This is a genomic window from Sphingopyxis italica, from assembly GCF_011926545.1.
Classification (GTDB): domain Bacteria; phylum Pseudomonadota; class Alphaproteobacteria; order Sphingomonadales; family Sphingomonadaceae; genus Sphingopyxis; species Sphingopyxis italica.
The window spans coordinates 1,061,376-1,117,230 of sequence record NZ_JAATIT010000001.1; the positions used below are offsets into that span (position 1 = coordinate 1,061,376).

Sequence of the window (55,855 nt, forward strand, 5' to 3'; positions counted from 1 at the left end):
ACGGAAAAGGCGCGGAGAGCCTCCGCGCCTTCGCCGAACAATTTGAGGCGCACCTCGCCCCGCACCCCATGCGCGCCGGCGATGGCGGCGAGGGTGACGGGGCGATTCGCGTCGGCCAAGGTTAACCTTCGGCCTTTTCTTCGCCGGCTTCTTCGGCGGGCGCTTCTTCGGCAACCGGGGCTTCTTCGGCTTCGACAACCGGGCCGCCTTCGGCGACTTCCTCGGCGATCGCGGTCGCGTCTTCGGCGGTCGCGTTGGCCGGGGTCTCGTCGGCGACGGCTTCGGCAACCGCTTCGGCGGTTTCTTCGCTCTTCACCGAACCGGTCGCGTCCGACTCAGCGGCTGCGGGCGCAGCGGCTTCTTCAGCAGCGGGCGCTTCTTCGGCGGCCACTTCCGGAGCGGCTTCTTCGACCGCTTCGGGCTCGGGCGCCGGAGCGGCGGCAGCGGCGGCGGCGGCTTCTTCGGCGTCAGCCAGCTTCTGGGCCTTTTCCTCGGCGCGTTCCTTGGCCTTTTCGCCCGGGACGGCCTTGTTCGGGTTGTTGCGCGCGGCGCGTTCCTGGACGCCCGCGGCGTCGAGGAAGCGGGCGACGCGGTCGCTCGGCTGGGCGCCGACGCTCAGCCAATGCTTCGCGCGGTCGGCGTCGAGCTTCACGCGCTCGGGATTGTCCTTGGCGAGCAGCGGGTTGTAGCTGCCGATGCGCTCGATGAAGCGGCCGTCGCGCGGGCTGCGCGAATCGGCGACGACGATCTTGTAATAAGGACGCTTTTTCGAACCGCCGCGTGCGAGGCGAATGGAGGTAGCCATGATATTTTCCTTCAGAGTTTAATGTTTAAATTCGGATCGACTATTTCTTTTTATTCATAAGGTTGGCGAGCTCGGGCGGGATAGATCCGCCTCCGCCGAGACCGGGGAGGCCACCGCCGCCACCCATACCACCCATTCCGGGAATGCCGCCGCCCTTGCCGAACAGCGCGCCGAGGCCCTTGAGCCCGCCCATCTTGCGGATCTTCTTCATCGCGCTGGCCATTTCCTGGTGCATTTTGAGCACCTTGTTGACCTGCTGCACCGTCGTGCCCGAGCCGTTCGCGATGCGGATCTTGCGCTTCGCGGTCAGGATTTCGGGCTTCGCGCGCTCCTTGGGAGTCATCGATCCCATGATCGCGTCGAAATGAATGAGCATCTTGTCGTCGGCGGCGCCGGCGGCCATCTGCGCCTGCGCCTTCTTGATGCCGGGGATCATGCCCGCGAGCGCGCCGAGGCCGCCCATGCGGCGCATCTGGTTCAATTGGGTGCGCAGATCGTTGAGGTCGAAGAGGCCCTTCGCCATCTTCGCCGCCATCGCCTCGGCCTCTTCGACCTGGATCGTTTCAGCGGCGCGTTCGACGAGGCTGACGACGTCGCCCATGCCGAGGATGCGGCCCGCGATGCGCGACGGCTGGAAGAGTTCGAGCCCGTCGAGCTTTTCGCCCGTGCCCGCGAATTTGATCGGTTTGCCGGTGACCGCGCGCATCGAGAGCGCGGCACCGCCGCGCGCGTCGCCGTCCATGCGGGTGAGCACGACGCCGGTGAGCGGCACCTGGTCGGTGAAACGCTGTGCGACCTGCACCGCGTCCTGCCCGGTCAGGCTGTCGACGACGAGCAACGTTTCGGCGGGGTTGGCGGTGCGCGACACCGCCTGCATCTCGTCCATCAGCTGCTGGTCGACGTGGAGACGGCCCGCGGTGTCGAGCATCAGCACGTCATAGCCCTGAAGCTTTGCCGCCTGCATCGCGCGCTGCGCGATCTCGACCGGCTGCTGGCCCGCGACGATCGGCAGGGTCGCGACGTCGATCTGGGTACCGAGGACGGCGAGCTGTTCCTGCGCGGCGGGGCGGTTGACGTCGAGCGACGCCATCAGCACCTTCTTGCGCTCCTTTTCCTTGAGCCGCTTCGCGATCTTCGCGGTCGTCGTCGTCTTGCCCGAGCCCTGCAAGCCGACCATCATAATCACGGCGGGCGGGGTGACGGCGAGTTCGAGCTCGGCGGTTTCGGAGCCGAGCATTTCGGTCAGCGCGTCGCTGACGATCTTGACGACCTGCTGGCCCGGGGTGACCGAGCGCAGGACGTTCTGGCCGATCGCGAGTTCGGTGACCTGATCGACGAAGCTGCGCACGACGGGCAGCGCGACGTCGGCTTCGAGCAGGGCGATTCGCACTTCGCGCATCGCGGCGCGCACGTCGGCCTCGGTCAGCGCGCCGCGGCCGCGGAGCTTTCCGAAAACATCGCCAAGCCGATTGCTCAGACTGTCGAACATGCGCCTCAAATCCTTGTTACGAGGCCCGCAACGCAAAACACGCCGGTGAGCGAAACCTCGCCAACCAGCGGTATCCGTGGACAGTGTTTCCGTCGCGGACGTCGATATGCCCGAACGCAAAATGCGCGCGGACGCGGCGGCCTCTACACAAATGGGCATGCAAAGGCAAGGCGGGCCCTTCGAAGCGCACTTAACCCAAATTTCACCGCTTCGACCGTATCAGGCCCGCGAGGGTGGGACCATATATATGACATCGACGCCGAAGCCATTCGACCGCAGCGAGGGCGCCAAACGCGACATCATCGCGGGCGGCATCGTCGTCGCCGCGATCCTGCTGTTCGTCGGCACGGGCAGCACCGTCATGCAGGCGGCCGTCCGCGCGCTGATCGGCATCGGCGGGGGGCCCGACCGCGCGCTCGCGACGGCGCTGGTGCTCAACATTGCGCTGATCCTCTTCGGCTGGCGCCGCTACAAGGATCTCAACCGCGAGATCGTCGAGCGCACCGAAGCCGAACAGCGTGCGCGCTACCTTGCCGACACCGACCCGCTGACGGGCTTCCTTAACCGCCGCGCGCTGCTCGCCGCGGGGCAGCGGATGATCGCGGGCGCCGCCGCCGAAAAACGCCAGGTCGCGCTATTCCTGCTCGATCTCGACCATTTCAAGACCGTCAACGACATTCACGGCCACGCCGCGGGCGACCGCGTGTTGCAGGTCGCCGCCGAACGCATCTCGGCCGTCCTGCCGCCCACCGCGACCAAGGCGCGGCTCGGCGGCGACGAATTCGTCGCGATGCTCGCCTTCGAACCCGCGGCGCGCGCCGACATCGACGCGCTTGCCGCCGAACTGGTGACGGCGCTCGACAATATGATCACCCACGACGCGCAGCAGATCCGGATCGGCGCTTCGCTCGGCATCGCGCTCGCCCATGATGCGAGCATGACGATGGAAACGATGGTCCGCCAGGCCGACATCGCGATGTATCATTGCAAGGACGAGGGCCGAAACCGCTTCTGCTGGTTCGAGGCCGGGATGGAAATGGCGGTGCAGGTGCGCAATCAGATCGAAACCGGCATTCGCGAAGGCATGCCGCGCGGCGAGTTCATTCCGCACTTCGAACCGCAAGTCGACATCGCGAGCGGGCGGCTGATCGGTTTCGAGATGCTGATGCGCTGGGAATCGCCCGAATATGGCATGATCCCGCCCGAACGCTTCATTCCGGTCGCCGAGGAAAGCGGGCTGATCGGCGAATTGTCGCTGCAAGTGATCCGCGAGGCGATGGAGATCGCCAAACGCTGGGACCCGTCGATCATGCTCGCGGTCAATATTTCGCCGCAGCAGCTGAAGGATCCATGGTTCAGCCAGAAGCTGACCAAGCTGCTCGTCGAAACGGGCTTCCCCGCCGCGCAGCTCGAGGTCGAGATCACCGAAAGTTCGCTGTTCGAGAATCTGCCGCTGGTGCGCTCGATCGTCACCAGTCTCAAGAATCAGGGCGTCTCGCTCGCTCTCGACGATTTCGGCACCGGCTACAGCTCGCTGTCGCACCTCCGTGCGCTGCCGTTCGACCGGATCAAGATCGACCGCAGCTTCATCGCCGCGATGCGCGGCAGCCCCGATGCGCAGGCGATCGTCGTCGCGATCGTGCGGCTGGGCGAAAGCCTGGCGATGCCGATCACCGCCGAGGGGGTCGAGGACGAGGCGACCGCGATCGAACTGACGCGGCTTGGCTGCTCGAAGGGCCAGGGCTGGCATTTCGGCCGCGCCGCATCGGCCGCCGACACCGACCGCCTGCTCGCCGAACGCGGCCTGCTGCGCGCGCCGATGGTGCCGCCGGTTGGGCCCGACGCGAGCGAGGAAGCGCCGCTGCGCAAGAGGGCGTGATTCTCCCCTCCCCCTCGATGGGGGAGGCAGCGAGACTTGCCAGCTTGCTGGCTAGTCGACGCGGTGGGCGCGCGCTCGCGCCCCGACGCGCCGGTCCAATGCCGCACCGTCACCCCCATCCAACTCCGCCTAGCCGCTTTGCGGCAAGGCTGCGTATCCTTCCCCCATCAAGGGGGAAGGTCTTATGCCTCGCTAGACTTCGCGGCCCCCCGCCCCTAAATGCGCCCTATGGCAGACCGCTTCACCAAGATGCACGGCCTCGGCAACGACTTCGTCGTAATTGACGCGCGCGTGGCTAGCGTCGAGATGACGCCGGCGCGCGCGCATGCGATCGCCGACCGGCGGCACGGCATCGGGTGCGACCAGTTGATCCTGCTCGAACCGTCAGCGAGCGCCGACGTGAAGATGCGCATCTTCAACGCCGATGGCGGCGAGGTCGAGGCGTGCGGCAATGCGACGCGTTGTGTCGCGACGCTGATCGGCAAGCCCGCGGTGATCGAGACGCTGGGCGGGATGCTGCGCGTCACACCCGCCGATGGCGGCGCCGAAGTGACGCTGGGCGAGCCCGCGTTCGAATGGGAGCAGATCCCGCTCGCGATGCCGATGGACACGCGCGACATGCCCGTCGCGTGGGACGAGCTGGAGCATGGCGCCGCGGTCAATGTTGGCAATCCGCACATCGTCTTTTTCGTGCCCGAGGCCGACGCCGTCGCGCTGGGCGAGCTCGGCCCGCGGATCGAGACCGACCCGCTGTTTCCCGAACGCGTCAACGTCAATGTCGCGAGCCTCGACGGCGAAAACCAGCTGCAGCTGCGCGTCTGGGAGCGCGGCGTCGGGCTGACGCAGGCGTGCGGCACCGGTGCGTGCGCGACCGCCGTCGCAGCGATCCGCGCGGGGCTGGTGCAATCGCCGGTGACCATATCGCTGCCCGGCGGCGACCTTGTCATCCGCTGGGCGCCGGGCGCGCCGATCGTGATGAGCGGCGCCGCGACGCGCGTGTACGAAGGCGAGACCGACTGGGCGCAATTCGGATGACCGCAGCCCTCGCCGACCGCCAGAAGGTCGTCAATTTCGGTTGCCGGCTGAACATCGCCGAGGGCGAGGCCATCCGGTCCGCCGTCGAGGCGGCGGGCGCGGAAGGCATGATCGTCTTCAACAGCTGTGCGGTGACCGACGAGGCGGTGCGGCAGGCGCGACAGGCGGTGCGGCGCGCGTTGCGCGAGCGGCCGGGCGCCGAAGTGGTGGTGACGGGGTGCGCGGCGGAGCTTGAGGGTGAGGCCTTTGCCGCGATGGGCGCGCGGGTGGTGCGTAATGACGCCAAGGGATTGGCGAAGAGCTATCGTCCGATTTCTCCCTTGCTCCCCCGCGAAGGCGGGGGCCCATCTCCTGCCGGCGCTATTTCGAACCCACCGGAGATGGGTCCCCGCCTTCGCGGGGACACGGGAGTTTATTCGCCCGCACTCTCGGGCGCCAACCATGCGCGGGCGTTTCTTGGCGTCCAGACGGGTTGCTCGCACAGCTGCACCTTCTGTGCGACAGTAATGGCGCGGGGCGAAGCACGCTCCGCGACGATCGATGCCGTGCTCGATGCCGCGCGCACCGCCCTCGACCGCGGCCAGCGCGAGATCGTGCTGACCGGGGTCGATCTTGCGAGCTATGGCGACGACAGCGGCACGACACTCGCCGCGCTCGTCGAGGCGTTGCTGACGCTGCCGATCGAGCGCCTCCGCCTCTCGTCGCTCGACCCGGACCGGATCGACGACGCGCTCTTCGCGTTGCTGACGCAGGAAAAGCGCGTGATGCCGCACGTACACCTGTCGTTGCAGGCGGGCGATGATATGGTGCTGACGCGGATGAAGCGCCGCCACCGCCGCGCCGACGCCGTCGCCCTGATCGAGCGGTTGAAGGCGGCGCGCGCCGATATCGCGATCGGCGCCGACCTGATCGCGGGTTTTCCGACCGAGGACGCGGCGATGTTCGCGAACTCGCTGGCGCTGATCGACGATTGCGACATCGTCTTCGGCCACATCTTTCCCTACAGCCCGCGCGCCGGCACCCCCGCCGCGCGGATGCCGCAGGTCGGCCGGGCCATCGCGCGCGAGCGCGCCGCGACGCTGCGCGAAGCCAATGCGCGGCGGCGGCAGGACTGGCTGGGCACGCAGGTCGGCCGCGCCGCGTCGATGCTCGTCGAGCGCGACGGCGTCAGCGGCCACGCCGAGAATTTCGCCGCCGTGGCGCTGACCGCCCCCGCGGTCGCCGGCACCATCATCGACGTGCGCCTGATCGCGCGCGACGGCGACCGCATGATCGCCGCCCCCACCCAAGCAAAGGAAATCGCCGCATGACCGGCCAAAGCTGGAGCGAACGGCTGCTCGGCGGATTTCGCCGCACCTCCGAACGGCTCGGCGAAAATCTCGCCGGACTGACCGGCAAGTCGCGGCTCGACGACGACGATCTCGACCGCATCGAGGAAGCGCTGATCACCGCCGACCTCGGCCCCGCGATGGCCGAGCGGATTCGCGACCGGCTCGCCGCGCGGCGCGATGCCGTGGCGGGCGGCATCGAGGAGTTGCGCAAGATCGTCGCCGACGAGATCGCGGCGGTGCTTCGCCCGGTCGCCGAACCGCTCGACATCGACGCCTTTCCGCGCCCGCAGGTCATCCTCGTGATCGGGGTCAACGGTTCGGGCAAGACGACCACCATCGCCAAGCTCGCGCACCTGTTCCAGGAACAGGATTATGGCGTCATGCTCGTCGCGGGCGACACCTTCCGCGCCGCGGCGATCGGGCAATTGAAGGTCTGGGCCGAGCGGCTCGGCGTGCCGATCATGGCGGGGCCCGAGGGCGGCGACAGCGCGGGCATCGTGTTCGATGCGGTCAAGCAGGCGACCGCGACGGGCATCGATGTGCTGATCGTCGACACCGCCGGGCGGCTCCAGAACAAGCGCGAGCTGATGGACGAGCTCGCCAAGATCAAGCGCGTGCTCGGCCGCCTCAACCCCGCCGCGCCGCACGACGTCGTGCTCGTGCTCGACGCGACGACGGGGCAGAATGCGCTGTCGCAGATCGACGTGTTCCGCGAGGTCGCGGGCGTGACCGGCCTCGTGATGACCAAGCTCGACGGCACCGCGCGCGGCGGCGTGCTGGTTTCGGCGGCCGAGCGCCACGGCCTTCCGATCCATGCGATCGGGATCGGCGAAACCATCGACGACCTTCGCCCGTTCGACGCCGATGAGATCGCGGGCATCATTGCAGGAAATATACGATGAGCGACGTCCTCCCCAGCGGTCCCGAGCCGGTTCCGGCGCCGCCCCCGGCCCCCTCGTCTTCTGGGCATGGCTGGCTCAATTTCGTGATCGATTTCGGGCCTTTGCTCGTCTTTTTCCTCGCCTACAAACTCTCCTCGGGCGGTGAAGGCGCGTTCGCGGCGACGACCGCGGCGATCAAGGGCACGGTCGCCTTCATGGTCGCGATCGTCATCGCGATGGCGGTGTCGAAGTGGAAGCTCGGCAAGATTTCGCCGATGCTGTGGATGTCGAGCATCCTCGTGATCGGCTTCGGTGCGCTGACGATCTGGTTTCACGACGAACGTTTCATCGTGATGAAGCCGACGATCATCTATGCCGCTTTCGCCGTGCTGCTGCTCGGCGGTTACTGGTTCAAGCGGCCGATGCTCAAATATCTGCTCCAGTCGGCGCTCGAGGGGCTGACCGAAAGGGGCTGGCTGCTGCTCTCGCGCAACTGGGGGCTGTTCTTCGCCGCGCTCGGTATCGCCAACCATGCGATGTACGAGATGATCCAGGTGAAGCAGATGAGTTTCGACCTTTGGCTGACGATCAAGGTCTGGGGCGTCACCGCGCTGTCCTTCCTGTTCACGCTGAGCCAGGTTCCGGTGATGCTGAAGAACGGGCTGGCCGTTTCCGAAGAGGCAGCTGACAAGCAAGCTTGAGCCAATCCCCCGTCGCTGGCATATCGGCGGCACCGGCGCCGGTCCATAACGGCCGCCGAGACAAAAGAGGGGGAACTGCCATGGACAAGTTTTTCGGAAATCTGCACGCCGTATTGGGCACCGGCCTGGTGCTCGCGGTCATCCTGATGCTGTGCCTAAACGGCCAGAATTTCGAGGACGGCATCGCCGCGGGCAACGCGATCATGCGCTGGCTCCACACCTTCTTCGGCGTGCTGTGGATCGGCCTGCTCTATTATTTCAATTTCGTCCAGATGCCGACGATGCCCAAGATTCCGGCCGAGCTGAAAGCCGGCGTGTCGAAGCATATCGCGCCGGCCGCGCTCTTCTGGTTCCGCTGGGCGGCGCTGATCACCGTGCTGCTGGGGATCGCGGTCGCGGGGCACGCCAAATATCTGGCGCCGGCGCTGGGGATGCAGGAACCCTACAGGCTGATCGGCGTCGGCATGTGGCTGGGCCTGATCATGGCGTTCAACGTCTGGTTCCTGATCTGGCCGAACCAGAAAAAGGTGCTGGGGATCGTCGAGGCCGACGACGCGGCCAAAGCGAAGGCGGCGCGGACCGCGATGATCTTTTCGCGGACCAACACCTTGCTGTCGATCCCGATGCTCTATGCGATGGTGAATTTCAGCTAAGCCGGCTGGCGATGCTTAACGAAAGGGCGCTTCGGGAAACCGGAGCGCCTTTTTTCCGTTCGTGTCGAGCGAAGTCGAGACACCCATCGACTTGGCGCTGGCCCGAGGGGCATCTCGACTTCGACCGCAGGTCGAAGTTTATCCTGAGCGCCTGCCAGGGCAGTCGAAGGGCTCGATGCGAACGGGTTTTGATCTAGCCTTGATCGATCGCCGCCTTGTGCATGCGGCCGTTCATCACATAATGCGCCACGCCCATCTGCATTCCCGCGGCCTGCGCGTCGCCGATCTCGCGCACGCGGCGCGCGGGCGATCCCGCCCAGAGTTCGCGGTCTGGGATTTCCTTATTCTCGGTCAGCAGCGCGCCCGCGGCGAGCATCGCGTCGCTGCCGATGCGGCACCCGTTCATCACCGTCGCTTTCAGGCCGACGAACGCGCGGTCGGCGAGCGTGCAGCCGTGGACCATCGCGAGGTGGCCGATCAGCACATCCTCGCCGATGATCGTCGGAAAGCCTTCGGGACGATGCGGCATCGGGCCGTCGCAGTGGACGACGCTGCCGTCCTGGATGTTCGAGCGCGCGCCGACGACGATATGGCTGACGTCGGCGCGCAGCACGCAATTATACCAGATGCTGACGTCGGGTCCGATGGTCACATCGCCGATGATCCGGCAGCCGGGCGCGATGAAGGCGCTTGGGTCGATCCGCGGCGTCTTGCCATTGACGCTGATGATGCTGACGTCGTTCATTCGTCGCGGCCTCCGATGATATTCTTCCAGATGAGGACCGGCAGCGTCGAGGCATAATCGTCGGTCCAGCGGGTGAAACCGGCGCGCGCTTCGAGCGGCACCCAGGCGCCGTCCTCATAACTATCCTTGCGCGGGCGGATGCCGCCGGTCAATTGCCGCATCCGTTCGGGCGTCGCGGTCAGCGCGACCCAGTTCGAACCCGTCAGGTCGCCATATTCGTCGCCGGCCGGACCCGGGTCCAAGCGGATCGCCGCGGTCCAGCCGCGCGCCTTCGCCTCCGCCGCGAGCACGGGTTCGAGCCCGAAGAAGCGGTTCGAGATATGGATGAGCAAAATGCCGTCGGGTTGCAGCGCGCGCGCGTAAATGCCGATCGCTTCCTTCGTCAGCAGATGGAGCGGGATCGCGTCCGACGAAAAGGCGTCGATGACGATGATGTCGAAGTGGCCGGCCGGCTGGTCGGCGATCCGGAGCCGCGCGTCGCCGATGACGATCGGCGCGCCCGGCGCGCAGTCGGAGAGGAAGGTGAATTTTTCGGGATCGCGCGCGATGTCGACCATCACCGGATCGATCTCGAAGATCGTCCAGTCCTGCCCCGGCTTGCGGTAACAGGCGAGCGTCCCCGCCCCGAGCCCGACGATGCCGATCGACGCATCGGGTCCCGCGAGCGCCTCGGCCTTGTCCAGCGTCAGGCCGACGCCGGACTGATGGCCGTAATAGGTCGTCGGATCGCGCCGGTGTTCGGCGTCGGTGCGCTGCAGCCCGTGGAGCGTCGTGCCATGCGCGAGGCGGCGCTGGTTCGTTTGGGGATAGTCGGTGACGGTATAGACGCCGAAATAGCTGCGCACGCGCGCGCCGGTGAAGCTTTCCTGGATCGTGTCCCAGCCGCCGACCCCGATCATCAGCAGCGCGAGCACCGACACAAAGGCCCAGCGCCAGCCGATGACGAGCATGCCGATGACGAAGATCGCGATGCCCCAGCCCGCGACCGTGCCGTCGAGCCGGCCGGTCCATTGATCGACCATGTGCCAGCTCGCAAAGGCAGCGATCACGACAAGCAGCACCGTCACGGCGCGCGTCGTCTTCGCCTCGAGCCCTAGCCATTTGTCCCACGGGAAGAGCGCGGGGAGCGGGATCAGCATCGCGGCGGCGAGAATCAGCAGCGGATGTTCATAGACCCAGTCGAAGATCAGCGGCGCGAACAGCGCCGCGAACAGCCCGCCGAGCACGCCGCCCGCCGACATCACGAGGTAGAAGAGCGTCAGATGCTGCGCGCCGGGGCGGAGATGATAGAGATAGCCGTGGAGCGCGACCGCGACGATGAAGAGCATCGCGAGGCTGGCGAGCGCGACCATCATCGACCCGCCGCCCGAACTCAGCAGCCCGAGCCCGCCGACCGCGAGCAGCACGACCGGTGCGAGCAATGTGACGATCTGCGTCGGGCGCGCGAAGGTCGAAAAGGCGATGACGAAGCTCAGGAGGTAAAGCCCGAGCGGCAGCACCCAGAGCAAGGGCATCGCGACGATATCGGTGGTGAGATGCGTCGTCGTCGACAGCATCAGCCCCGACGGTACCGCGGCGATCAGCAGCCAGTGCAACTGCCGCCGCAACGTCGGGCGCGGTTCGTCGGTGACGGCGGCATGGGCCTCGGCACCGCCATGCCAGCGTGCCGCCGCCGCGCCCGCGACGAGCAGGACGAGCAGCGCATAGCCCGCGGTCCAGCCCCAGCTTTGCGCGGCGAGCGGCATCGTCGGCTCGACGAGCGCCGGATAGCTGATGAGCCCGGCAAAGCTGCCGAGGTTCGACGCGGCGTAGAGATAATAAGGGTCGCCCGCGCGAGAATCGGCGGCGAACCAGCGTTGCATCAGCGGCGCCTGCGCCGACACGACGAAAAAGACCGGACCGATCGAGGCGAGCAGCAGCAGCGGCACCCACAGCGCCTCTTGTCCCGGCCCCGGCGGCGCGATCTCGGCGATGCCGATGGGGAGCCACAAGGCCGCGACGACGAACAGCGCGAGATGAATCGTCGCCTGCCGCCGCACCGTGAAGCGGCCGAGCCAATGCGCATAGGCATAACCGCCGAGCAGCAGCGCCTGATAGACGAGCATCGCGCTGTTCCACACCGCCGGCGCGCCGCCGAGCTTGGGCAGCACCATCCGCGCGACCATCGGCTGGACGAGGAAGAGGAGGAAGCTGCCGACGAGGATCGTCAGCACGAACAGCCAACGGCGCGGCGATGGAGAAGCGGTCATGCTATCAGGCGCCGAGCAGCCGTGCCGCGTGGAGGGCGTGATAGCTCAGAACCCCCGAGGCGCCGGCGCGGCGGAAGGCGAGCAGGGTTTCGAGGACGAGCGCATCGCGGTCGCCGGCGCCGGCGGCGGCCGCGGCCTCGATCATCGCATATTCGCCCGACACCTGATAGGCGTAGACGGGCACCGCGAAATTGTCCTTCACCGCGCGTATGATGTCGAGATAGGGCAGTCCGGGCTTGACCATCACGCTGTCGGCGCCCTCGGCGAGGTCCTGCGCGACTTCGCGCAAGGCTTCCTCGCTGTTCGCGGGGTCCATCTGATAGGTCTTCTTGTCGCCCTTGAGCAGCCCGCGCGAGCCGACCGCGTCGCGGAACGGGCCGTAAAAGGCCGAGGCATATTTGGCGGCGTAGCTTATAATCTGAACATGGCCGAAGCCTTCGGCCTCGAGCGCCGCGCGGATCGCGCCGACACGGCCGTCCATCATGTCCGAAGGCGCGATGATGTCGGCGCCGGCGCGCGCCTGATTGAGCGCCTGTCCGACCAGCACTTCGACCGTCTCGTCGTTGAGAACATAGCCCGCGCCGTCGATCAGCCCGTCCTGTCCGTGGCTGGTATAGGGATCGAGCGCGACGTCGGTGAGGATGCCGATGTCGTCGCCGAGCGCCTGCTTGATCGCGGCGGTGGCGCGGCACATGAGGTTGTCGGGATTGAGCGCCTCGCCGCCGTCCGCGCTGCGCCGGTCGGCCTGCGTATAGGGAAAGAGCGCGAGGCACGGGATGCCCGCGACAACCGCCTCTTTCGCGCGCTCGACGAGTAGATCGGCCGACCAGCGCGACACGCCCGGCAGGCTCGCGATCGGCTCCTCGGCACCCGCGCCATCGCAGACGAACAGCGGCCAGATGAGGTTCGCGGGCGACAGATGCGTTTCGCGCACCATCGCGCGGCTCCAGCCGGTGCGGCGGGTGCGGCGCAGGCGCAGGTCGGGGAAAGCGGCTTGGGTCATGCGGGGTGCATAGCCGGGTGCGGGCGCGGGGCAAATGGATAATGGAGTGCTGATCCGGGCGACCTATTCCCGTTCGCATCGAGCCCTTCGACTGCCCTGGCAGGCGCTCAGGATAAACTTCGACCTGCGGTCGAAGTCGAGATGCCCATCGGGGCCAAGAGCTATGCCGCGGAGTGTCTCGACTTCGCTCGACACAAACGGAACGAGAGGTTGCGCGGCTCGGGAGTGAAGATCAGATCCCGTCCCCGACCCTTTTCGACGCCACGTCGGCGAGGCTGCCGAGCTTCGGGCCTTCGACCTGCTTCGGCGCGATCGGGGTCAGGGCGGCGCCGGGGGCGACCGAGGTCAGTTCGCGGATGCGCGCGCGGAAGGCGGCGAGCGCCTTGCCCTCGAGCAACGCGCGGGTCACGAAGGTCACCGACGACGGATTGACCGCGCGGCCGTTGCGATACAACTCGTAATGGAGATGCGGGCCGGTCGAAAGGCCGGTCGAGCCGATATAGCCGATCACCTGCCCGCGCTTGACGCGCTGGCCCGACCGCACCGCGATGCGGCTCATATGACCGTAACCGGTGCCGAGCCCCTTGCCGTGATTGAGCTTCACATAATTGCCGAAACCGCCGTGGCGCCCGGCGATCGTCACGACACCGTCGGTCACGGCATAGATCGGCGCGCCATAACCGCCGCCGAAATCCATGCCGCTGTGCATGCGCTTGTACCCGAGGATCGGGTGGCGCCGCATTCCGAAATTCGAAGTGACGCGTCCGCGCGTCGGGCGCGTCATGCCGCCGCGCTGTTCGCCGACGCCCGACGCCTCGAACCATTGGGAGCCGCCGTCGGCATTCCATTCGAGCATCGACAGCTTGGGTTTTCCGCCACGGATCAGCCCCGCATAGAGCAGCTTGCCCGTCTCGCTCTCGCCCGTTTCGGCGCGGCGATAATCGACGATGATGTCGAACTCGTCGTTGCTACGAATATCGCGGCTGACCGAAATCTGGCGGCCGATGACGCGAAGATAGGACTGGATCGCCTCGGGCGGCGCGCCGGCGGCGCGCGCCGAGCGATAGAGGCTGTCGCCGACCTTTCCGCGAATGCGCAGCGGGGTCGCATCGACCGCGATCGGGATGCGCCGCATGACGAGCTGGCCGCCGATCCGCTCCATTTCGATGCGCAGGTCGAAGCGCGCGCGCATCGCGAGCGCCTCGACCGGGCGCGGCATGGTACGCGCGGCCCGGCGGCCGAGGATCAGGTCGATGCGCGTGCCCGGCGCGATGTCGGCGAGCGGAACCGCGCCCGACACGCGGGCGGCAAGCGCCTGCGCCTCGCTGCTGCCGACGCCCGAGCGTTCGAGCAGGCGCGCGAAGCTGTCGCCGCGCCCCAATGTGGCGGTGAGTTCGATCTGCGGCCGTTCGGGGGTCTGGGTGAGCGGGCGGACGGCGTCGGTCGCCGCCATGTGGCGGCCGGTGTCGCCGCCGAAGGCCAGCGGCACGATCATCTGACCGCGCGCTTCGTTGAAATCGGCGGCGTCGAGCGCGGGGGCGCCGACCGCGAGCGGCTGGACGCCCGGGAAGGTCGCGATCGCGGTGCCGCACAGCAGGGTTAATGTCGCGAGACCGCGCCACCATTCGGCCGAGCCGATATTATTGCCAAGGTCGGGGACAAGGTCGAGCTGCGCCAGCCGGTCGCGCCAGCCGAGCCGCGGCCCGGCGGCGGAATCGCCCTGCCGCAGCGGGATCGCTTGCGACATCGTGAGGGCGGCCGCGTTGCCGGACATCCCCGCGATGGGTTCGTGACGCTGAAACAAATTGCAACCCCCGCTCGGCGGACCTCCCTAACCCGGCCGCCGAATGATGTTCTCGAGGGCTGGTCTGTAAAGAAAGACCGTTAAAGTCAATTTAATGGCGGATTTGCGCGGCCGGGTTGCGGCGAGGCGTGGCGGGGTCGAGATATGATGCAACAGTGCGGGAAAAATCGGCCTCCACCCTGCGGTTCGACGATCGGCTGTTGCGCGGCGACCGCGCCCATGCCAGCTTGGCCTCCAAGAAAATGACCTCTTCCCCTTCCCAGCCGGTCAAGGCTGTCCTTGGCCCCACCAACACCGGCAAAACCCATTTGGCGGTCGAACGCCTGACCGCCCATTCGAGCGGAATGATCGGCTTCCCGCTGCGCCTGCTCGCGCGCGAGGTCTACGACCGCGTCGCCCGGATCAAGGGCGCGGCGCAGGTCGGCCTGATCACCGGCGAGGAGCGGATCATGCCGCCCGAGGCGCGCTATCTGCTCGGCACGATGGAGGCGCTGCCGGTGGAACGCGACGTCGCCTTCGTCGGGATCGACGAGGCGCAGCTCGGCGCCGATCCCGAACGCGGCCATGTCTTCACCGACCGGCTGCTGCGCGCACGCGGGCGCGAGGAAACGATGATCCTGGGGTCGGCGAGCATCCGCGGGCTGGTCAAAGGGCTGGTGCCCGAGGCCGAGATCATCACGCGGCCGCGCTTTTCGACCCTGAGCTACGCCGGATCGTCGAAGCTCTCGCGCCTCCCCAAACGCTCGGCGATCGTCGCCTTTTCGGCCGAAGAAGTTTACGCGATCGCCGAAATGCTGCGCCGCTTTTCGGGCGGCGCGGCGGTGGTGATGGGCGCGCTCAGCCCCAAGACGCGCAACGCGCAGGTCGCGATGTTCGAGGCGGGCGAGGTCGATTATCTGGTCGCCACCGACGCGATCGGCATGGGGCTCAATCTCGACGTCCAGCATGTCGCCTTCGCGAGCCTCCAGAAATTCGACGGACGGCGCCTGCGCCGCCTGACGATTTCGGAAATGGCGCAGATCGCGGGGCGCGCCGGACGCCACCAGCAGGACGGCGGCTTCGGCACCGTCGGCCTGCCGCAGGGCGGTTTCACGCCCGAGGAAATCCACGCGATCGAGGGGCATCATTTCCCGCCCCTCGCCAGCCTGTTCTGGCGCAATCCGACCCCGGGTTTCGGCTCGCTCGACCAGCTTTTGTCCGACCTCGCCCAGCCGCCCGACCAGCCGATGCTGCGCGCGGCGCCCGAGGCGGTCGATATCTCCGTGCTCAAGCATCTCGCGGGCGACATGGAAGTGCGCGCGCGCGGCGGCGATGCGGGCGCGGTCCAGCGCCTGTGGGACGTCTGCGGGCTGCCCGATTTCGAGCAGCTCGGCGCCGAGCATCACAGCCGCACGGTGCTGAAGCTGTGGCAGTGGCTCACGAGCGGCGACGGGATGATCGACCCCGACTGGTTCGCGCGGCGCCTCGCCCGGCTGAACGACGTCGAGGGCGACATCGACCAGCTCGCGAGCCGCATCGCCGCGGTGCGCACGCTCTGCTTCATCGCGCAGCGCGGCGACTGGATCGCCGGCGCGGCGGGCTGGACCGAACAGACGCAGGCGCTCGAGTCGCGCCTGTCCGACGCGCTTCACGCGGCGCTCGCGCAGCGGTTCGTCGACCGGCGGCTGGCGCTGTTGCTGCGCGACGCCGGGCAGCGCGGCACCGCGCTGCCGGTCGCGGTCGGCGCCGACGGCACCGTCGCGGTCGATGGCGAGGCGATCGGCACGCTCAAGGGCTTTCAGTTCAGGGTCGATCCCGTCGCCAAGGCGAGCGACCACCGGATGCTGCTCGCCGCGGCCGAAAAGCATCTGCGCGCCGAACTGGCGCGCCGCGCGACCGCGCTCGCCGGGGGCGACGATACCGCGCTGTCGCTGATCGCCGACCCGGGCACCCCACCGCGCCTCGCCTGGCACGGCGATGTCGTCGCGACGATGGCGCGCGGTCCGACGCTGGTCCAGCCGTCCATCCAGATCGATCCTTCGCTTCGCCGGCTCGAGCTGCATCAGGTGCAGGCGATTTCCGAGCGGCTCCAGCACTTCGTCGCGCAGCAGCTCGCGCGCCATGCCGGGCCGCTCGCCGCGATGGGCGAGGCGGCGGGCGACCTCTTCACGCCGCCGCGGGTGCGCGCGCTGCTCGCCGCACTCACCGACAACAGCGGTACGATCGGCCGCGCCGCGGTCGAGGAACAGCTGAATGCCTTGACGGCGGAGGAGCGGCCGCAGCTACGCAAGCTCGGCTTCACGATCGGTTCGCTCGATATTTTCCACCCGCTGCTGCTGAAGCCCGAGGCGGTGCGCTGGCGCGCCGCGCTGACCGCCGCGCAGCAGGGCGCGCCCGTGCCCGCGCTGCCGCCGCACGGCGCGGTGCTGCAAAAGAACGGCCATCAGGCGGGGCTTGCCGTCGCGGGCTTCCGCCGCTGCGCGTCGGGCTGGCTGCGCATCGACATGGCCGAGAAACTCGCGCGCCAGGCGCATGCCGCGCGAATGCAGGCGGCGGCGCCGCCGACCGCACCGATCGCCGGTGGCGACGAACTTCATGACGGCCATGCGAATGACGATGCCGAGGGAGCGACCGCGGCGCCGCCGGGCTTCGTGATCGATCCCGCGCTCGCGACCTCGCTCGGCCTCGACGAGGAGACGCGCCGCGCGCTGCTCGGCAGCTTCGGCTTCCGCGCGATCGGCGAAGCGGCGCTGCAACGCTGGCGCTGGTCGGGGCTGCGCAAGGCGGCCGACAAGCGCCCGCGCCGCAAGAAGGATCGTAAGGATCGCAGCGGGAGCGACGCCGCGCCGCGGGCCGCAACCAACGGCGCCGTCCGCCGCCCGCCCGCGGCCCAGGCGAAGGACAAGCGCGGCCAGCCGGGCAAGCCCCGCCCCGACGCCGCGCGTCCGCCGCGCCGCGGTCCGTCGCCGAACAGCCCGTTCGCGGGGCTGGCCGCTTTGCTCGCGGGCGCGCGCAAGGACTGACGCGTTTATGGCAAGCCCCGGCGCCGCAGGAAGCATCCGGCTCGACAAGCTGCTGTGGTTCCTGCGTTTCGCGCGCTCGCGCAGCGTCGCGCAGGCGATGGTCGAGGCGGGGCATATAAGGCTCGACGGGCGGCGCGTGACGCGCTCGTCGTGCGCGGTGCACGCGGGGGCGACGCTGGTGCTGCCGGTCGGCGAGCGCATCGAGGTGATCCGCCTGTTGTCGCTGCCGCTCCGCCGCGGCCCGGCGGCGGAGGCGCAAGCCTGCTATCGGCGGCTCGACCCCGCCGCAGCCCCGTCGGCTATCGGCGTCGATGGAAATGCTTTGCACGCAAAGAACGGCGATCGTCCTAATCAATGAGAGTGATTCGCAAATGTCGCTTAGCGTTGACGCACCGCCTTCACGCGGCATAGAGGCGAGCGATTGGAGTGCATGGCGGCCCGATTGCCGCCACCTGAGGGAGCCGAAAGCCCATGACCTATGTCGTCACCGATGCCTGCGTCCGGTGCAAATATATGGACTGCGTCGAGGTGTGCCCCGTCGACTGTTTCTATGAGGGCGAGAATATGCTCGTCATCAACCCGAACGAGTGCATCGACTGCGGCGTCTGCGAACCCGAATGCCCGGCCGAGGCGATCCTGCCCGACACCGAGAGCGGGCTCGAAAAGTGGCTCGAGGTGAACACCAAGTTCAGCGCCGAATGGCCGAACATCACGGTCAAGAAGGAAACGCCCGCAGACGCCGACGAATATAAGGGGGTCGAGAACAAGTTCGAAACGCTCTTCTCGCCCAATCCGGGCGAAGGCGACTGACCCGAAATCAGACGATCGGAACGGGGCGGGGCTTTCCCGCCCCTTCTTTTTGCCCCCTTGAAACCGTTCCGATTGGCGACGATGTAGGGCGGTGAAGGGGCCAGCCCGCCGGTTCTCGGCAGGGCGCTTCTATGATGAAGGACGAATTCCCAATGATCGACCCGCTCGCCGCGCTTGTTCCCGTCGTCGTCGAACAGACGAGCCGCGGCGAACGCAGCTTCGACATTTTCTCGCGCCTGCTGCGCGAACGGATCATCTTCGTCACCGGCGAGGTCGAGGATCATATGGCCTCGCTGATCACCGCTCAGCTGCTGTTCCTCGAATCGGAAAATCCGAAAAAGGACATCTATATGTACATCAACTCGCCGGGCGGCGTCGTCACGGCGGGCATGGCGATCCACGACACGATGCAATATATCCGCCCGCGCGTCGGCACGGTGTGCATCGGTCAGGCGGCGTCGATGGGCAGCTTCCTGCTCGCGGCGGGCGAGCCCGGGATGCGCGTCGCGCTGTCGAACGCGCGCGTGATGGTGCACCAGCCGTCGGGCGGCGCACGCGGCATGGCGTCGGACATCGAGATCCAGGCCAAGGAAATCCTGCGCATCAAGAAGCGGATGAACGACCTGTACGTCAAATATACCGGCAAGTCGCTGAAAGAGATCGAAAAGGCGATGGACCGCGATACGTTCCTCGAGGCTGACGAAGCCAAGGAATTCGGCCTCGTCGATCAGGTGTTCGACCGCCGCCCGGGCCTGCCCGGCGACGACGCGCCGAAGGATGTCAGCGAGGGTCCGACGCCCTGATCACGCCCCGGCAACTCCCCGGTAACCGCATTTGTTGACGTCCGTTTGGCGCTGTGATGCTACGCGGAACATTGAACCCATGTCACCCAATTGCCATATTGTAATTGGGTGACCCGGGGCTAGGATAAGGACGGCGACGCCCCTTTTGGGCTCGCCATAGGAAGATTTATGACGAAATTGAGTGGCTCGGACAGCAAGAGCACCCTCTATTGCTCCTTCTGCGGCAAGTCGCAGCACGAAGTCCGCAAGCTGATTGCCGGACCGACCGTGTTCATCTGCGACGAATGTGTCGAGCTGTGCAACGACATCATCCGCGAAGAGATCAAGGGCGGGGTCGCCGCGCGCAAGGACGGGGCGGTGCCGACGCCGCTCGAAATCTGCCAGCATCTCGACGCCTATGTCATCGGCCAGAACACCGCCAAGCGCGTGCTGTCGGTCGCGGTGCACAATCACTACAAGCGCCTCGCCAACTCGGGCCGCGGCGACGATGTCGAACTGGCGAAGTCGAACATCCTGCTCGTCGGCCCGACCGGCAGCGGCAAGACCCTGCTCGCGCAGACGCTCGCGCGCTTTCTCGACGTGCCCTTCACCATGGCCGACGCGACGACGCTGACCGAGGCGGGCTATGTCGGCGAGGATGTCGAGAATATCATCCTCAAGCTGCTGCAATCGTCGGACTACAACGTCGAAAAGGCGCAGCGCGGCATCGTCTATATCGACGAAATCGATAAAATCAGCCGCAAGGCCGAAAACCCGTCGATCACCCGCGACGTGTCGGGCGAAGGCGTGCAGCAGGCTTTGCTCAAGCTGATGGAAGGCACGACCGCCAGCGTCCCGCCGCAGGGCGGGCGCAAGCATCCGCAGCAGGAATTCCTGCAGGTCGACACGACCAACATCCTGTTCATCGCGGGCGGCGCGTTCAGCGGGCTCGAAAAGATCATCGGCGACCGCCTGCAGGGCAAGTCGATCGGCTTCGGCGCGCATGTCGCCGGCCCCGACGAACGCCGCAGCGGCGAAGTGCTCAAGCAAATCGAACCCGAGGATCTGCTGAAGTTCGGGCTGATTCCCGAATTCGTCGGCCGCTTGCCGGTGATCGCGACGCTCGAGGACCTCGACGTCGAGGCGCTGGTCAAGATTTTGGGCGAGCCCAAGAACGCGCTGGTCAAGCAATATAAGAAATTGTTCGATCTGGAGGAGGTCGCGCTGACCTTCACCGACGATGCGCTGGTCGCGGTTGCCAAGAAGGCGATCGAACGCAAGACCGGCGCGCGCGGGCTGCGCTCGATCGTCGAGGCGATCCTGCTCGACACGATGTTCGACCTGCCCGACCTGACCGACGTCGTCGAGATCGTCGTCGACAAGGATGTCGTCGAGGGCCGCAAGGACCCGGTTCGCGTCTATGCCGACAAGGCGAAGGAAGCGGCGGGCGACGCCGCCTGACCCTGAGTCGCGCGCCAAAAGGCGCGCGACTTTATGTTGCATTGCAGCAACAGTAGCCCGGAAAAACGCCGCCGCGCCTGTGGATAAAATCGGGCGGGTCACGCAAATTCGGGCTTTTTCGGCCTCCCTTCAGGCGGCGCGCGGCTCGCCGCTTGCACTGTCACAATTGCTGTCACAATCGTGCCACATGCGGGCTTCAGGGGCGCTCGCAGGTCTTGGCGCGCCCCGATCGCGTGCCTGCCGAACGCACCACCAAAGGGGAAATCCTGAAATGAAATTCCGTCAAACGCTCACCGCCAGCGTTGCGCTGCTTCCGGTCGCGCTGCTTTCCACGCCGGCCTTTGCCCAGTCGACCGGCTCGGTCGATTTCGACGACGAGATCGTCGTCACCGGCTCCGCATCGCGCGACATCGGCGGGGTGACCATTCCCGAAACCGCGAAAGCGAAGCAGGTGCTGGGCGAAGAAGTCATCCGCCGCCAGCGCCCCGGCCAGACGGTCAATGACATCGTCAACCTGGTCCCGGGCGTCAGCTTCCAGAACAACGATCCCTGGGGCTCGAACGGCGGCGGCTTTACCATTCGCGGCTTCGGCGCCGATCGCGTTTCGCAGACGCTCGACGGCCTGCCGCTCAACGATTCGGGCAATTACGCGCTCTACTCCAACCAGCAGGTCGATTCCGAAGTCATCGAGCAGGTCAATGTGAACCTCGGCTCGACCGATGTCGACAGCCCGACCGCCTCGGCCACCGGCGGCACGATCAACATCCGCACGCGCGAGCCTTCGGACACCGCCGGTCTGATGACCACGATGACCTTCGGCGACGTGCTCGCGAAGGGCGCGGAAAACACCGTTTACATGCGCGGCTTCGGCATGATCGACACCGGCGACTTCACCGGCATCGGCACCAAGGCCTTCGCGTCGCTCAGCTACACCAATTATGGCGTGCCCTATAACCCCTATGGCGAAGTCAAAAAGACGCAGTTCAACGGCCGCATCTGGCAGGATCTGGGTTCGGACGGCGACTTCATCGCGATCTCGGGCCATTTCAACCGCAACCGCAACAATTTCGCCGGGTCGGAATCGCTCGAGGATCTGCTCGGCTATTATGACGGCACCTTCACGAAGAAGGAGCGTTTCACCCAATATGAAGAAAGCGGTGTATATCCCTGCACCATCCCGGCGGGCCAGACGCTGAATGGCGGCGGCACGGCCGGCGTTTCCGAACGCTATGACGATCGCAACGGCTGCGGCGCGGCCTTCTATCGCCGCTACAATCCGTCCGACACCGGCAACATCCGCGGCGCGTCGCGCTTCACGCTGACCGACAAGCTCGTCCTGACCGTCGATCCGAGCTATCAATACGTCAAGGCGAACGGCGGCGGACCCGACGATCTTCGCGAATCCTTCTTCACGCCGGGCGGCGCGACCACGGGCCTGACGGGCGCCTTCAACGGCGGCTATTATTTCGGCCGCGATCTCAACGGCGACGGCGATCTGGAAGACCGGATCGCGGGCATCGATCCCAGCCAGACGCACACCGACCGCTACGGCGTCGTCGCCAACCTGATCTATGATATCAGCGACGATCACCGGGTCCGCGTCGCCTACACATGGGATCGCGCCCGCCATCGTCAGACGGGCCAGCTCACCGACATGCTGACCACCGGCGAACCGAGCGACGTGTTCGCGATCGATAACGCGCTGCTCGACGTCAATGGCAACGAGGTCAACAAGCGCGATCGCCTGTCCTATGCGATCCTGCATCAAGTGTCGGGCGAATATCGCGGCGAGTTTGGCGACCTGACCGCGATTGTCGGCCTGCGCGCACCCTTCTTCTCGCGCGAGCTGAACCAGAACTGCTACACGACCTCGATCAGCGGCTTTGTCGACTGCCCCGCGGCGGGCCAGGACCTCAGCGAATATGAGGCGGCCAATCCCGATTACGCATCGCCGCAGTCGCGCACTTACAAATATGACAAGCTGCTGCCGAATGTCGGTTTCACCTACGACTTCAGCCCGGCCTTCTCGACCTTCGCCAACTATGCCAAGGGCCTGTCGGTCCCCGGCACCGATCCGCTGTATGATTCGCTCTATCTGGCCGACGACGATCGCGTGCGCCCGGTTCCCGAGACGACCGACAGCTTCGACCTCGGCGTCCGCTACTCGATCGGCCCCATCCAGGCGCAGCTCAGCGGCTGGTACACGCGCTACCAGAACCGCCTCGCCTCGGCCTTCGATCCGACGGCCAACGATGGCGAGGGCGCGTTCGTATTCCGCAACCTCGGTCGAGTCGATAAATATGGTCTCGACGGGTCGATCGCCTATCGCCCGACCCGGAACTCGCTGATCTACATCTTCGGCTCGCTCAACAAGTCGGAGATCAAGGAGAATGTGCAGAACGGCGTCGATGACGATGGCAATCCGGTCTTCCTGGGGACCGCCGGCAACATGGAATCGGGCACGCCGAAATATTCGTTCGGCGCGCGCGGACAGATTGCGTTCGGCGATGTGGAACTGGGCGCTCAGGTCAAGCGCACCGGGTCGCGCTGGATCAACGATCTGAACGAGGACCGTGCCCCGGCCTACACGCTCGTCGATCTCGACGCGCGCTGGACGATCGGTGAATTCGCCACCGGCGGCGATGTCGCGCTTCAGCTCAACCTGACCAACTTGTTCGATCAATATTATATCGGATATTTCGGCGGGTCGCTCGACGACTTCCCCTTCGCCCAGATCGGCGCCCCGCGCGCCGCGAGCCTGTCGGTCATCATCGGCTACTAAGCCGAGCGTCGATCGGCGCGAGAAGGGGCGCGGGAGGAAACTCCCGCGCCCTTTTCTTTTGACGGCCAACGGCCGGAAGCTGCCCTCGCCCACCTTTTACTTCGTCATCCCCGCGAAAGCGGGGACCCAGAGCCTGCGTAGGCTGATCCCAAACCGGGTTCCCGCTTTCGCGGGAATGACGAGTGTTGGGAATGACAGCTCCCCACCCCTAAGCTGACCTTATGACCGTCGCCTACAGGCCACCCTCGAATCAATCCGCGGCGATGCGGCGGGCGGTGTCCTGGACGAGCGCGATCATGTTGGGGACGCCCTGCGTGCGGTTCGACGACAGCTGGCGCGTCAGGTCGAAGGGGGCGAGCGCGGCGGCGACGTCCATCGCCGCGACTTCGCTCGCCCGTTTGTCCTGCACCGCGGAGAGGACGAGCGCGACGATGCCCTTGGTGATCGCGGCATTGCTGTCGGCGAGGAAATGGAGGCGGCCGTCGTCCCGCGGCACCGGATAGACCCAGACGCTCGCCGAGCAGCCGCGCACGAGCGTCGCATCGGTCTTGAGCGCGCCCGGCATCGGCTCGAGCGTGCGGCCAAGCTCGATCAGCAGGCGATAGCGATCGTCGCCGTCGAGAAAATCATATTCTTCGAAGATGTCGGTGAGGCTGCGCATGGCGGCGGCACTGGCAGATTTTGCGGAGGGTTGGAAGGGGCCTTACCCCCCGCCCCAATACTCGTCATGCTGAACTTGTTTCAGCATCCATGGCCCGCGCTTTCGATATGCGCCGCGCTTGAGGAGAGGTCCGGCCATGGACCCTGAAACAAGTTCAGGGTGACGATGAAAAGAGGTGCAGTCTTTACAGATCGACCCCCGCCGCGATCGCTTCCAATTTGCGCAGCCGTTCCTTGAGGTCGGCGATCTCGATCCGCGATCCGGCGCTCGGGACGCCCTGATCCTGCGGCGCCGGGGCGTGGCCGGCGGCGAGTTCCTCGCGCTTGAGCTGGATCCAGTCGCGCCAGCCGCGCAGCGCGACGAGGCTGACGATGCTCAGCGCGGTGAGCGCGACCGCCGCGGCGGTGAAGTCGGGAGTGATGAAAGCCATGAGCGTTGCTCCTTTGCCGGCATTCAGATTTTGCTGCTGTCGCGCAGCTTCTCGATTTCCTGGTCGAGCGTGACGGCGCGGTTGTTGTCGGTCGCGATGCGTTCGAGCACCTGGATGCGGTCCTTGAGCGCGCGAATCTCGGCCTGCAGCGCCTTGGTCTCGGCATCGTTTCCGGCGACATAATCATGGCCGTGGCGGTCGCGGCGAATGCCGTGCTTGGCGCGGACGATGCTGCCGATCGTCACGATGAGGACGATGCCGATGACCATTTCAAACGGGCCCATGGGGAAGATCCTTTCCTGTTTCTGTTTTAGTTGAGCGGCGCGTCGCGCAGCTTTTCGATCTCTTCGGCGACTTCGACGCCGCGGTCGGTCACGATGCGCTCAAGAACGCGGACGCGGGCCTCGAGCCGTTCGGTGTGCGCCGCATATTGCGCGGCCTTTTCGGCGGTTTCGTTCGACAGGAGGGTCAGCTGCTTTTCCTTGAACTTCAGGTGCCGCTTGTACATGTCGCCGCCAATGCCGAGGATCACGGGGATGCCCACGACGATGAAGAAGAAACCGAGGACGAAACTACCGTTCATGGCCTGACTCCTCAGTTCGCCGGGCGCCGCAGCGCCTCGATCTCGTGGCTCAACCGGCCGGCTTCGTCGGTGACGATGCGTTCGATCACCGCGAGGCGATCCTTCACCGAACCGAGTTCGGCGCGCAGCTGGGCGTTTTCCTGGCTGATCAGCTTGACGCGTTCCATCGCCTCGTCGCTGGTCTTGGGATAGACGGCCTGGCCCCAGGCGCCGTCGAGCGGATAACCGTTCTTGACGCGCAGCCAGGTGGTGAAAACCCACCCGCCGATCGCGATGATCGCTATGATGACCGCGGCGGGCGAGAGCGAGCTGATGATGTCGGTAGCGTTCATTGTCTTCTATCCTCTCAGCGCAGGCGGTCGATCTGGTCGGCGAGCTGCGCCGCCTTCCCGCCCTCTTCGGTCGCGATGCGTTCGAGCACCGAAATCCGCTCTTCCAGTCGGCTGACCTGCCCCGCCAGCTTGGCGTTGTCATCGGTCAGCAGGGCGATTTTTCGATCAGCGTCGGGGTCGGTTCGATGAACCGTGCCGCCCCATTCATTCTCGACGGGGTAGCCGTGCTTGGCGCGGATCCAGGTGGTGAACATCCAGCCGCCAATCGACAGGGCGATGATGGCGAGGACGAAAGTGGTACCGCCGAAATTCATAATGTGTCTCCCTGTTTGCCCCAGTTCGATCCGCGTCCCGACCTACCGGAGAGCGTCGATCTCGTCGGCAAGGCGGCGGTTGTGACTGGTGTAATATTGCTCGATGTCGGCAAGCCGGCGGTCGATGTCGCGGAAGCGCGAGCGGATGTCGCGGGTCGAAGCACTGGGGTTCGAGCGCACGCCCTGCCAGAATTTCGCTTCCTCGTTCGAGCCATAAAGCGCGAAGGGTTTCGCCGTGCCCATCCAGGCGACCATCCAGTATGCGATCAGCGTCCAGGGGAAGCCGCCCATCAGGGTGAGCAGCACCGCGCCGACGCGGACCCAGAGCACGTCGATCCCGCTATAATCCGCGATCCCCGCGCACACGCCGCTCCATTTGGCGTTCTGCTTGTCGAGGTAGAATTTGGTGCGGCTGGCAGACATCTCAGTTCCTCCGGCTATTGTTTTCGAGTTGCGCCAGGTCTTCATCGCTGCGTACCGCGGGGCGGAAGTCGGGATGGTCGGCGCTGATGATGCGTTCAACAGTATGGAGACGATTCTCGAGCCGACGAGCCGTATCGTAAAGTTCGTCGAGCAGCTGTTCGTCTTCTCCGGTCAGCGTCTTGGCCTGTTTCCACTTCGTGATGTAGTGGAGGATCAGCCAAGGCAGACCGAGGAAGAGGGTTCCGATAACGATCGGGACGATGATGATCTCTTCCATCGGTCCGGCTCCTTACTGCTTGCTGGCTTGCGCGGCTTTCAGCGCGGCGAGTTCGTCGGCAACCTTGTCGGCGGCCTGCAACTCGGCGATTTCCTCGTCGAGCGACTTCTTGTAGCCGAGGCCCAGCGCATCGGCGCGGCCTTCGGCTTCGTCGACGCGGCGTTCGAGGACCTCGAAGCGCGAGAAGGCGTCTTCGACCCGGTCGCCGTTGGTCATCTCGCGCAGCTTGTAGCGGTTCTCGGCGCTTTCGAGGCGACCCGCGACGCTCGACTGGCGCGCGCGCGCTTCGCTCAGCTTCTTCTGCAGCTTGGCGATATCGCCTTCATAACCGGTCAGCGCGTCGTCGAGGACGGCGATCTCGGCCTTGAGGCGCTCGGCCATGTCGCCCGCCTTCTGCTTTTCGACGAGCGCGGCGGTGGCGAGGTCCTCGCGGTCCTTCGACAGCGCGAGTTCGGCCTTTTCCTTCCAGCTGTCCTGCAGGCTTTCGAGCTTGGCGATGTGGCGGCGCATCTCCTTCTGGTCCGCGATCGTGCGGGCGGCGGAGGCGCGGACTTCGACGAGCGTTTCGTTCATCTCGAAGATGATCTGGCGGATCATCTTTTCCGGATCCTCGGCCCGGTCGAGCAGGTCGGTGACGTTGGCGGCGATGATGTCGCGGGTTCGTGAGAAAATACCCATTTTGAAACTCCTGTCGAAAACTTGAGACCCAATGTGTTTTTGGGGGTGTCTGTTTTTTTAAAAAGGCTGGTGCCGGGGCGGGGCAAGGGGGGAGAGTGCCCCGGCACCAGTGCCGGTCAGGCCAAGGGACTGACCGCCGGGGTCGAAGCAGCACCGACCAGGCCGACGGCGGGCATGCCGGCGGCGTTGGCGGCGGTGGCAGGATAGTTGACCGCGCCAACGAAAATGGCCAGCGCACCCACCGCGCTGAACGCGAAAGTAGCGGCTTGGGCAATCTTCGTTTTCATCGTTTCAACCTTCCTGTTTCGCTGCACCGGAGCGCTGTGCGCCGGTTCGTTGAAATCTCTGCAGGAGCCGTGCCAATTGCGTGAAGGCGCGGAAAACCGCCGAACTTCACGCATAAATCCAGCCCCCAATCGATTTGACTTGCCAATCAGCGGGAAAATTTGCCAATGATTGGGAATGGAGCGCGAAACGCAGTTCATCGGCCAGTCGGCGGCCTTTCAGGACGCGGTCGAGCGCGCGAGCCTCGCCGCGTCGCTCGACCGCCCGGTGCTCGTCATCGGCGAGCGCGGCACCGGCAAGGAATTGATCGCCGAGCGCCTCCACCGCCTGTCGACGCGCTGGGATCGTCCCTATGTGATCATGAACTGCGCCGCGATGCCCGAGACGCTGATCGAAAGCGAACTCTTCGGGCACGAGGCGGGGGCCTTCACCGGCGCGACGCGCACGCGCGCGGGGCGTTTCGAGGAGGCCGACGGCGGCACGCTCTTTCTCGACGAACTCGCGACGATGTCGATGGGCGCGCAGGAGCGCCTGCTCCGCGCGGTCGAATATGGCGAGGTCACGCGCGTCGGCTCGTCGCGCCCGATCCGCGTCGATGTCCGCATCGTCGCGGCGACCAACGAACACCTGCCCGCGCTGGTCGACGACAATCGGTTCCGCGCCGACCTGCTCGACCGGCTGTCGTTCGAGGTCATCACCCTGCCTCCGCTCCGCGCGCGCGAAGGCGATATCGAAGTGCTCGCCGAATATTTCGGGACGCGCATGGCGGCGGTGCTCGGCTGGGAGGAATGGCCCGGCTTCGGCCCGCGCGCGCTCGCGGCGATGGAAGGGCACGACTGGCCGGGCAATGTCCGCGAACTGAGGAACGTGATCGAGCGCGCGATCTATCGCTGGGCCGACCCCGAAAAGCCGGTCGATGCGTTGAGCTTCGATCCCTTCGCGAGCCCGTGGCAGCCGGTATCGCGCAAGGCGCCCGCAAGACCCGAGGCGCACGCCCCGGCGCCGGCGAACGACGCTGCGCAGCCCCCCGCTCCGCCCTCGGGCCCGGTCAGCGATTTACGCGCGGCGGTCGATGCTTATGAAAGGCAGATCTTGTCCGACACGATGGCGCGCTGCCGCTTTAACCAGAAGGTCGCGGCCGAAGCACTGGGGCTGAGTTACGACCAGATCCGCCACGCGCTGAAGAAACATGGGTTGAATCAATAGCATCGAATTGATCCTCCCTGTCGCGAAGCGATGGGGAGGGGGACCGCTCGCGTAGCGAGTGGTGGAGGGGCGGCAACGTCGCGCCATTGCCCCTCCGTCAGTGCTGCGCACTGCCACCTCCCCATGGCTTCGCCACGGGAGGATATTACCCCCCCGGCAACCCTGCGCTCAGCGCCTCGATCACCGCATCCTGCGTCGAAACGAGGTCGGCGAGCCGGTCGCGCAGCGCATAGATGTCGGGCAGGCCGTCGATCTGCTCGTCGACGCTGCGGTCGAGGTAGAGGCGGTCGATATCGGCGAGCGCCGCGGTGAGCGGCGCGCGCGCGGCGATGAGGCGCGAGATCGCCTGTTGCGCGACGACCCAGCGTTCGCCCGCGACCGGCGCGCCCGCCGCGGCGGCGACGAGCGACGCGGCGGCGGTGCGCTGGGCGGCGAACGCCTGTTGCCCGGCGGCCCCGTCCGCCTCCCAGCGTTCGAGCCGTCCGGCAAGGTCGGTGGGTAGCGGCCCCGGCGGCGCGACGACCACCGCGGGCGGCGCGACGTCGAATCGCCCCTCGACCGCGCGCTTCGCCAGCGAGGGGCCGTCGCTGGACTGCGTCGCGGCGCAGGCGTTCAGCGGCAGGAGCAACGGGACGAAAAGAAGGACGCGGATCATCGTCGCCCCTGATATGGTGGCGCCGGTGGTGCAGCAAGTGCCGAATCGGGCGCGTGCGCAATAATCGGCACCGCCCCGACGCTTTTGGACAAAAAGCGCGGGAATATGCGGTTGACAGCTCGGGCTTGGCTCGCTAGTGGCGCTGACTTTCCCGCATGCCGGAAAAATCGCCCGCCTTGGTGGGTGACTGGTGCGCGGGTGATTTAGTTTTTTGATTGGATGGAAGACCATGTTCGCAATCGTGCGCACGGGCGGCAAGCAGTATCGCGTCGCCGCCGGAGACAAGATCGCCGTTGAAAAGATCGACGGCGAAGCCGGCGACACCGTGTCGCTGGGCGACATCCTGCTGGCCGGTGACGGCGGCGAAACGAAGAGCGCCGAAGGCCTCGTCGTTTCGGCCGAGATCATCGCCCAGACGCGCGGTGAAAAGGTCATCGTCTTCAAGAAGCGCCGTCGGCACAATTATCGCCGCCGCAACGGCCACCGCCAGTCGCTGACGCTGCTGCGCATCCTTGCGGTCGGCGATGCCAAGAAGGCCGCGCCGAAGAAGGAAGCCGCTCCGAAGGCCGAAGCCGCTCCGGCCGCCGAAGCCAAGGCCGCTCCCGCCAAGGAAGCCGCGCCCAAAAAGGCCGCTGCTCCGAAGAAGGAAGCTGCGCCCAAGGCCGAAGCCAAGGCTGAAACCGCAAAGAAGCCCGCTGCCAAGAAGGCAGCCCCCAAGAAGGAAGCCTGAGCGCGCACGTCGCGGCTCGGCCTCTCGAACGAATTAAGGAGCATCAGTCATGGCACATAAAAAAGCAGGCGGTTCATCGCGCAACGGTCGCGACTCAGCCGGCCGCCGCCTTGGTGTGAAGAAGTTCGGCGGTCAGGAAGTGATCGGCGGCAACATTATCGTGCGTCAGCGCGGCACCAAGGTTTACCCGGGTGTCAACGTTGGCATGGGCAAGGACCACACGCTGTTCGCAACCGCCGAGGGCCAGGTCCGATTCCACGATGGCAAGCTTGGCCGCAAATATGTGTCGGTCGACGCCATGGCGGAAGCCGCCGAATAAGGACGATCTTCCAGGGTCGTCCACCAAGGGATGACCCGGAGCTGTCCTTTCCGCCAACAAGCGGAAACAAAGTTCGAAAAGAGGGAGACGGGTCACCCCCGTACTCCCTTTTTTCTTGCCTGAAATCCGCGCCCTAGCGGTCAGGCGCGAAAATCGGGCCATCCATCTCCCTCCATATCGAATGTCGTCAAAGCGTCACCATCTGGCGCCAGGGCGACAGGCAATTGGGAGTTAGAAAAGATGTTCGCGCGTACCGAAAGACTGTTGCTGCGGCCCGGCTGGCAAGAAGACGCCCCCGCGCTCGCCCGGGCGATCGGTGAGGAAGCGGTGGTCCGCAATCTTGCCCGAGCTCCTTGGCCCTATGGCGAAGAGCAGGCACAGGCATTTTTGAGCCAGCCGATCGATCCCGATCAACCGCGTTTCCTGATCTTCGCCCGCACCGGCGGCGCGCCGCGCCTCGTCGGCGGCTGCGGCATTTCGCCGAGTCCTGAGGGCGATCTCGAAATGGGTTACTGGATCGCGCGCCCCTATTGGGGTCTCGGCTTCGCGACCGAGGCGGGGCGCCAGCTGCTCCATATCGCACGCGCGATGAACCTGCCCAGGCTGTCGGCGGGCCATTTCGTCGACAATCCGGCGTCGGGCGCGGTGCTCCGCAAGCTCGGCTTTCGTCCGACCGGCAAGGTCGCGCAACGTTACAGCCTCGCGCGCGGCGGCGAAGCGGCGTGCGCGCTGTTCGAGGAAGGCGACGGTGACGCCGACGCTATCGTCACCCCGATGCGAAGCCGCATCGGGGTGGATGAGGATTTCCGCGAGGAAATCAGGCTGATGGCGGCGTGATGATTCTCCCCTCCCGCTTGCGGGAGGGGATCGACGATCATCCCCGCATCTTGTTCACCATGCCCATGATATCGTCGAGCGGATTGCCGTCGCCGTCCATGTCGAGCATTTTTCCCAAACCGCCCAGCCCGCCAGCCGACGGCGCGGCGCCGCCGCCCATCGCACCGCCGAGGACATTACCGAGCATGCCGCCCAGACCGCCCGAAAGCCCGCCACTCGCGCCGTCTTGCCCGCCCTGCTTCGCCATATAGCCCGCGACCATCATCGCGAGCATCGGCAGCATCCGCTTGAGCAGCCCCGAATCGATTCCGGTCTGCGCCGCCGCCTGTCCCGCGACCGTGCGACTGACGTCCTTCGACCCGAAAATCTGCCCGAGCACGTCATTGCCCTGGCTCACCGGAGTCGGCTGCGATCCGAGCACCGAGTCGAGAAGGCCGCCGCCGCCGAGCTGCCCAAGCAGCCCGCCAAGCCCCTCGACTCTACCCGATTGCGCCTGTTTCTTGAACCCGCCGAGGATCGCGGGAAGCAGCGCGTCGGCGCCCTGCTTCGCCGTTGCGGCCGGAATGCCCAATTCTTTCGCCATCGATTCGATGCCGCCGGCCTGCGCCAGAATGTCGGTGAGATTCATTTCTTTTCTCCCTCTCGATCGCGGATCGAACCGCGACGATCGGCGTTTGTTATAGCAGCCGCCGGGAGGAGGAGGAGTCGTTCATTTGGCTGTCATTCCCAAGTGCATAGTCCTAGCCTGTGGCTATCCGACTCGCCCTTTCCGGGTTGGCCGCATCTCTAGTGGGAGCTTGAACAATGAGCATTTTCGGCAAGATCAAAGACGCGATTTTCGGCAAGAAGGCCGTCGCCGCACAGCCCGCCGCGCCGGCCGCGCCCAGCCCCGTCGGCACCGCGCTCGACGCCGCGACGCAGGCGATGGCCTCGGCCGCCGCGGCGCCGGTCGACGTCGACGCGATCCTCACCGCCGAGGCGGCGAACGCCGGGCAGGATCTCAACTGGCGCACGTCGATCGTCGACCTGATGAAGCTGCTCGGCATCGATTCGAGCCTCGCCAACCGCAAGGAGCTGGCGCAGGAGCTCGGCTATACCGGCGCGCTCGACGGCAGCGCCGAGATGAACATCTGGCTGCACAAGGCGGTGATGCGCGAACTCGCGGCCAACGGCGGCAAAGTGCCCGCCGACCTTACCGACTGATAGACGGCCGATAATTTTCGACCGGGGGCGGGCAAGCATCGGCTTTCCCGCCCCCTTTTCATTGACCGCGCCGCGCCGCACTCCCTAGACAGGTTTCACAAGAAACAAGTCGCAGGGAGCCCGTAGTGCAACATCCGCTTTCCACCCCCGTCAGCCGCCGCCGCACGCTTGCCACGCTGGGCGCGGGCACTGCGGGCCTCGCGATCGCGGGTCCCGCCGCGGCGCTGCAGGACCCGCCCAAGAGCGACGCGCAGCAGCTTCTCACATCGGTCGCCGACAATCTGCTCGCCCAGTCGCCCGAGGGCGCGACCTCGCTCGGCATCGACACCGGCGCGCGCGCGGCGATGCGCGGGCGGCTCGGCGATCGCTCGGCGGCGGGGGTGACGGCGCTCGCCGACACGCTGAAGGCCGACATCGCGCGCGTCCGCGCCTTCGACAAGGCGGGGCTCGACCATGCCACGCGCACCAGCCTCGCTGTCGTCGAAAGCGCCTATGACGTCGCGCTCGCGGGCTTCGCCCTGCCCTATGGCGACGTCGCGGTCGGCGGCTGGCGCAACACGCCTTACGTGGTGATTCAGAATGTCGGCGCTTATCTCGACATTCCGAAATTCCTCGACAGCGACCATCCGGTGAAGAGCTCGGCCGACGCCGAAGCCTATTTGTCGCGCCTCAATGCCTTTCCCGGCGTGCTCGACGGCGAGACCGGGCGGCTGAAGGCGGCGGGCGGGCAGGGTCTGATCGCCCCCGCCTTTCTGATCGACAAGGCGGTGACGGCGATGGAAGCGACGATCGCCGATGCGAAGGCGGGCGGCTCGATGGTCGAAAGCCTCGTCCGACGCACCGGCGAAGCGAAGATCGCCGGCGACTGGTCGGCGCGTTCGGCGAAGATCGTGCAGGGGCCCGTCGCGGCGGCGCTCGAACGCCAGCTCGCCGAGTTGAAGGCGCAGCGGCCGAAAGCGACGATGGACGCCGGCATGTGGGCGCGTCCGGGCGGCGACGAATGGTATGCGTGGGGGCTGCGCGCCTCGACCACCACGCGCATGACCCCCGACGAGATTCACGCGATGGGCCGCGAGGAGCTGGCCGAGCTGCACGGGCGGATGGACCCGATCCTGAAGAAGCTCGGTTATACGCAGGGTTCGGTCGGCGACCGGATGAACGCGCTCGCCAAGGACCCCAAATATAAATTCCCCGACAATGATAAGGGCCGCGCCGAGATCGTCGCCTATATCCAGACGTGGCTCGGCAAGATCCGCGCCGAGCTGCCGCGCGCCTTCCGGACTTTGGTAAAGGGCAATGTCGAGGTCAAGCGGCTGCCGCTGGCCGAGGAGCCCGGCGCGCCCGCGGCCTATGGCGGCGCGGGGTCGATCGACGGCAGCATTCCGGGGCGCTTCTGGATCAACCTTCGCACGACCGAGCTGCACAGCAAATATTCGCTGCCCGACCTTGCGATGCACGAAGCGATTCCGGGCCATGCCTGGCAGGGCGAATATGCCCATGCGATGCCGCTGATCCGTACGATGCTGGCGTTCAACGCCTATTCCGAAGGCTGGGCATTATACGCCGAGCAGCTTGCCGACGAGCTCGGCCTCTATGATGATTTCGAGGTCGGGCGGCTGGGTTATCTCCAGTCGCTCGCCTTCCGCGCCTGCCGCCTCGTCGTCGACACCGGCCTCCACGCCAAACGCTGGACGCGCGAGCAGGGCGTCGAATTCTTCGTGCGCGAGAATGGCTCGAACCCGCTCGAGGTCGCGAGCGAGGTCGATCGCTATTGCAGCTGGGCGGGACAGGCGTGCGGATACAAGGTCGGGCACAGCGAGATCGTGCGCCAGCGCGGGCTGGCGCAAAAGGCGCTCGGCGCGAAATATGACCTCCGCGATTTCAACGACATCGTCGTCAAGGGCGGTAACGTCCCGCTCGATGTGCTCGCGAAGAATGTCGAGGAATATGTCCGCGAGGCGAAGGCGTGACGGCCCGCAACATGATGCGGAGCCTGTTCGGCATCGCGCTGCTCGCCGCGACCCCGGCTCATGCCCACGAAGGTCACACCGATGAAGCGGCCGAGCCGCACGGCGGGGCGCGCGTCACCATCGTGACGAGCGACGTCGATCGTTTTTACGCGCTCTATGACGACCCCGCGCTCGCCGCGCAGCCCGAGCTGGTGGCGGCGCGCTACCTCGCCGCCCCGACGCCGGGGCTCGCGGAATTCATGGTGATGCGCCGCATCACCCCCGAAAAACTCGCCGCTGCGCTGCACAAAAAACCGCAGGTCTTTGCAGACGCGCGCGGTTGCGCGGCAAATCTTCCCGAGGTCCGTATGCGCCTCGTCGCCGCGACCGACCGCCTCGCGCGGCTTTATCCCGCCGCGAAATTCCCGCCGATCACCATCGCGATCGGCCGCGCCACGACGGCGGGAACCGCCAATGCGAAAGGGCTTTACATCGGTCTCGAAGCCCTGTGCGCCGCCAAATTCATCGAAGCCGACGACGAGGACCGCTTCGTCCATGTCATCGCGCATGAATATGTCCATGTGCAGCAGCCGCTGGCCCAGGTCGAGGACCGCGAAGAATCGGTGCTGCGCGCGGCGCTGGTCGAGGGCGCGGCCGAATTCGTCGCCGAGCGGATGACGGGATCGGTCGCCTATCCGCTGCTGCACCAATGGGCGAAAGGACGCGAGAAGGAGCTGGAGACGATCTTCCTCGCCGAAAAGGACCAAAAGGCGATCGGTTCGCGCTGGCTCTACAACCAGAAGGGCGCCGGCGGCTGGCCGGGCGACCTTGGCTATTGGATCGGCTACCGCGTCGCCAAAAGCTATTACGACCGCGCGCCCGACAAGACAGCGGCGATCAAGGCGATCATCGAAATGCGCGATCCTGCCGCCTTCCTCGCGGCGAGCGGCTGGGTGGATACCGCGAGCCCCTGACGCGGACGGTTCCGCGCAGCGGTTGCCGAACATTTGCCGGCGAAGCCCGACAGACCGGCGCGGCGGCGGGATCGCCGCGGCGTAGGCGGCGGCGCCGGAACGGCAAGCAAGAGCAGCGCGATCAGCTTGCGATGCGGAAATTGCCGAAAAGGACATTCGCGCCGTTCCGCATCTGGATCGGGGCGCTGATGAAAAAATACCGGGCGGGGTCGCCATCGAACAGCCGCGAATCGGCGATTTTCTTGCCGTCGAGATAGGTCCGCATCATGTCGCCATCGACCGCGATCGCCACAGACATCACCCGGTTGGCATAGGGCCGATAGTCGAAATCGAAGGAATGATAATAGCCGGTGGCGCTGCTCGATGCGGTCGAGCTTCCGCCATAGTTGAGGTCTATCACCGCGATCCCGGCATTATTATGGGCATCCTGAACATAGGATCGCACGCTGTTGTCGGCGGTGAAGCCGAATGGCATCGCGCTCAGATCCTTCGTCGAATCGGCGGCGACGACAATGTCGAATTCGATCGTGAAACGGTCCGGAAGCCGGGGCGGCTGCTTGAGCTTGTAGGTCGCGAAACTCTGCAGCGACAGCCAGCGCCCGGCGAGGCCGTCGACGCTGACGGCCGATCCCGACCCATTGGTTTTCCAGCCTTGCGGCATCGACCCGATCGCTGCGGACGCAAAATCGTCGGCGACCAGCGTGCTGCGCCCCGGCGTGAAGCTGGAACCCTGGTTTACTCTTAGTCTGCCGCCACTTTCCCCGGCGTGGGTCGTCGATCGGGCTTCCTGCGGGGCGTCCCCTCCGCCGACAAGCTCGCGCTCGACTTCGCGTTTCACCTGGCCGATCAGATCACCCAGTTGCGCGGCGGCGGGCGACGCGGCGACAAGGAAAGGGAGCGCCACGAATACCGCAATTGAACGGGAGAGAAGAGGAGGCATAATTTCTCCTAAGCCATTGGCAAAGGCCGCAGATTGGCGGCGGTTTTCATCGCGCTCCTGCTTAGGCGAATCCGCCGACCGATTTCAACCCGCTATGCGAGCGGCGTATTACGGGCGCTCATCCGCCGGGGATGGCGCGTCCGGCAGTGGCGCGAGGTCGGGTTCGACGAAGCCGCGGCGCGCGGGCACCGAAAACAGCCGCTCGCGGCTGTAGAAGCGCAGCGGCCAGTCGCGGCGGCCGATGTCCGAGAGCAGCAGCGCGTTGACCCGATTCGCCAGTCCCGTCTCCGCCGTCTGCGACAGAAACAGCCGCACGCCCGCGACATAGGCGCGGGTGATGCTGTCGTGATAACCCTGCATGTCGTCGTTCACCCCGCCGACGCTTTCGTTGAAACGGCGGATGATCGCGGCGATCTCGGCATCGACGTCGATGTCGGGGCGTTCGCTGAGCAGCCAGAGGCAGGCCGCCAGATGCGCCTCGTGCGTCCACGCCTCGCGCGGCAAGGCGCAGGCGAGCAGCCCCTCACCGAGCGCGCGAATGTCGGAATCGCGCGCGAACAGGCGCGGCGAATATTCGGTGGTCATTGGTCCGGTCCTTCCGGGTGATTGAGCACCCGGAAGCGAGCCGGGTCAATCAGGCCGCGACGGCGGTCCGCGGCGCCGCTTGGCGGACACCTTCGTCGACATGTTCCGCAAATTGCGCGAAATTGTCGATGAATTGCTGCACCAGGGTTTGCGCGGTGCGGTCATAGGCGGCCTTGTCGGCCCAGGCGTTCCTGGGATCGAGGATCGCGCTGTCGACGCCCGGAACCGCGACCGGAAATTCGAAGCCGAAATTCGGATCCTTGCGGAATTCGGCGTCGTTGAGGCTGCCGTCGAGCGCGGCGTTCAAAAGCGCGCGGGTCGCCTTGATCGGCATGCGCTTGATGCCGTCCACCGTCGCCATGCCGCCGGTCCAGCCGGTGTTGACGAGCCAGCACTGGACGCCGCCCTCGGCGATGCGCTCCTTCAAAAGATTGCCATAGACCGACGGATGGCGCGGCATGAAGGGGGCACCGAAACAGGTCGAGAAGGTCGCCTCGGGCTCGGTCACGCCGATCTCGGTCCCCGCGACGCGCGCGGTATAGCCCGAGAGGAAGTGATACATCGCCTGATCGGGGGTCAGCTTCGCGATCGGGGGCAGCACACCATAGGCGTCGGCGGTGAGCATGATCACCGTCCGCGGCACCGGCCCCATATTCCGTTCCGACGTGTTCGGAATGAAGTCGATCGGGTACGAACCGCGGCTGTTCTCGGCGAGGCTCGCGTCGTCGAAATCCAGTTCGCGCGTTTCGGGGTCCATCACGACATTTTCGAGGATCGTGCCGAAGCGTTTGGTGGTCGCGAAAATCTCGGGCTCGGCTTCGGGCGAGAGGCGGATCATCTTGGCGTAGCAGCCGCCCTCGAAATTGAAGACCGCGGTGTCCGACCAGCCATGCTCGTCGTCGCCAATCAGCGTGCGCGAGGCGTCGGCCGACAGCGTCGTCTTGCCGGTGCCCGAAAGGCCGAAGAAGACCGCGGTGTCGCCATCGGCGCCGATGTTCGCCGAACAGTGCATCGGCATCACGCCCTTCACCGGGAGCAGATAGTTGAGGATGCCGAACACCGACTTTTTCATCTCGCCGGCATATTGCGTGCCGCCGATCAGGATCAGTTTCTCGGTGAAGTTGACCGCGATCACCGTTTCGCTGCGCGTGCCGTGCTTCGCGGGGTCGGCGCGGAAGCTCGGCAGGTCGATGATCGTATATTCGGCCGCGAACGCCGCGAGCTCGGCCGCGGTGGGGCGGCAGAGAAGCGTGCGGATGAACTGGCTGTGCCAGGCAAATTCGGTGACGACCTGCACCGCGACGCGATGTTCCGCCTGCGAACCGCCGAACAGCTGCTGGCGATAGAGTCGCGGGCGTTCGGCGAGGTGCGCGAGGAAATCGGCCTTGAGCGCCGCGAAATGATCGGGGGTCATCGCCACGTTGGTCTTGCCCCACCAGATGGTGTCGCGCGTTTCATCGTCCTGGACGATGAACTTGTCCTTGGCGCTGCGCCCCGTGTGCCTGCCCGTCGCGACGACGAGCGGGCCGTCCTTGGCGAGCCGGCCTTCATCGTGGCGCACCGCATCCTCGATCAGCGCCGACGTGCCCCGGTTTTCGGCCACCTCCGCCCGCGTCTCGACGGTGTCGCTGCCGATCATAACCTTGGTCATTCGCTTCGCCTTTCCTTGTCCGGCCCCGCCGTCTGCATACCTATGCAATGCTTAGCGCGCTAATGGGCTGGCCCGCATCTGCATGGGTGCCGACGTGTCCGCCGATTCCGAAATCCCGGCCGCGTTAGCGAGGGCGGAGGCCGAGGTCAAAAGATTAACGTGGCGCAGTGCAGCATGTGCGACGAGCGCATGACGGGAGGAACCGGTGCCATGCGCGCGCGGTTGTCGCTGAACGCCGGATAGGCTAATCGCTCACTCGGAGCCCGCCCAATGGAAAGAGCATGACGGCAACCATCGCGCTGGTCGACGACGACCGCAATATATTGCAATCGCTGTCGATCGCGCTGCAGGCCGAAGGATTCGTCACGCGCGTCTATTCGGACGGCGAGGCGGCGCTGAAGCCGCTGATCGACAATCCGCCCGACCTGGCCGTGTTCGACATCAAGATGCCGCGGATGGACGGGCTCGAACTGCTGCGCCGGCTGCGCGAAAAGAGCCAGCTGCCCGTCATCTTCCTGACCAGCAAGGACGACGAGATCGACGAGGCGCTCGGTCTCGCGATGGGCGCCGACGATTATATCGCCAAACCTTTCTCGCAGCGGCTGGTGATCGCGCGCATCCGCGCCATCCTGCGCCGCGTCGAACTCAACCGCGCCGCGCCGAGCGAGGACGAGCCCGTCGCCGAGCCGATCACGCGCGGGCGGCTGAGCATGGACCCCGCGCGGCACAAGGTCGCGTGGGACGGCAAGGATGTGACGCTGACCGTCACCGAATTCCTGATCCTCGAAACGCTCGCGAACCGCCCCGGCGTCGTGCGCAGCCGCAACCAGCTGATGGACGCCGCCTATCAGGATGACGTCTATATCGACGACCGCACGATCGACAGCCACATCAAGCGCCTGCGCCGCAAGTTCCGCGAGGTCGACCCCGAATTCGACGCGATCGCGACTCTCTATGGCGCGGGCTACCGTTTTGCCGATGAAAGCTGAGGCCCAAAAACACGACCGGCTGAAAGCCGACGCGAGCATCGCCGAGCAGGAGGAATCGCCGCTCGTCTGGTCGGCGCGCTGGTCGCTGACGACGCGCATCCTGGCGGTCAACATCCTCGCCGTCGCGCTGCTCGCGGGCGGCTTCTATTATCTCGACACCTATCGCAGCCGACTGGTCGACACACGCATCGAGGTGATGAAGGACCAGCTCGCGATGCTCGACAGCGCGCTCGAAGCCGCGCGGCCCGACCAGCGCGCCACCCTGATCCGCGAATTCACCGCGGCGACCGAATCGCGGCTGCGCTTCTATGGCGCCGACGGCAGGCGCGTCTCCGACAGCTTCGCGAGCGGGCCGGCGACCTACACGCTGCGCGATCCCGAGCTGCAGCCGTGGAAACGCGATGCCGCGCGCGCGATGGATCGCGGCATCGACTGGATTGTCGGCGCGCCGAGCTATCCCGACTTCGAGGAGCCGCGCATCGACCGGGCGGAATCGTGGCCCGAAGTCGTCGAAGCGCAGGCGAGCGGCCTCGCGGCGAGCCGCTTCCGCTATGCGCCCGAACGCACCCCGCTGCTCAGCGCCGCGCGCGTCGTCGATCTCGAAACGCCGCAGACGGTGCTGATGACGCTCAACGCGCGCGACATCACGCGCACGGTGCGCGCCGAACGCTTTCGGCTCGCGGTGGTCATCCTCGTTGTGCTGATGGCGTCGGTGCTGCTCTCGCTCTTTCTCGCGCGCACGATCGTCCGCCCGCTGCGCCGCCTCGCGCGCGCCGCCGTCCGCGTCCGCCTCGGCCGCGCGCGCGAAGTCGTCGTGCCGCGCCTGCCGAGCCGCCGCGACGAGATCGGCACGCTCGCGCGCGCGCTCAGCGACATGACGCAAGCCCTTCGTGAACGCATCGACGCGGGCGAGCATTTCGCCGCCGACGTGACGCACGAGCTCAAGAATCCGATCGCCTCGGTCCGCTCGGCGATCGAGGGTCTCGGCCGCGTCACCAGCGACGAGCAGCGCGCGCAATTGCTCCGCATCGCCGACGAGGATGTCCGCCGTCTCGACCGGCTGGTGAGCGACATCAGCGAGGCGAGCCGCGTCGACGCGCAATTGTCGCGCACCCTGTTCGAGCCCGTCGACGTCGGCATTATGATCGAATCGATGCTCGCCGCGCGCGCCGCGCGGGTCGAGGCGGGCACGCCGCACCCGCGCGTCGCCTTCGCGCGCCCGCGCAAGGGGACGACCGTGGTGATGGGCGACGGCCACCGGCTCGAGCGGGCGATCGACAATGTCATCGACAATGCGATCAGCTTCTCGCCCGCGGACGGTCTCGTCTGCGTCTCGGCGACCCGGCTCGGCGACGAGGTGCATGTGAAGGTCGACGACGACGGCCCCGGCATCGAACCGGCGCAGCGCGACGCGATTTTCCGCCGCTTTCACAGCGAGCGCCCGCCGGGCGAGGCGTTCGGCCGGCACAGCGGCCTCGGCCTCGCGATCGCGCGGACGATCGTCGAGGGGCACAGCGGGACGATCAGCGCCAAGGATCGTGACGACGCCAAACCCGGCGCCAGCCTGCTGATCACGCTGCCGGCGCGCGACGGCGGGCACGAGGCGGCGTAAGCGTAATCGTCGCCCTTGCGAGGGCCGGGGCCGCTGGAGCGTGATCAATCGTGATTGAATCGTCATCCCGGCGAAGGGTGGAGGCGACGTTCATCCTATCGCCTTGCGGCACCGCTTCGGCGCCGGTAAGCCTTGCGCCATGCTTCCGAGCCGGACCAGAACCGAAATCGTCAATATCCATGCGAGCTGCGTCGCGGCGGGCAATGGCGGCGTGCTGATTCTCGGCAATTCGGGGCAGGGCAAATCGGACCTCGCGCTGCGGCTGATCGATCGCGGCGCCAGGCTGGTCGCCGACGATCGCTGCGACATCTGGTTCGAGCGCGATCGCCTGTGGTGCCGCCCGCCCGAAAATCTGGCGGGCAAGCTCGAGGTGCGCGGGATCGGGATCATCGAACGGCCATGGACGGCACCGGTGCCGCTCGCGCTCGCGGTCCGGCTGTCGGACCGTTACGACCGCATGCCCGCGGTGGGTCAGGTCGAGACGGTCGCGGGCCACCCGCTCCCCGCGCTGCTGCTATCGGCGTTCGAGGCGTCGGCGCCGATCAAGATCCTGCTCGCGCTCGAACAGCTGGCGCCCGCGGCATGAGCCAGGATGCCGAATCGCGGCTGCTGCTCGTCACCGGCCTGTCGGGCGCGGGCAAATCGACCGTGCTCAAGGTGCTAGAGGATCTGGGCTGGGAGGTCGTCGACAACCTGCCCCTCGCGCTGCTCGAAACGCTGATCGACGCCCCCGTCAAGCCCGGCGAGGCGGGGCGCCCGCTCGCGATCGGCATCGACAGCCGCAGCCGCGGCTTCCGCCCCGCCTTGCTCGTCCGGCGGATCAAGGAATTGCGCGAGAGCGGCCGCCGCGACATCCAGACTTTGTTCCTCGATTGCGCGGGCGCCGAGCTCGAGCGCCGCTTTTCCGAGACGCGGCGTCGCCACCCGATGGCCGAAGACCGCCCGGCCGCCGACGGCATCGCGCGCGAACGCGAGATGATGGAGCCGCTCCGCCGCTGGGCCGAGCATGTCGTCGACACGACCAATTACAGCAGCAACGATTTGCAACAGGAAATCCGCCAACGCTTCGGCGATGCCGGCGAGGGCGAGCCGGTGCTCAACATATTGAGTTTCGGCTTCGCACGCGGCCTGCCGCGCAACGCCGACCTCGTGTTCGACATGCGCTATCTGCGCAACCCGCACTGGGATCCGAAGCTCAAGCCCGGCACCGGGCTCGACCCCGATGTCGCCGCTTATGTCATCGCCGACCCCGCCTATGAGGACAGCGTGTCGCAGATCGAGCGACTGATCCTGACGCTGTTGCCGCGCTACCGCGCCGAGGGCAAATCCTATGTCACCATCGCTTTCGGCTGTACGGGGGGGCGGCATCGCTCGGTCCATGTCGCGGCGCGTGTGACCCAAATGCTACGCGAGTCCGGTTATGAGCCAGTGCTGACCCACCGCAATCTTGACTCCGCGCCGCAAGATGGGCTTGAGGGCAGGCCCCCGCCCGCGTCTCCCGCATCCGGCGGCAACATATAAGGGTCGACGACTGCAATGCCGAACGATAAGGCTCTGCCGCTTTTGGGAATGGTGCTCGTCACCCACGGCCGCCTTGCTGAGGAAATGGTGCGCGCGATGGAGCATGTCGTCGGTCCCCAAAGGGCGATCGCGACCGTGTGCATCGGCCCCAACGACAATATGGAAATGCGCCGCAAGGAAATCGCCGACGCGATTCGCAAGGTCGACGAAGGCCGCGGCGTCGTCATGCTGACCGACCTGTTCGGCGGCACGCCCTCGAACCTCGCGATCAGCCTGCTCGAAGCGGGGCGCACCGAAGTGATCGCCGGCGTCAACCTGCCGATGCTGATCCGCCTCGAAAGCGCGCGCAAGACGATGGAGTTGCGCGCCGCGGTGATCGCGGCGAAGGAAGCCGGCCAGAAATATATCTCGGTCGCGTCGGAAATGCTGGGAGTAGGCCCTTGAACGAAAATTCCGAGACGGTCGAAATCACCAACCAGCGCGGCCTCCACGCGCGCGCCAGCGCCAAATTCGTGACCTTCGTCAGCCGCCTGCCCGAAAGCGTGTCGGTCGAGGTCGAAAAGGGCGGATCGCGCGTCAACGGCACGTCGATCATGGGATTGATGATGCTCGGCGCCGCCAAGGGCGATTCGATCACCATCCATACGAAGGGCGACGGCGCCGACGCGGCGCTGCTGAAACTCGTCGGGCTGGTCAAGGACAGCTTCGGCGAGGATTGACGGCATGCGCCGTTCCACCATCGAAAGCCTGTCGAATCCGCTGGTGAAGCGGATGCGGCTGCTGCGCGAGAAGCGCCATCGCCGCGCCGAGGGGCTGTTCCTCGCCGAAGGGCTGCGCATCGCGACCGAAGCGCGCGAGGCGGGCGTTTTGCCGCAATGGCTGTTCCTCGGCCCCGAGGGCGCGGCGCATCCGCTCGCGAAGGCACTGGCCGACGCGACGATGGCGGCGGGGGGCGAAGTGATCGACACGACGCCCGCGATCCTCTCCAAATTGTCGGGCAAGGACAATCCGCAGACGATCGTCGGCATCTATGCCGAACCCGAAACGACGCTCGCCGATCTCGACCGCGACGCGGCGCCGATCTGGCTCGTCGCCGAGCGCCTGCGCGATCCGGGCAATCTCGGCACGATGCTGCGCACCGGCGACGCGGTCGGCGCCGGCGGGCTGATCCTCTTGGACGACAGCACCGACCCCTATGCGGTCGAGGCGGTGCGCGCGAGCATGGGGGCGATCTTCACGCAAAAGCTCGTGGTCGCACGCTGGGAGGAATTCCTGCCCTGGCTGCGCCAAGGGCCCGGCCAACTCGTCGCGACGTGGCTCGGCGGCGATACCGAGGATTATCAGGCGGTGCGCTATGCCGCGCCGACCTTCATCCTCACCGGCAATGAATCGCAGGGCCTGCCGCCCGCCTATGCCGCCGCCGCCGACGTGCGGGTGAAGATGCCGATGCTGGGCAAGGCCGACAGCCTCAACGCCGCGATCGCGACCGCGGTGATGGCCTATGAGGTGCTGAACCAGCGGCGGAATTGAGCGGCGCGCAATTCCGTTCAGGCGGCGGCCATCCCTATGCTATACTGTCGTGATTCCAACCCGCTCGCATCGAGCGAAGTCGAGATGCCCCTCGACCATGCGCCGTACCGACGGGTGTCTCGACTTCCAGCCAAGCTGGAAGTTTATCCTGAGCGCCTGTAAGGCAGTCGAAGGGCTCGACACGAACGGGCTGTTGGAGTGCGCGCATGTCAAAATATCTTTCCGTCTGTACGCTTGGCTTGATGCTCGCCGCCTGCGCGCCTGTCGCCGAAGGCCCGCAAGGCCCCGGCGAACCGCCCGCCGCCTATATGGCGCTCGGCACCGAGCCCGGCTGGACGCTCGAGATCACGCCGTCGCGGCTCAACTATGACGGCGATTATGGCGAGACCAAGATCATGGTGCCGAACCCCGGCGCGCGCGCCGTCGCGAACGGCGAACATTATGTCACCGATCGCCTGAAGGTCGAGGTCGCGCGCGGCGAATGCAGCGACGGGATGAGCGACCGCCGCTATCGCGACACGGTGACGGTGACCGCCGACGGCAAGACGGTGAAGGGCTGCGGCGGCGGGATCTTGCCGCCGACCGAGCTTGCGGGAACCAACTGGACCTTCGTGTCGATCGGCGGGGTGCCCGTCGCGGCCGATCGCCCGACCACGCTCGCCTTCGAAGCCGACCGGCTGAGCGGCAGCGCGGGCTGCAACCGGTTTTCGGGCGGCTATGCGGTTGCGGATCGCACGCTGACCGCCGACCCGTTGATGGCAACCAAGATGGCATGCCCCGGCGCGGGCATGACGCAGGAAAGCGCCTTCTTCGCGCTTATGCGCGGCCCGGTTAGCCTGACCTTTCCGACCGACGGCACCTTGATCCTGACGGGAAGCGGCGGGCAGACCGCGGTGCTGAAGCGGGTGATTTAAATAGAAAGAGGCAGGCGAAATTCGCCTGCCTCTCCTCGACCAGCAATCTCGCGCTTCAGCTAAGGCTTCAGCAACTTAAGAAAGCTCTTCAATGCTTGCATTGCTTCCGAAAAATTCGGAAACTTGCATGCAGATACCGCAATCCATCGGCCTTCTGGAGTGGTAATAAACCACTGCCAAGCGTTCGGCTCAACTTCAGCGCAATATTTGTGCAGCATCGACATAGCTGTTCTCCTCTATGGAGGGCCACATCAGACGAACCGCGATTATTGTTCAGCAAGAATATAAATAGGACTTCCGAAAACCCCGTCGCTGCAATGAAATACAATCTCTCGGGAGGATAGTCAGATCTTCTAAGGGAATCTTAGCATCACCGTCACGGCACGTTCCGCTCATTTCAATCTTTATGGGCCCATATTACATTCCTCCCATTAATGGGGTCAGCTGGTCAAGCTAGGCATCGACGCCGTTCTCCGTTGGAGGCTCGGTCGTCGGTATTCGAGTAATGAGACGAGCATTCTGCTCCGCCGCGGGCGGAGTCGCAAGTGACTTGTCTCCAGTTTCTATGTCCAAACTCTCGAAACGTCGCGCTTGCGTCAGCACCTGCGACTCGAAGCTGCCAACAAAGGCATTGTACGCACCCGTTGCCTGATCAAGATTGCGACCAACCCGCGCGATATGGGAGCCCATCACTGACATGCGCGCATAGAGCTCTTTGCCAAGAGCCGCGATCTCTCGCGCCTGTCCTGCAACCTTCTCCTGCCGCCACACCGCCGCGACGGTGCGCGCGATGGCGATGAGGTTGGTCGGGGTGGCAAGCAGCACCTTGCGTTCGAAGGCATAATCCCAAAGCTCATGGTCCTGATCGAGCGCGGCGGCGAGGAAATGTTCGCCGGGGACGAACATCACGACGAAATCGGGCGTGTCGTCGAACTGGTTCCAATAGCTTTTGGCGCCGAGCGTGTTGACGTGCGCCTTCATCGCCGCGGCATGCGCGGCGAGGTGCGTCACCTTCTCGCGCTCGTCGACCGCGCCGAAGGCATCCTGATAGGCGTTGAGCGACACTTTGGCGTCGATGACGAGGCTCTGCCCGCCCGGCACTTTCACGACGACGTCGGGGCGCAGCCGCCCGCCGTCGCCGTCCGCGACGCTGACCTCGGTCTGGAAATCAGCGTATTCGGAAAGCCCGCAGCTTTCGAGCACATTGCGGAGTTGCTGTTCGCCCCAGCGCCCGCGCGCCTTGGGCGCGTTCCTGAGCGCGTTGACCAGCTTTGCCGCTTCGCTCGAAACGCGCTCGTTCTGTGCCCGCATCGATTCGATCTGCCCTTGCAGAATTCCGAAGGCACTCTGCCGATCAGCTTCGACCTTGCCGACAGCCTCCTCATATTTGGCGAGTCGCTGGTGAACCGGCTGCAGCAGTGCCTCTAAACTCTTCCCCGCGGTCGTCTCGCTTTCCTTGAAACGCGCCTCGGCGCGCTCGAGGAACGCCTTTTGTGCTTCGCCCAGCATCGCCTGTCCAACCTCGCGAAACTGCGCGGTGAGCGCGGCCTGCGCGTCCTTCAATTGCGCGATCTGCGCATCGTGCGCCGCGTCGCGCGCCTTTTGTTCGCTGAGCAGCGCCGCGAGCCGGATATCCGCCGCCTTGCGCGCCTCGGCCTCGGCCGCGAGGTCGGTCACGGCACTCCTGAACCGCTCCGCGAGACCGTCGCGCTCGGCCTGGAGTCCTCCCGACTGCCGTCCGGCAAACAGCCAGCCGATCAGCGCGCCGATGGCGAGGGCGACAAGGGCGACGATGAGCGAGCTTCCATCCATGGCGGGAACATAGGACGAACGCCGCCCGTCTGGCTAGCCGCTATTTATCGCCGGGCCGTCACGCCGCGCTCCACGACGAGGGCAGTATGGCGCGATAGGCCTCCACCCCCGGCGCGCCGCCCACCACCATGCCCTGCGTCAGCAGCCAGTAATGCCGCACGATCTCGGCCTGTTGCTCAAGCCCGTAGCGCGCGAGCGGCCAGCCGGGTTTGAGGCTGTAGCTGTAGGTCGCAAACGGATGGCGCATCAGCACCAGATACCAGCGCCCGCGCGTTTGCGCCTGCCACACATGCGTCATTTCATGGATGAACAGCCCCTGGAGCCGCTGCGACGCCGCGCTGAAATCGTCGCAATAAAGATCGCCATGCGGGTTGAAGTGGATGCTGCCCATCGGCGCCATCACGATATGGCGCGGCTGGAAGAATATCCATTTATGGTGGCAGATGCGTACCCGGTCATAGGCGATCGCGTCGCCGAACACCGTCCGCGCGAGCGCGATCTCGCCAGCCGTCAGCGGTCGTGACGAGCGCGGCACCGATGCTTACTTCTTCGCGGCGTCCGGCGCCGCCCCTTCGGCGCCTTTCTCCATCGAACCATGGTCCATCGCGCCATGACCGGCCGCTTCGGCGCCGCCTTCGGCCGGCTTGATCACCAGGTCGAAGAGGATGCGTTCATTATTATTGTTGGTGAAGACGAACGCCATCGGCAGTTTGCCCGCGCGCACCGCGGCGCCGTTGATGCCCCAGATCATCAGATGCTTGCCGCCCTGCTTGAACACGAGTTCGCCCTTGGCGGGGACCGCGGCGCGGAGCAGCGGCTTCATCGTCGTCACATTGTTCTCGCGCACGCTTTCGTGCATCTCGACGCGCTGCGCGAGGTCGCTGGTCACCGCGACCAGCTCGACGTCGCGCGGGCCGCCTTCGACGCGGAAATAGCCGACCGACGGGCGATCGGGCGTCGCCCCCATCACGATATGGCCGCTGACCACGTTGAGCGGCTGCCCGGCGCCGAGATTTTCGCCGCAGCCGGTCAGGCTGAGCGCGGCGACGGCAAGGGCGGCGCCAAAGAGACTCGAGGCGAAGGGTTTCATTTTGGGAGGACTCCGTAAAAGCGCGACAAATTCGCACCCTCGATAAGCCGTGAAAGCCCTTGTGCCAAGGATTAGCGCACCTATATCGCGCCCATGTAACCCCCATGGGATCAACAGGACGGCGTGCCTTTTCAGGGCGCCGGAAGAAGCAACAAGGACGTATTATCAATGGCCAAAGTGATCGGGATCGACCTCGGCACCACGAACAGCTGTGTCGCGGTGATGGAAGGCGGAAAACCCAAGGTTATCGAAAATGTCGAAGGCACGCGCACGACCCCGTCGATCGTCGCCTTTGCGAAGGATGGCGAGCGCCTGATCGGCCAGCCGGCGAAGCGCCAGGCCGTCACCAACCCCGAAAACACCGTTTTCGCGGTGAAGCGCCTGATCGGCCGCCGGTTCGACGATCCGATCACCAAGAAGGACACCGAGCTGGTCCCCTATACGATCGTCAAGGGCAGCAACGGCGACGCGTGGGTCAAGGCCGGCAATGAAGATTATTCGCCGTCGCAGATTTCGGCCTTCATTCTTCAGAAGATGAAGGAAACCGCCGAGGCCTATCTCGGCGAAAAGGTCGAGCAGGCGGTGATCACCGTTCCCGCCTATTTCAATGACGCGCAGCGCCAGGCGACCAAGGACGCCGGCAAGATCGCGGGCCTCGAAGTGCTGCGCATCATCAACGAGCCGACCGCCGCCGCGCTCGCCTATGGCCTCGACAAGACCGAGAACAAGACGATCGCGGTCTATGACCTTGGCGGCGGCACCTTCGACATCTCGGTGCTCGAAGTTGGCGACGGCGTGTTCGAGGTGAAGTCGACCAATGGCGACACTTTCCTCGGCGGTGAGGATTTCGACAGCAAGCTCGTCGAATATCTCGCCGACGGCTTCAAGAAGGACGAAGGCATCGACCTGCGCGGCGACAAGCTCGCGCTCCAGCGCCTGAAGGAAGCCGCCGAAAAGGCGAAGATCGAGCTGTCGACCGCCGCGACGACCGAGGTCAACCTGCCCTTCATCACCGCCGACGCCAACGGGCCGAAGCATCTGGTGAAAACGATCACGCGTTCGGACCTCGAAAAGCTGGTCGAAGAGCTGGTGAAGCGCACCCTCGAGCCGTGCAAGAAGGCGATCAAGGATGCCGGCATTTCGGCGAGCGAAATCGACGAAGTCGTGCTCGTCGGTGGCATGACGCGCATGCCGCGCGTGCGCGAAGTCGTGAAGGATTTCTTTGGCAAGGAACCGCACACCGGCGTGAACCCCGATGAAGTCGTCGCGATCGGCGCCGCGATCCAGGCGGGCGTGCTGCAGGGCGACGTCAAGGACGTGCTGCTGCTCGACGTCACCCCGCTGTCGCTGGGTATCGAGACGCTGGGCGGCATTATGACCAAGATGATCGACCGCAACACGACGATCCCGACCAAGAAGTCGCAGGTTTATTCGACCGCCGACGACAATCAGTCGGCGGTGACGATCCGCGTGTTCCAGGGCGAGCGCGAAATGGCGCAGGACAACAAGATCCTCGGCCAGTTCGACCTCGTCGGCATCCCGCCCGCACCGCGCGGTGTGCCGCAGATCGAGGTGACCTTCGACATCGACGCCAACGGCATCGTGTCGGTCCACGCCAAGGACAAGGGCACCGGCAAGGAACAGCAGATCAAGATCCAGACCTCGGGCGGTCTTTCGGATTCGGACATCGACCAGATGGTCAAGGATGCCGAGCAGTTCGCCGAGGAAGACAAGACGCGCCGCGAGGCGGCCGAGGCGAAGAACAACGCCGAAAGCCTGATCCACTCGACCGAACGCCAGATCGCCGAGCATGGCGACAAGGTCGACGCGGGGCTGAAGTCCGAGATCGAAGCCGCGATCGCCGAAGCCAAGACCGCGGTCGAAGGCGGCGATGCCGCCGCGATGACCGAAAAGGCCGGCGCGCTGGCGCAGGTCGCAATGAAGCTCGGCCAGGCGATCTACGAGAAGGAGCAGCAGTCGGCCGCGTCCCCCGGCGCCGACGAAGATGCCGGCGCCAATGCAGGCGGGGCGAAGACCGACGAAGACGTTGTCGACGCCGAATTCTCCGAAGTCGAAGACGACAAGAAGTAAGATGGACACGCGCCGCCGCGTCATAAATAGGGACTGTCCCTATTTATTGAGCGCGGCGGCCCCGTCGCCTTCAGGAACAGGGAATAAATAGGGACAGTCCCTATTTATGGATTGAACGCCATGTCACTCGACATCGATTATTACGAACTGCTCGAAGTCGAGCGCAGCGCCGACGATGCGGCGCTGAAGGCGAGCTATCGCAAGCTCGCGATGAAATATCACCCCGACAAGAATCCGGGATGCGGCGACAGCGAAGCGCGCTTCAAGGCGATCAGCGAAGCCTATGACTGCCTGAAGGACCCGCAGAAGCGCGCGATGTACGACCGCTTCGGCAAGGACGGCGTACGCGGCGCGAACGGCGGCGGCAATGGCGCCGATTTCGGCGACATCGGCGACATTTTCGAATCGATCTTCGGATCAGCGTTCGGCGGCGCGCGCCAGCAGCGCGGCCCCGCACGCGGCGCGGACCTGCGCTACGACATGGAAATCCGGCTCGAGGACGCTTTCGCCGGCTGCACGCGCGAGATCGAGGTCGACGTCGCCGCGCGCTGCGAGACGTGCGACGGATCGGGCGCCAAGCCCGGCACCCGGACCAACCGCTGCCAGACCTGCGCCGGCCACGGCAAGGTGCGCGCGCAGCAGGGTTTCTTCATGGTCGAGCGCACCTGCCCGACCTGTCAGGGCGCGGGCGAGGTTATCGCCGACCCGTGCAATTCATGCCATGGCGAAGGCCGCGTCGACCGGCGCAAGACGCTGACCGTCAACATCCCCGCCGGGGTCGACGAGGGCACGCGCATCCGCCTGTCGGGCGAGGGCGAGAGCGGCGCGCGCGGCGCCGCGCCGGGCGACCTCTACATCTTCCTCCACATGGCGCGGCACAAGCTGTTCGAACGCGAAGGCACGACGCTCTTCACCCGCGCGCCGATCAGCTTTACGACCGCGGCGCTCGGCGGCGAGATCGCCATTCCGGGCCTCGACGGCAAGAAGCACGACATCTCGATCCCCGCGGGCATCCAGTCGGGCAAGCAGCTCCGCCAGCGCGGCGCCGGCATGCCGGTGCTGAACGGCCGCGGCCACGGCGACCTCGTCGTCCAGATCGATGTCGAGACGCCGACGAAACTCACCGCGCGGCAGAAGGAATTGCTCTGCGAATTCCGCGAGACCGAGACCGGCGAGGAATGCCCTGCATCGCAAGGTTTCTTCGGCCGCATCAAGGAAATGTGGGACGATCTGACGGATTGATCGGTCTCGCTGCCAACCTCTCCAACATTGTCATTCCCGCGAAAGCGGGAACCCAGGTGCGAAGTAAGCCGAAGCACACTCTGGGTCCCCGCTTTCGCGGGGATGACGAGGATGGCTAGCCTATCTCCCCCCTCAACTCCGCGATCAACGCCTTCACCTTCGGCAACCGCCCCTCCTCCTCGTCGAGGATCGCGTGGAACGCACGCCGCTTGAGCGCCTTCAGTTCCTCCGCCGGCACCGCGCCGTCGCCGTTCACGCTGCTCGCGACGATGTCGCACAATCGGTCGGCGCCGTGGAGCCGCCCCCAGAGATAGTCATTCTCGCGGTAGGCGCGGCTGAAAAAGGCGCCGAAGCTGTTGAATTCGACCCCCTTCAGCATCGCCGCCGCGCCGCCGGTGCGGATCGCGGTCGCGTCCGACGGCGAGATGCGGTCGATCTTGATCGGGTCGAACTCGTCGAACCCCTCGCCCTGCAGCAGCGGCAGCGTCGCGATGTCGTAAAAGGGGTAGCCGAGATAGGCGAAAAGCATCGTGCGCCGGTCGTCCTTGGGCAGTTTTTCGAGCGCTGCGGCGATGACGATATCGGTTTCGGCATCAAGCGCGACAAGGTCGCGGCGCGCGGCGATCGCGTCGATCCATTGCCCGGGCTCGGTATCGGCGGGCACGTCGAGGTCGGCGAGCCAGGCATCGCCCTCGCGCTCGAGATATTGGCCGAGCGCGGCGAAAATCGTCTCGCGCATCTCCTCGCACACCGGGTCGCGTTTCTCGCGCGTCGCCTCGACCGACGTGTCGAGTTCGCGCGCGAGGAAGCGCAGGCGGCGGATGCGAAAGCCGAGGTCGTGGGTGCGGAAAAACTCGATCGCCTCGCTGCTCGCGCCCGCGCCTTTCTTGCCCGAAATCCGGTCGAGCCCGCGCGCGCGCGCCTCGGTCCACATCGCGATGCGGCGGTTGACGACATGCACCGGCCCCTCGGGCGGGACGAGCCGGTCGACGATGTTTCCGAGCTCGTCGATCACCGCCGACAGCTTCAGATGACCATAGGGCGCGAAGGCGAAACCCGCGCGCGCCGCCGCCTGATCCTGCGCCTTGGCGCGCCATTTCGCGAGCCGCGCCGGGGTCGGCGTGTCGAGGAAGAAGGTCGTGCCGAACAGCGCCGCGACCTGTTCCTCGACCTCGACCTTCATCGCGTCGATGATGTGCTGCATACGGCGGATGCGGCGCGACATGCCCTCGATCATCTCGATATTCTCGCGGATCGGCTGTTCGCGCGGGATCGCCGACAGCGAGCCGAGGATCGTCGGCAGGAAGCCCGGAAGCTGCCCCTCTTCGTCGGGTTCGCCCGGCTTGCCGATGCTGATCGCCTTATAATCGGGCTTGGGATCGATATAGATGAAACGGCGGTCGATCTCGCGACGTGCCGGGCGCTGCTTCAGCGCCGCGATCGCCGGACGGAAGGGCGCGTTCGCGAGCACCGCGCCGTCGATCAGCACGCGGTCGGCGGGGTCGCTATCGGCATCGCGCGGCAGCTGCGCACGGATGAAGGCGTCGCGCCCCGGCCAGCCCGCGCCGCGCTTTTCGAGCGCACTGTCGAGCTCGCGCAGCGTGAAGGGCGGAAAGGCGCCCGGAAAGCTCGCGGTCGCGCGCGCCGCGGCGACGAGCGCCGGCACATCGTCGAGCCGCTTGCCCGCGCGGCCGTTGTGCCGGAATTGCATGACCAGCCGATGTTCCTGCTCGGTCACGCGCGGCGGGCTGTTGAGCGTCAGTTGCTCCTTGTGCCCGGCAAAATCGGTCACCGAGACGATCAGATCGACCGGCTGCGCGGCGGGCATCAGCGGCGGGCCCTGCGCCCCCGCATCCATCGCGTCGAACGCGTCCAGAAGCAGGTTGGTGAAGGTCTCGCCGCCGAAGGGCGGTTCGAACCAGCGCGCGCGCACGAAGCGCGACAGCTTGGCGCGCACCTCGTCCTGCGCCGTTTCGCCGACGGTGCGGTCGATCGCGTTGCCGCGCCGCTTCATCGCCCAGCCGGCGATCGGAACCGCCCAGAATTTCGTCATCGCCGACAGCGGCCGCGCATCGGGATCGAGCAGGCTGTCGACGTCGGCGTCCTGCAACCATAGCTCGGTCAGCGGATCGAGCGATTTGCCCGTCGCGAGCCCGCGCGCGAGGAAGATACCGTTGATCCCGCCCGCGCTCGCCCCCGCGATGATGTCGGGAAGCACGCGCAGCTTGATATTGCCGCGATCCGCGATCGCGGCGAGCAGGTCGCGATAGACGCCCCCCGACCCCGCGATCGCCTCGCCATCGTGAAAGGCGCGCGATGCGGCGGCGAGCCGCCATATCTCCTTGGTGATACCGTGCATATAGACGGCAAGGCTGATGCCGCCGTAGCAAATCAGGGCGAAGCGCAATTCCTTTTCCCGCATGGTCAAGCTGATAGCGGGGTTTGATGCGCCGCGTCACCCCTTGCAGGGCGATCATGTGGGGCGGGGTGGTTTCCCGACCTTCCCTATCTGTCATCCCGGAAAGAAACATCCTCCCTGTGCCGCAGGCATGGGGAGGTGGCAGCCCGAAGGGCTGACGGAGGGGCTATAACGCACCGTCGCAGCCCCTCCACCACCGCCTGCGGCGGCGGTCCCCCTCCCCACGGCTTCGCCGCAGGGAGGATTAAAAGGCAGGTCCCACCCCTCATCCGCCACCCTCACGCAAAACCTCTTGCTTTTGCGAATGTGTCGCACTAGCGCGCGCTCCGAAACAGGAGTCTATAGATGAATCGCAAATTCGCCCTCGCCGCGCTTGCCTGCACGGCGCTTTCCTCGCCCGCCGTCGCGCAGGATGTCGCGCCCGCCGCTACGGCGGAGGGCGAAGACGCGATCGTCGTCACCGCCGCGCGCACCATATTGCCGCCGAGCGCGCTGCCGCTGACGATCGACATCATCGACAAGGACGCGCTCGACCAGCAGCTCGCGATTTCGGGCTCGGTGACCGACGCGGTGTCGACGCTCACCCCCAGTTTCTCGCCGACACGGCAGAAATTGTCGGGGTCGGGCGAGACGCTGCGCGGGCGCGCGCCGCTCTATGCGATCAACGGCATCCCCCAATCGACCCCGCTGCGCGACGGCAGCCGCGACGGCTTCACCATCGACGGCTTCTTCGTCGACCGGGTCGAGGTCATCTTCGGATCGAATGCGCTGCAAGGGATCGGCGGCACCGGCGGGATCATCAACCAGGTCACCGTCGGCGCCCCGGCCGAAGAAGGCGTGTCGGGCCGCACGCTGCTCCAGGCGACCGCCGACAATGATTTCTCGCGCGCCGGAATGGGCGGCAAGGCGGCGGGCCTCGTCCAGTACAAGGCCGGCCGTTTCGACGCCTCGGTCGGCGCCGCCTACGAGCTGCGCGGGCTTTTCAGCGACGGCGAGGGCCGCCCGGTCGGCATCAACCTGACGCAGGGCGAGACGATGGATTCGAAGGCGCTCTCGCTCTTCGGCCGCTTCGGCTATGCGGTCACCGACACGATGCGGCTCGACCTGATCGCGAGCCGTTTCGAGCTTGAGGGCGACGGCGACTATGCCCCGGTCGCGGGCGACAAGCTCGGCGGATTGCCGACGAGCGCCGAGCCCGGCTTGCCGCCGGGCGTGCCCGCCACCAACCGCACCGAAAGCGTCGCGCTGTCGCTCACCGACACCGACCTTGGCGGCGGCAATTTCGTCAGCCAGATCTTCTGGAACCGCAGCCGCGACACCTTCGGCGGCGAGCCCAATCCGATCGCGAGCTTTCAGGACCCGACGATCGCGCCGGCCGGCACATTGTTCGACCAGTCGCAGAACCGCAGCCGCAAGATCGGCGGCAAGCTGAGCTATGAGCGCGCGGTTCCCGGTTTCGAGGCGCTGACGCTGATCGCCGGCTTCGACGCGCTGTGGGACGAGACCGAGCAAAGGCTGATCGCGACCGGCCGCGCGTGGGTGCCGCCGACCGAGTTCCGCAGCTTCGCCCCCTTCGGACAGGCCAATTTAAAGCTGCTGGACGGCGCGCTGCGCCTGGCGGGCGGCGCGCGCTATGAAAATGTGAAGATCAAGATCGCCGATTATCACACGCTGGCGGCGACGACCTATGACGGCAGCGACCCGGCGACCTATGGCGGGGTCGATGTCGCGGGCGGCAGCCCCGGCTTCGAGGATGTGCTGATCAACGGCGGGATCATCGTCGAGCCGCTGACGGGCATCCGCGCTTATGCGAGCTATGCCGAGGGCTATACCGCACCCGACGTCGGCCGCATCACCCGCGCGGTGGAAGAAACCGGGGTCGACATCGACAATTTCCTCGACATCTCGCCGATCGTTTCGAACAACCGCGAGATTGGCATCGAGGCGAAGCGCGGCCCGCTCGACGCCAGTGCGACCTATTTCTGGTCGACGAGCAAGAACGGCCAGCGGCTGCGCGCCGGCGGCGACGGCATCTTTACCGTCCAGCGCGAGCGCGTCGAGATTGAGGGGCTGGAGATCAACCTGTCCGTCCGCATGCCGATCGACGGGCTGACGCTGTCGACGGGCTATGCCCATATTACGGGGCAGTCCGACACCGACGACGACGGCGTCGTCGAAACCGACCTCGACG

At 66.1% G+C, this 55,855-nt stretch carries 56 protein-coding genes and 1 pseudogene (2 of these 57 only partly in view); 30 read left to right on the forward strand and 27 right to left on the reverse strand.

The features are described from left to right. From rimM to ffh, 3 genes and pseudogenes are all read right to left on the reverse strand, one after another. On the reverse strand, positions 1–119 hold the beginning of the coding sequence (gene rimM / locus GGR90_RS04710) for a ribosome maturation factor RimM (protein ID WP_167919759.1). Its footprint begins 376 nt before the window's first position; 119 of the gene's 495 nt are visible here — the first part of the coding sequence; it begins with the start codon at positions 117–119; its stop codon lies off the left edge, out of view. Between the two features lie 230 nt (positions 120–349). Then, positions 350–805 (reverse strand): annotated as a pseudogene (gene rpsP, locus GGR90_RS04715) (30S ribosomal protein S16); the annotation flags it as partial. Between the two features lie 40 nt (positions 806–845). Further along, complete coding sequence (gene ffh / locus GGR90_RS04720) at positions 846–2,294, reverse strand: signal recognition particle protein (protein WP_167919763.1); 1,449 nt, start codon at positions 2,292–2,294, stop codon at positions 846–848. Positions 2,295–2,541: 247 nt separating this feature from the next. Between ffh and GGR90_RS04725 the strand changes: the two genes are divergently transcribed. The 6 genes from GGR90_RS04725 to GGR90_RS04750 all read left to right on the forward strand — a co-directional run bounded on the left by GGR90_RS04725 (position 2,542) and on the right by GGR90_RS04750 (position 8,774). Continuing rightward, on the forward strand, positions 2,542–4,173 hold the full coding sequence (locus GGR90_RS04725) for a putative bifunctional diguanylate cyclase/phosphodiesterase (protein WP_167919765.1): 1,632 nt from the start codon (positions 2,542–2,544) through the stop codon (positions 4,171–4,173). A gap of 228 nt (positions 4,174–4,401) precedes the next feature. After that, entirely contained in the window at positions 4,402–5,208 is an 807-nt protein-coding gene (gene dapF, locus GGR90_RS04730) for a diaminopimelate epimerase (protein ID WP_167920818.1), read from the forward strand. Continuing rightward, positions 5,205–6,518: a MiaB/RimO family radical SAM methylthiotransferase gene (locus tag GGR90_RS04735; protein ID WP_167919767.1), complete on the forward strand. Its 1,314-nt coding sequence runs from the start codon at positions 5,205–5,207 to the stop codon at positions 6,516–6,518. The genes dapF and GGR90_RS04735 overlap by 4 nt, the downstream gene beginning before the upstream one ends. Then, the gene (gene ftsY / locus GGR90_RS04740; protein WP_167919769.1) at positions 6,515–7,441 is read left to right on the forward strand and encodes a signal recognition particle-docking protein FtsY; all 927 of its coding nucleotides are present in this window, start codon (positions 6,515–6,517) and stop codon (positions 7,439–7,441) included. The genes GGR90_RS04735 and ftsY overlap by 4 nt, the downstream gene beginning before the upstream one ends. Beyond that, entirely contained in the window at positions 7,438–8,121 is a 684-nt protein-coding gene (locus GGR90_RS04745) for an inner membrane-spanning protein YciB (RefSeq protein WP_209023560.1), read from the forward strand. Before ftsY ends, GGR90_RS04745 begins: the two co-directional genes overlap by 4 nt. 80 nt (positions 8,122–8,201) lie before the next feature. After that, on the forward strand, positions 8,202–8,774 hold the full coding sequence (locus GGR90_RS04750) for a urate hydroxylase PuuD (protein WP_167919771.1): 573 nt from the start codon (positions 8,202–8,204) through the stop codon (positions 8,772–8,774). 193 nt (positions 8,775–8,967) lie between these two features. Here GGR90_RS04750 and GGR90_RS04755 read toward each other — a convergent pair whose 3' ends face one another. The 4 genes from GGR90_RS04755 to GGR90_RS04770 form a co-directional block, all read right to left on the reverse strand. Beyond that, complete coding sequence (locus tag GGR90_RS04755; protein WP_167919773.1) at positions 8,968–9,519, reverse strand: gamma carbonic anhydrase family protein; 552 nt, start codon at positions 9,517–9,519, stop codon at positions 8,968–8,970. Continuing rightward, entirely contained in the window at positions 9,516–11,768 is a 2,253-nt protein-coding gene (locus GGR90_RS04760; protein WP_167919775.1) for a fused MFS/spermidine synthase, read from the reverse strand. Before GGR90_RS04760 ends, GGR90_RS04755 begins: the two co-directional genes overlap by 4 nt. Positions 11,769–11,772: 4 nt before the next feature. After that, complete coding sequence (gene hemB, locus GGR90_RS04765) at positions 11,773–12,771, reverse strand: porphobilinogen synthase (RefSeq protein ID WP_167919777.1); 999 nt, start codon at positions 12,769–12,771, stop codon at positions 11,773–11,775. A 232-nt stretch (positions 12,772–13,003) separates the two neighbouring features. Next, a complete protein-coding gene (locus GGR90_RS04770) occupies positions 13,004–14,518 on the reverse strand; it encodes a M23 family metallopeptidase (RefSeq protein ID WP_245198392.1) in 1,515 nt (504 codons plus the stop codon). Positions 14,519–14,817: 299 nt separating this feature from the next. Between GGR90_RS04770 and GGR90_RS04775 the strand changes: the two genes are divergently transcribed. The 6 genes from GGR90_RS04775 to GGR90_RS04800 all read left to right on the forward strand — a co-directional run bounded on the left by GGR90_RS04775 (position 14,818) and on the right by GGR90_RS04800 (position 23,412). Further along, on the forward strand, positions 14,818–17,577 hold the full coding sequence (locus GGR90_RS04775; protein ID WP_167919781.1) for a helicase-related protein: 2,760 nt from the start codon (positions 14,818–14,820) through the stop codon (positions 17,575–17,577). A 7-nt stretch (positions 17,578–17,584) separates the two neighbouring features. Beyond that, positions 17,585–17,935 (forward strand): RNA-binding S4 domain-containing protein, encoded by a 351-nt coding sequence (locus GGR90_RS04780; RefSeq protein ID WP_167919782.1) that lies wholly within the window; start codon positions 17,585–17,587, stop codon positions 17,933–17,935. Between the two features lie 113 nt (positions 17,936–18,048). Then, entirely contained in the window at positions 18,049–18,387 is a 339-nt protein-coding gene (gene fdxA / locus GGR90_RS04785; protein ID WP_167919783.1) for a ferredoxin FdxA, read from the forward strand. Between the two features lie 152 nt (positions 18,388–18,539). Then, positions 18,540–19,190 carry an ATP-dependent Clp endopeptidase proteolytic subunit ClpP gene (clpP, locus tag GGR90_RS04790; RefSeq protein WP_167920820.1) on the forward strand — a complete coding sequence of 217 codons (651 nt, stop codon included), beginning with the start codon at positions 18,540–18,542 and terminating at the stop codon, positions 19,188–19,190. A 168-nt stretch (positions 19,191–19,358) separates the two neighbouring features. Next, positions 19,359–20,630: an ATP-dependent Clp protease ATP-binding subunit ClpX gene (gene clpX / locus GGR90_RS04795; RefSeq protein WP_167919784.1), complete on the forward strand. Its 1,272-nt coding sequence runs from the start codon at positions 19,359–19,361 to the stop codon at positions 20,628–20,630. Between the two features lie 271 nt (positions 20,631–20,901). Beyond that, a complete protein-coding gene (locus GGR90_RS04800; RefSeq protein ID WP_167919785.1) occupies positions 20,902–23,412 on the forward strand; it encodes a TonB-dependent receptor in 2,511 nt (836 codons plus the stop codon). 250 nt (positions 23,413–23,662) lie between these two features. Here GGR90_RS04800 and GGR90_RS04805 read toward each other — a convergent pair whose 3' ends face one another. The 10 genes from GGR90_RS04805 to GGR90_RS04850 form a co-directional block, all read right to left on the reverse strand. Then, positions 23,663–24,073, reverse strand: a complete 411-nt coding sequence (locus tag GGR90_RS04805; RefSeq protein ID WP_167919786.1) for a SufE family protein — start codon at positions 24,071–24,073, stop codon at positions 23,663–23,665. 184 nt (positions 24,074–24,257) lie between these two features. Beyond that, positions 24,258–24,503 (reverse strand): hypothetical protein, encoded by a 246-nt coding sequence (locus GGR90_RS04810; RefSeq protein ID WP_167919787.1) that lies wholly within the window; start codon positions 24,501–24,503, stop codon positions 24,258–24,260. Positions 24,504–24,526: 23 nt separating this feature from the next. Beyond that, complete coding sequence (locus tag GGR90_RS04815; protein WP_167919788.1) at positions 24,527–24,787, reverse strand: hypothetical protein; 261 nt, start codon at positions 24,785–24,787, stop codon at positions 24,527–24,529. Between the two features lie 26 nt (positions 24,788–24,813). Then, positions 24,814–25,011, reverse strand: a complete 198-nt coding sequence (locus GGR90_RS04820) for a hypothetical protein (protein ID WP_381448606.1) — start codon at positions 25,009–25,011, stop codon at positions 24,814–24,816. An 86-nt stretch (positions 25,012–25,097) separates the two neighbouring features. Next, positions 25,098–25,418: a hypothetical protein gene (locus GGR90_RS04825; RefSeq protein WP_167919791.1), complete on the reverse strand. Its 321-nt coding sequence runs from the start codon at positions 25,416–25,418 to the stop codon at positions 25,098–25,100. A 14-nt stretch (positions 25,419–25,432) separates the two neighbouring features. Beyond that, positions 25,433–25,732, reverse strand: a complete 300-nt coding sequence (locus GGR90_RS04830) for a hypothetical protein (RefSeq protein ID WP_136175941.1) — start codon at positions 25,730–25,732, stop codon at positions 25,433–25,435. A 42-nt stretch (positions 25,733–25,774) separates the two neighbouring features. After that, positions 25,775–26,155, reverse strand: coding sequence for an envelope stress response membrane protein PspC (gene pspC / locus GGR90_RS04835; RefSeq protein WP_093509606.1), 381 nt, complete (start codon positions 26,153–26,155; stop codon positions 25,775–25,777). A 1-nt stretch (position 26,156) separates the two neighbouring features. Next, positions 26,157–26,432: an envelope stress response membrane protein PspB gene (gene pspB, locus GGR90_RS04840; RefSeq protein ID WP_093509607.1), complete on the reverse strand. Its 276-nt coding sequence runs from the start codon at positions 26,430–26,432 to the stop codon at positions 26,157–26,159. Between the two features lie 12 nt (positions 26,433–26,444). Next, a complete protein-coding gene (gene pspA, locus GGR90_RS04845) occupies positions 26,445–27,110 on the reverse strand; it encodes a phage shock protein PspA (protein ID WP_167919793.1) in 666 nt (221 codons plus the stop codon). 116 nt (positions 27,111–27,226) lie between these two features. Next, the gene (locus GGR90_RS04850) at positions 27,227–27,397 is read right to left on the reverse strand and encodes a hypothetical protein (protein WP_167919795.1); all 171 of its coding nucleotides are present in this window, start codon (positions 27,395–27,397) and stop codon (positions 27,227–27,229) included. Positions 27,398–27,572: 175 nt separating this feature from the next. Here GGR90_RS04850 and pspF point away from each other — a divergent pair, with 175 nt between their 5' ends. Beyond that, positions 27,573–28,601, forward strand: coding sequence for a phage shock protein operon transcriptional activator (gene pspF, locus GGR90_RS04855; RefSeq protein WP_167919797.1), 1,029 nt, complete (start codon positions 27,573–27,575; stop codon positions 28,599–28,601). Between the two features lie 145 nt (positions 28,602–28,746). Here pspF and GGR90_RS04860 read toward each other — a convergent pair whose 3' ends face one another. Further along, entirely contained in the window at positions 28,747–29,256 is a 510-nt protein-coding gene (locus tag GGR90_RS04860; RefSeq protein WP_167919799.1) for a hypothetical protein, read from the reverse strand. A 229-nt stretch (positions 29,257–29,485) separates the two neighbouring features. On the opposite strand from GGR90_RS04860, the gene rplU reads away from it, so the two are divergent. The 3 genes from rplU to GGR90_RS04875 all read left to right on the forward strand — a co-directional run bounded on the left by rplU (position 29,486) and on the right by GGR90_RS04875 (position 31,142). After that, on the forward strand, positions 29,486–29,986 hold the full coding sequence (gene rplU, locus GGR90_RS04865; RefSeq protein ID WP_167919801.1) for a 50S ribosomal protein L21: 501 nt from the start codon (positions 29,486–29,488) through the stop codon (positions 29,984–29,986). Positions 29,987–30,035: 49 nt separating this feature from the next. After that, the gene (rpmA, locus tag GGR90_RS04870; protein ID WP_167919803.1) at positions 30,036–30,305 is read left to right on the forward strand and encodes a 50S ribosomal protein L27; all 270 of its coding nucleotides are present in this window, start codon (positions 30,036–30,038) and stop codon (positions 30,303–30,305) included. Positions 30,306–30,545: 240 nt separating this feature from the next. Next, complete coding sequence (locus tag GGR90_RS04875) at positions 30,546–31,142, forward strand: GNAT family N-acetyltransferase (protein ID WP_167919805.1); 597 nt, start codon at positions 30,546–30,548, stop codon at positions 31,140–31,142. Positions 31,143–31,179: 37 nt separating this feature from the next. On the opposite strand, the gene GGR90_RS04880 is transcribed toward GGR90_RS04875, so the two are convergent. Then, a complete protein-coding gene (locus GGR90_RS04880; RefSeq protein ID WP_167919807.1) occupies positions 31,180–31,770 on the reverse strand; it encodes a DUF937 domain-containing protein in 591 nt (196 codons plus the stop codon). Between the two features lie 176 nt (positions 31,771–31,946). Here GGR90_RS04880 and GGR90_RS04885 point away from each other — a divergent pair, with 176 nt between their 5' ends. From GGR90_RS04885 to GGR90_RS19685, 3 genes are all read left to right on the forward strand, one after another. Continuing rightward, the gene (locus GGR90_RS04885) at positions 31,947–32,345 is read left to right on the forward strand and encodes a DUF3597 domain-containing protein (RefSeq protein ID WP_167919809.1); all 399 of its coding nucleotides are present in this window, start codon (positions 31,947–31,949) and stop codon (positions 32,343–32,345) included. 125 nt (positions 32,346–32,470) lie between these two features. Next, on the forward strand, positions 32,471–34,315 hold the full coding sequence (locus tag GGR90_RS04890) for a DUF885 family protein (RefSeq protein ID WP_167919811.1): 1,845 nt from the start codon (positions 32,471–32,473) through the stop codon (positions 34,313–34,315). Continuing rightward, a complete protein-coding gene (locus GGR90_RS19685; RefSeq protein WP_167919813.1) occupies positions 34,312–35,268 on the forward strand; it encodes a DUF2268 domain-containing putative Zn-dependent protease in 957 nt (318 codons plus the stop codon). Before GGR90_RS04890 ends, GGR90_RS19685 begins: the two co-directional genes overlap by 4 nt. 121 nt (positions 35,269–35,389) lie before the next feature. Here the strand turns inward: GGR90_RS19685 and GGR90_RS04900 are convergent, their stop codons facing one another. The 3 genes from GGR90_RS04900 to GGR90_RS04910 all read right to left on the reverse strand — a co-directional run bounded on the left by GGR90_RS04900 (position 35,390) and on the right by GGR90_RS04910 (position 38,444). After that, entirely contained in the window at positions 35,390–36,172 is a 783-nt protein-coding gene (locus GGR90_RS04900; RefSeq protein WP_167919815.1) for a hypothetical protein, read from the reverse strand. 144 nt (positions 36,173–36,316) lie between these two features. Beyond that, positions 36,317–36,793, reverse strand: a complete 477-nt coding sequence (locus GGR90_RS04905; protein ID WP_167919817.1) for a hypothetical protein — start codon at positions 36,791–36,793, stop codon at positions 36,317–36,319. A 49-nt stretch (positions 36,794–36,842) separates the two neighbouring features. Beyond that, entirely contained in the window at positions 36,843–38,444 is a 1,602-nt protein-coding gene (locus GGR90_RS04910; protein WP_167919819.1) for a phosphoenolpyruvate carboxykinase, read from the reverse strand. Between the two features lie 281 nt (positions 38,445–38,725). Here GGR90_RS04910 and GGR90_RS04915 point away from each other — a divergent pair, with 281 nt between their 5' ends. The 8 genes from GGR90_RS04915 to GGR90_RS04950 all read left to right on the forward strand — a co-directional run bounded on the left by GGR90_RS04915 (position 38,726) and on the right by GGR90_RS04950 (position 45,010). Beyond that, positions 38,726–39,433, forward strand: a complete 708-nt coding sequence (locus tag GGR90_RS04915) for a response regulator transcription factor (protein WP_167919821.1) — start codon at positions 38,726–38,728, stop codon at positions 39,431–39,433. Continuing rightward, a complete protein-coding gene (locus GGR90_RS04920; RefSeq protein WP_245198393.1) occupies positions 39,423–41,045 on the forward strand; it encodes a sensor histidine kinase in 1,623 nt (540 codons plus the stop codon). The genes GGR90_RS04915 and GGR90_RS04920 overlap by 11 nt, the downstream gene beginning before the upstream one ends. A gap of 139 nt (positions 41,046–41,184) precedes the next feature. After that, positions 41,185–41,631: an HPr kinase/phosphorylase gene (locus GGR90_RS04925; RefSeq protein ID WP_167919825.1), complete on the forward strand. Its 447-nt coding sequence runs from the start codon at positions 41,185–41,187 to the stop codon at positions 41,629–41,631. Further along, a complete protein-coding gene (gene rapZ / locus GGR90_RS04930) occupies positions 41,628–42,566 on the forward strand; it encodes an RNase adapter RapZ (RefSeq protein ID WP_167919827.1) in 939 nt (312 codons plus the stop codon). The genes GGR90_RS04925 and rapZ overlap by 4 nt, the downstream gene beginning before the upstream one ends. Before the next feature lie 15 nt (positions 42,567–42,581). After that, positions 42,582–43,010: a PTS sugar transporter subunit IIA gene (locus GGR90_RS04935; RefSeq protein WP_167919829.1), complete on the forward strand. Its 429-nt coding sequence runs from the start codon at positions 42,582–42,584 to the stop codon at positions 43,008–43,010. Continuing rightward, positions 43,007–43,285 carry an HPr family phosphocarrier protein gene (locus GGR90_RS04940; protein ID WP_037555414.1) on the forward strand — a complete coding sequence of 93 codons (279 nt, stop codon included), beginning with the start codon at positions 43,007–43,009 and terminating at the stop codon, positions 43,283–43,285. The genes GGR90_RS04935 and GGR90_RS04940 overlap by 4 nt, the downstream gene beginning before the upstream one ends. A 4-nt stretch (positions 43,286–43,289) precedes the next feature. Beyond that, entirely contained in the window at positions 43,290–44,096 is an 807-nt protein-coding gene (locus GGR90_RS04945) for a TrmH family RNA methyltransferase (RefSeq protein ID WP_167919831.1), read from the forward strand. 206 nt (positions 44,097–44,302) lie between these two features. Then, a complete protein-coding gene (locus tag GGR90_RS04950) occupies positions 44,303–45,010 on the forward strand; it encodes an META domain-containing protein (protein ID WP_167919833.1) in 708 nt (235 codons plus the stop codon). A gap of 59 nt (positions 45,011–45,069) precedes the next feature. Here GGR90_RS04950 and GGR90_RS04955 read toward each other — a convergent pair whose 3' ends face one another. The 4 genes from GGR90_RS04955 to GGR90_RS04970 all read right to left on the reverse strand — a co-directional run bounded on the left by GGR90_RS04955 (position 45,070) and on the right by GGR90_RS04970 (position 47,912). Beyond that, positions 45,070–45,234 (reverse strand): hypothetical protein, encoded by a 165-nt coding sequence (locus GGR90_RS04955; RefSeq protein WP_167919835.1) that lies wholly within the window; start codon positions 45,232–45,234, stop codon positions 45,070–45,072. Positions 45,235–45,463: 229 nt separating this feature from the next. After that, positions 45,464–46,822 carry a DNA recombination protein RmuC gene (locus GGR90_RS04960; protein ID WP_167919837.1) on the reverse strand — a complete coding sequence of 453 codons (1,359 nt, stop codon included), beginning with the start codon at positions 46,820–46,822 and terminating at the stop codon, positions 45,464–45,466. 58 nt (positions 46,823–46,880) lie between these two features. Beyond that, positions 46,881–47,357, reverse strand: a complete 477-nt coding sequence (locus tag GGR90_RS04965; protein ID WP_167919839.1) for a vgr related protein — start codon at positions 47,355–47,357, stop codon at positions 46,881–46,883. A gap of 6 nt (positions 47,358–47,363) precedes the next feature. After that, entirely contained in the window at positions 47,364–47,912 is a 549-nt protein-coding gene (locus GGR90_RS04970; RefSeq protein ID WP_167919841.1) for a copper chaperone PCu(A)C, read from the reverse strand. A gap of 168 nt (positions 47,913–48,080) precedes the next feature. On the opposite strand from GGR90_RS04970, the gene dnaK reads away from it, so the two are divergent. Then, positions 48,081–50,003: a molecular chaperone DnaK gene (dnaK, locus tag GGR90_RS04975; RefSeq protein WP_167919843.1), complete on the forward strand. Its 1,923-nt coding sequence runs from the start codon at positions 48,081–48,083 to the stop codon at positions 50,001–50,003. A 120-nt stretch (positions 50,004–50,123) separates the two neighbouring features. Further along, positions 50,124–51,245 carry a molecular chaperone DnaJ gene (gene dnaJ / locus GGR90_RS04980; protein ID WP_167919845.1) on the forward strand — a complete coding sequence of 374 codons (1,122 nt, stop codon included), beginning with the start codon at positions 50,124–50,126 and terminating at the stop codon, positions 51,243–51,245. 115 nt (positions 51,246–51,360) lie between these two features. On the opposite strand, the gene GGR90_RS04985 is transcribed toward dnaJ, so the two are convergent. Continuing rightward, positions 51,361–53,667 carry a patatin-like protein gene (locus GGR90_RS04985; RefSeq protein ID WP_167920821.1) on the reverse strand — a complete coding sequence of 769 codons (2,307 nt, stop codon included), beginning with the start codon at positions 53,665–53,667 and terminating at the stop codon, positions 51,361–51,363. 342 nt (positions 53,668–54,009) lie between these two features. On the opposite strand from GGR90_RS04985, the gene GGR90_RS04990 reads away from it, so the two are divergent. Next, positions 54,010–55,855 carry the 5' portion of a TonB-dependent receptor gene (locus GGR90_RS04990; RefSeq protein ID WP_167919847.1) on the forward strand. 326 nt of this gene lie beyond the right edge of the window, so only the first 1,846 of its 2,172 coding nucleotides appear in the window; it begins with the start codon at positions 54,010–54,012; its stop codon lies beyond the right edge, outside the window.

Bases quoted from the DNA above. Each gene is read 5' to 3' on its own strand.
- ffh (WP_167919763.1), bottom strand. From the start codon at position 2,294: ATGTTCGACAGTCTGAGCAATCGGCTTGGCGATGTTTTCGGAAAGCTC.
- GGR90_RS04725 (WP_167919765.1), top strand. From the start codon at position 2,542: ATGACATCGACGCCGAAGCCATTCGACCGCAGCGAGGGCGCCAAACGC.
- dapF (WP_167920818.1), top strand. From the start codon at position 4,402: ATGGCAGACCGCTTCACCAAGATGCACGGCCTCGGCAACGACTTCGTC.
- GGR90_RS04735 (WP_167919767.1), top strand. From the start codon at position 5,205: ATGACCGCAGCCCTCGCCGACCGCCAGAAGGTCGTCAATTTCGGTTGC.
- ftsY (WP_167919769.1), top strand. From the start codon at position 6,515: ATGACCGGCCAAAGCTGGAGCGAACGGCTGCTCGGCGGATTTCGCCGC.
- GGR90_RS04745 (WP_209023560.1), top strand. From the start codon at position 7,438: ATGAGCGACGTCCTCCCCAGCGGTCCCGAGCCGGTTCCGGCGCCGCCC.
- GGR90_RS04750 (WP_167919771.1), top strand. From the start codon at position 8,202: ATGGACAAGTTTTTCGGAAATCTGCACGCCGTATTGGGCACCGGCCTG.
- GGR90_RS04755 (WP_167919773.1), bottom strand. From the start codon at position 9,519: ATGAACGACGTCAGCATCATCAGCGTCAATGGCAAGACGCCGCGGATC.
- GGR90_RS04760 (WP_167919775.1), bottom strand. From the start codon at position 11,768: ATGACCGCTTCTCCATCGCCGCGCCGTTGGCTGTTCGTGCTGACGATC.
- hemB (WP_167919777.1), bottom strand. From the start codon at position 12,771: ATGACCCAAGCCGCTTTCCCCGACCTGCGCCTGCGCCGCACCCGCCGC.
- GGR90_RS04770 (WP_245198392.1), bottom strand. From the start codon at position 14,518: ATGTCGCAAGCGATCCCGCTGCGGCAGGGCGATTCCGCCGCCGGGCCG.
- GGR90_RS04775 (WP_167919781.1), top strand. From the start codon at position 14,818: ATGACCTCTTCCCCTTCCCAGCCGGTCAAGGCTGTCCTTGGCCCCACC.
- GGR90_RS04780 (WP_167919782.1), top strand. From the start codon at position 17,585: ATGGCAAGCCCCGGCGCCGCAGGAAGCATCCGGCTCGACAAGCTGCTG.
- fdxA (WP_167919783.1), top strand. From the start codon at position 18,049: ATGACCTATGTCGTCACCGATGCCTGCGTCCGGTGCAAATATATGGAC.
- clpP (WP_167920820.1), top strand. From the start codon at position 18,540: ATGATCGACCCGCTCGCCGCGCTTGTTCCCGTCGTCGTCGAACAGACG.
- clpX (WP_167919784.1), top strand. From the start codon at position 19,359: ATGACGAAATTGAGTGGCTCGGACAGCAAGAGCACCCTCTATTGCTCC.
- GGR90_RS04800 (WP_167919785.1), top strand. From the start codon at position 20,902: ATGAAATTCCGTCAAACGCTCACCGCCAGCGTTGCGCTGCTTCCGGTC.
- GGR90_RS04805 (WP_167919786.1), bottom strand. From the start codon at position 24,073: ATGCGCAGCCTCACCGACATCTTCGAAGAATATGATTTTCTCGACGGC.
- GGR90_RS04810 (WP_167919787.1), bottom strand. From the start codon at position 24,503: ATGGCTTTCATCACTCCCGACTTCACCGCCGCGGCGGTCGCGCTCACC.
- GGR90_RS04815 (WP_167919788.1), bottom strand. From the start codon at position 24,787: ATGGGCCCGTTTGAAATGGTCATCGGCATCGTCCTCATCGTGACGATC.
- GGR90_RS04820 (WP_381448606.1), bottom strand. From the start codon at position 25,011: ATGTACAAGCGGCACCTGAAGTTCAAGGAAAAGCAGCTGACCCTCCTG.
- GGR90_RS04825 (WP_167919791.1), bottom strand. From the start codon at position 25,418: ATGAACGCTACCGACATCATCAGCTCGCTCTCGCCCGCCGCGGTCATC.
- GGR90_RS04830 (WP_136175941.1), bottom strand. From the start codon at position 25,732: ATGAATTTCGGCGGTACCACTTTCGTCCTCGCCATCATCGCCCTGTCG.
- pspC (WP_093509606.1), bottom strand. From the start codon at position 26,155: ATGTCTGCCAGCCGCACCAAATTCTACCTCGACAAGCAGAACGCCAAA.
- pspB (WP_093509607.1), bottom strand. From the start codon at position 26,432: ATGGAAGAGATCATCATCGTCCCGATCGTTATCGGAACCCTCTTCCTC.
- pspA (WP_167919793.1), bottom strand. From the start codon at position 27,110: ATGGGTATTTTCTCACGAACCCGCGACATCATCGCCGCCAACGTCACC.
- GGR90_RS04850 (WP_167919795.1), bottom strand. From the start codon at position 27,397: ATGAAAACGAAGATTGCCCAAGCCGCTACTTTCGCGTTCAGCGCGGTG.
- pspF (WP_167919797.1), top strand. From the start codon at position 27,573: ATGGAGCGCGAAACGCAGTTCATCGGCCAGTCGGCGGCCTTTCAGGAC.
- GGR90_RS04860 (WP_167919799.1), bottom strand. From the start codon at position 29,256: ATGATCCGCGTCCTTCTTTTCGTCCCGTTGCTCCTGCCGCTGAACGCC.
- rplU (WP_167919801.1), top strand. From the start codon at position 29,486: ATGTTCGCAATCGTGCGCACGGGCGGCAAGCAGTATCGCGTCGCCGCC.
- rpmA (WP_167919803.1), top strand. From the start codon at position 30,036: ATGGCACATAAAAAAGCAGGCGGTTCATCGCGCAACGGTCGCGACTCA.
- GGR90_RS04875 (WP_167919805.1), top strand. From the start codon at position 30,546: ATGTTCGCGCGTACCGAAAGACTGTTGCTGCGGCCCGGCTGGCAAGAA.
- GGR90_RS04880 (WP_167919807.1), bottom strand. From the start codon at position 31,770: ATGAATCTCACCGACATTCTGGCGCAGGCCGGCGGCATCGAATCGATG.
- GGR90_RS04885 (WP_167919809.1), top strand. From the start codon at position 31,947: ATGAGCATTTTCGGCAAGATCAAAGACGCGATTTTCGGCAAGAAGGCC.
- GGR90_RS04905 (WP_167919817.1), bottom strand. From the start codon at position 36,793: ATGACCACCGAATATTCGCCGCGCCTGTTCGCGCGCGATTCCGACATT.
- GGR90_RS04910 (WP_167919819.1), bottom strand. From the start codon at position 38,444: ATGACCAAGGTTATGATCGGCAGCGACACCGTCGAGACGCGGGCGGAG.
- GGR90_RS04915 (WP_167919821.1), top strand. From the start codon at position 38,726: ATGACGGCAACCATCGCGCTGGTCGACGACGACCGCAATATATTGCAA.
- GGR90_RS04920 (WP_245198393.1), top strand. From the start codon at position 39,423: ATGAAAGCTGAGGCCCAAAAACACGACCGGCTGAAAGCCGACGCGAGC.
- GGR90_RS04925 (WP_167919825.1), top strand. From the start codon at position 41,185: ATGCTTCCGAGCCGGACCAGAACCGAAATCGTCAATATCCATGCGAGC.
- rapZ (WP_167919827.1), top strand. From the start codon at position 41,628: ATGAGCCAGGATGCCGAATCGCGGCTGCTGCTCGTCACCGGCCTGTCG.
- GGR90_RS04935 (WP_167919829.1), top strand. From the start codon at position 42,582: ATGCCGAACGATAAGGCTCTGCCGCTTTTGGGAATGGTGCTCGTCACC.
- GGR90_RS04945 (WP_167919831.1), top strand. From the start codon at position 43,290: ATGCGCCGTTCCACCATCGAAAGCCTGTCGAATCCGCTGGTGAAGCGG.
- GGR90_RS04950 (WP_167919833.1), top strand. From the start codon at position 44,303: ATGTCAAAATATCTTTCCGTCTGTACGCTTGGCTTGATGCTCGCCGCC.
- GGR90_RS04955 (WP_167919835.1), bottom strand. From the start codon at position 45,234: ATGTCGATGCTGCACAAATATTGCGCTGAAGTTGAGCCGAACGCTTGG.
- GGR90_RS04960 (WP_167919837.1), bottom strand. From the start codon at position 46,822: ATGGATGGAAGCTCGCTCATCGTCGCCCTTGTCGCCCTCGCCATCGGC.
- GGR90_RS04970 (WP_167919841.1), bottom strand. From the start codon at position 47,912: ATGAAACCCTTCGCCTCGAGTCTCTTTGGCGCCGCCCTTGCCGTCGCC.
- dnaK (WP_167919843.1), top strand. From the start codon at position 48,081: ATGGCCAAAGTGATCGGGATCGACCTCGGCACCACGAACAGCTGTGTC.
- dnaJ (WP_167919845.1), top strand. From the start codon at position 50,124: ATGTCACTCGACATCGATTATTACGAACTGCTCGAAGTCGAGCGCAGC.
- GGR90_RS04985 (WP_167920821.1), bottom strand. From the start codon at position 53,667: ATGCGGGAAAAGGAATTGCGCTTCGCCCTGATTTGCTACGGCGGCATC.